Source organism: Rhizobium mesoamericanum STM3625, from assembly GCF_000312665.1.
GTDB lineage: Bacteria > Pseudomonadota > Alphaproteobacteria > Rhizobiales > Rhizobiaceae > Rhizobium > Rhizobium mesoamericanum.
This window is the reverse complement of sequence record NZ_HF536772.1, coordinates 1,889,975-1,946,617: the sequence shown is the minus strand read 5'-3', so window position 1 is coordinate 1,946,617 and position 56,643 is coordinate 1,889,975. Positions and strand designations below refer to the sequence as shown.

General features: G+C 60.1%; 52 protein-coding genes and 2 pseudogenes (1 of these 54 running past the window's edge). 29 read left to right on the top strand and 25 right to left on the bottom strand.

Features of this window, described 5'->3' with window-relative positions:
* Positions 1-691, top strand: partial view of an NAD(P)/FAD-dependent oxidoreductase gene (locus tag BN77_RS09430; RefSeq protein WP_007530964.1) — the 3' portion only. 602 nt of this gene lie to the left of the window's left edge; only the last 691 of its 1,293 coding nucleotides appear in the window; the start codon falls outside the window, past its left edge; the stop codon is at positions 689-691.
* 241 nt (positions 692-932) lie between these two features.
* Here BN77_RS09430 and BN77_RS09425 read toward each other — a convergent pair whose 3' ends face one another.
* Together BN77_RS09425 and BN77_RS09420 are read right to left on the bottom strand one after the other, a co-directional pair.
* Entirely contained in the window at positions 933-1,718 is a 786-nt protein-coding gene (locus tag BN77_RS09425; protein WP_007530962.1) for a polysaccharide deacetylase family protein, read from the bottom strand.
* 168 nt (positions 1,719-1,886) lie between these two features.
* Positions 1,887-2,276 carry a DUF930 domain-containing protein gene (locus tag BN77_RS09420; RefSeq protein WP_007530960.1) on the bottom strand — a complete coding sequence of 130 codons (390 nt, stop codon included), beginning with the start codon at positions 2,274-2,276 and terminating at the stop codon, positions 1,887-1,889.
* Between the two features lie 236 nt (positions 2,277-2,512).
* Between BN77_RS09420 and BN77_RS09415 the strand changes: the two genes are divergently transcribed.
* Positions 2,513-4,621, top strand: a complete 2,109-nt coding sequence (locus BN77_RS09415) for a S9 family peptidase (protein ID WP_007530957.1) — start codon at positions 2,513-2,515, stop codon at positions 4,619-4,621.
* Between the two features lie 16 nt (positions 4,622-4,637).
* Positions 4,638-5,159: a DUF1697 domain-containing protein gene (locus tag BN77_RS09410; protein WP_007530954.1), complete on the top strand. Its 522-nt coding sequence runs from the start codon at positions 4,638-4,640 to the stop codon at positions 5,157-5,159.
* 13 nt (positions 5,160-5,172) lie between these two features.
* On the opposite strand, the gene BN77_RS09405 is transcribed toward BN77_RS09410, so the two are convergent.
* The gene (locus BN77_RS09405) at positions 5,173-6,624 is read right to left on the bottom strand and encodes a DHA2 family efflux MFS transporter permease subunit (protein WP_007530951.1); all 1,452 of its coding nucleotides are present in this window, start codon (positions 6,622-6,624) and stop codon (positions 5,173-5,175) included.
* A gap of 276 nt (positions 6,625-6,900) precedes the next feature.
* Here BN77_RS09405 and BN77_RS09400 point away from each other — a divergent pair, with 276 nt between their 5' ends.
* A complete protein-coding gene (locus tag BN77_RS09400) occupies positions 6,901-8,409 on the top strand; it encodes a protein adenylyltransferase SelO (RefSeq protein WP_040677667.1) in 1,509 nt (502 codons plus the stop codon).
* Positions 8,410-8,535: 126 nt separating this feature from the next.
* A complete protein-coding gene (locus tag BN77_RS09395; RefSeq protein WP_007530943.1) occupies positions 8,536-10,875 on the top strand; it encodes a glucose/quinate/shikimate family membrane-bound PQQ-dependent dehydrogenase in 2,340 nt (779 codons plus the stop codon).
* Positions 10,876-11,483: 608 nt separating this feature from the next.
* On the opposite strand, the gene bla is transcribed toward BN77_RS09395, so the two are convergent.
* The 3 genes from bla to dmeR form a co-directional block, all read right to left on the bottom strand.
* Positions 11,484-12,374, bottom strand: coding sequence for a class A beta-lactamase (gene bla, locus BN77_RS09385; protein ID WP_007530941.1), 891 nt, complete (start codon positions 12,372-12,374; stop codon positions 11,484-11,486).
* Positions 12,375-12,440: 66 nt separating this feature from the next.
* The gene (dmeF, locus tag BN77_RS09380) at positions 12,441-13,433 is read right to left on the bottom strand and encodes a CDF family Co(II)/Ni(II) efflux transporter DmeF (RefSeq protein WP_007530940.1); all 993 of its coding nucleotides are present in this window, start codon (positions 13,431-13,433) and stop codon (positions 12,441-12,443) included.
* A gap of 24 nt (positions 13,434-13,457) precedes the next feature.
* Positions 13,458-13,730 carry a Ni(II)/Co(II)-sensing transcriptional repressor DmeR gene (gene dmeR, locus BN77_RS09375; protein ID WP_007530939.1) on the bottom strand — a complete coding sequence of 91 codons (273 nt, stop codon included), beginning with the start codon at positions 13,728-13,730 and terminating at the stop codon, positions 13,458-13,460.
* A gap of 315 nt (positions 13,731-14,045) precedes the next feature.
* On the opposite strand from dmeR, the gene BN77_RS09370 reads away from it, so the two are divergent.
* Together BN77_RS09370 and BN77_RS09365 are read left to right on the top strand one after the other, a co-directional pair.
* A complete protein-coding gene (locus tag BN77_RS09370) occupies positions 14,046-14,540 on the top strand; it encodes a GNAT family N-acetyltransferase (protein WP_007530938.1) in 495 nt (164 codons plus the stop codon).
* 42 nt (positions 14,541-14,582) lie between these two features.
* A complete protein-coding gene (locus tag BN77_RS09365; protein WP_007530937.1) occupies positions 14,583-15,161 on the top strand; it encodes a type 1 glutamine amidotransferase family protein in 579 nt (192 codons plus the stop codon).
* A gap of 200 nt (positions 15,162-15,361) precedes the next feature.
* Here BN77_RS09365 and BN77_RS09360 read toward each other — a convergent pair whose 3' ends face one another.
* The 3 genes from BN77_RS09360 to BN77_RS09350 form a co-directional block, all read right to left on the bottom strand.
* Positions 15,362-16,279, bottom strand: a complete 918-nt coding sequence (locus BN77_RS09360) for a c-type cytochrome (RefSeq protein ID WP_007530936.1) — start codon at positions 16,277-16,279, stop codon at positions 15,362-15,364.
* A gap of 97 nt (positions 16,280-16,376) precedes the next feature.
* Complete coding sequence (locus BN77_RS09355; RefSeq protein WP_007530935.1) at positions 16,377-16,826, bottom strand: c-type cytochrome; 450 nt, start codon at positions 16,824-16,826, stop codon at positions 16,377-16,379.
* 137 nt (positions 16,827-16,963) lie between these two features.
* The gene (locus BN77_RS09350) at positions 16,964-17,602 is read right to left on the bottom strand and encodes a LysE family translocator (RefSeq protein ID WP_007530934.1); all 639 of its coding nucleotides are present in this window, start codon (positions 17,600-17,602) and stop codon (positions 16,964-16,966) included.
* Positions 17,603-17,731: 129 nt separating this feature from the next.
* Between BN77_RS09350 and BN77_RS09345 the strand changes: the two genes are divergently transcribed.
* On the top strand, positions 17,732-18,433 hold the full coding sequence (locus BN77_RS09345) for a helix-turn-helix transcriptional regulator (RefSeq protein ID WP_007530933.1): 702 nt from the start codon (positions 17,732-17,734) through the stop codon (positions 18,431-18,433).
* 116 nt (positions 18,434-18,549) lie between these two features.
* Positions 18,550-18,819, top strand: coding sequence for a hypothetical protein (locus BN77_RS09340; RefSeq protein ID WP_007530932.1), 270 nt, complete (start codon positions 18,550-18,552; stop codon positions 18,817-18,819).
* Positions 18,820-18,920: 101 nt separating this feature from the next.
* On the opposite strand, the gene BN77_RS09335 is transcribed toward BN77_RS09340, so the two are convergent.
* From BN77_RS09335 to BN77_RS09325, 3 genes are all read right to left on the bottom strand, one after another.
* Positions 18,921-19,070, bottom strand: a complete 150-nt coding sequence (locus BN77_RS09335) for a hypothetical protein (protein ID WP_007530931.1) — start codon at positions 19,068-19,070, stop codon at positions 18,921-18,923.
* 87 nt (positions 19,071-19,157) lie between these two features.
* The gene (locus BN77_RS09330; protein WP_007530930.1) at positions 19,158-20,012 is read right to left on the bottom strand and encodes a metallophosphoesterase; all 855 of its coding nucleotides are present in this window, start codon (positions 20,010-20,012) and stop codon (positions 19,158-19,160) included.
* A 104-nt stretch (positions 20,013-20,116) separates the two neighbouring features.
* Positions 20,117-20,719, bottom strand: coding sequence for a superoxide dismutase (locus BN77_RS09325; RefSeq protein WP_007530929.1), 603 nt, complete (start codon positions 20,717-20,719; stop codon positions 20,117-20,119).
* 201 nt (positions 20,720-20,920) lie between these two features.
* On the opposite strand from BN77_RS09325, the gene BN77_RS09320 reads away from it, so the two are divergent.
* The 6 genes from BN77_RS09320 to BN77_RS09295 all read left to right on the top strand — a co-directional run bounded on the left by BN77_RS09320 (position 20,921) and on the right by BN77_RS09295 (position 26,736).
* On the top strand, positions 20,921-21,250 hold the full coding sequence (locus tag BN77_RS09320) for a hypothetical protein (protein ID WP_040676984.1): 330 nt from the start codon (positions 20,921-20,923) through the stop codon (positions 21,248-21,250).
* 218 nt (positions 21,251-21,468) lie between these two features.
* Complete coding sequence (locus tag BN77_RS34725; RefSeq protein WP_244426170.1) at positions 21,469-22,320, top strand: hypothetical protein; 852 nt, start codon at positions 21,469-21,471, stop codon at positions 22,318-22,320.
* Positions 22,321-22,389: 69 nt separating this feature from the next.
* Positions 22,390-22,953: a hypothetical protein gene (locus BN77_RS34720; RefSeq protein WP_007530923.1), complete on the top strand. Its 564-nt coding sequence runs from the start codon at positions 22,390-22,392 to the stop codon at positions 22,951-22,953.
* A 282-nt stretch (positions 22,954-23,235) separates the two neighbouring features.
* Positions 23,236-23,502 (top strand): DUF2277 domain-containing protein, encoded by a 267-nt coding sequence (locus BN77_RS09310; protein ID WP_040676982.1) that lies wholly within the window; start codon positions 23,236-23,238, stop codon positions 23,500-23,502.
* 726 nt (positions 23,503-24,228) lie between these two features.
* A complete protein-coding gene (locus tag BN77_RS09300) occupies positions 24,229-24,672 on the top strand; it encodes an SRPBCC family protein (RefSeq protein ID WP_007530917.1) in 444 nt (147 codons plus the stop codon).
* A 276-nt stretch (positions 24,673-24,948) separates the two neighbouring features.
* A complete protein-coding gene (locus BN77_RS09295; RefSeq protein ID WP_040677665.1) occupies positions 24,949-26,736 on the top strand; it encodes a membrane protein in 1,788 nt (595 codons plus the stop codon).
* A 282-nt stretch (positions 26,737-27,018) separates the two neighbouring features.
* Here the strand turns inward: BN77_RS09295 and BN77_RS09290 are convergent, their stop codons facing one another.
* The 3 genes and pseudogenes from BN77_RS09290 to BN77_RS09280 form a co-directional block, all read right to left on the bottom strand.
* A complete protein-coding gene (locus tag BN77_RS09290; protein ID WP_007530910.1) occupies positions 27,019-27,591 on the bottom strand; it encodes an OmpA family protein in 573 nt (190 codons plus the stop codon).
* A gap of 13 nt (positions 27,592-27,604) precedes the next feature.
* On the bottom strand, positions 27,605-28,027 hold the full coding sequence (locus BN77_RS09285; RefSeq protein ID WP_007530907.1) for a hypothetical protein: 423 nt from the start codon (positions 28,025-28,027) through the stop codon (positions 27,605-27,607).
* 187 nt (positions 28,028-28,214) lie between these two features.
* Positions 28,215-28,558, bottom strand: a pseudogene (locus BN77_RS09280) (nuclear transport factor 2 family protein).
* A 137-nt stretch (positions 28,559-28,695) separates the two neighbouring features.
* Here BN77_RS09280 and BN77_RS09275 point away from each other — a divergent pair.
* The 3 genes from BN77_RS09275 to BN77_RS09265 all read left to right on the top strand — a co-directional run bounded on the left by BN77_RS09275 (position 28,696) and on the right by BN77_RS09265 (position 31,543).
* Complete coding sequence (locus BN77_RS09275) at positions 28,696-29,535, top strand: helix-turn-helix domain-containing protein (protein ID WP_007530901.1); 840 nt, start codon at positions 28,696-28,698, stop codon at positions 29,533-29,535.
* A gap of 89 nt (positions 29,536-29,624) precedes the next feature.
* Positions 29,625-30,305: a YbhB/YbcL family Raf kinase inhibitor-like protein gene (locus BN77_RS09270; RefSeq protein ID WP_007530899.1), complete on the top strand. Its 681-nt coding sequence runs from the start codon at positions 29,625-29,627 to the stop codon at positions 30,303-30,305.
* Positions 30,302-31,543 carry a multidrug efflux MFS transporter gene (locus BN77_RS09265; RefSeq protein ID WP_007530896.1) on the top strand — a complete coding sequence of 414 codons (1,242 nt, stop codon included), beginning with the start codon at positions 30,302-30,304 and terminating at the stop codon, positions 31,541-31,543. Before BN77_RS09270 ends, BN77_RS09265 begins: the two co-directional genes overlap by 4 nt.
* A gap of 214 nt (positions 31,544-31,757) precedes the next feature.
* Here BN77_RS09265 and BN77_RS09260 read toward each other — a convergent pair whose 3' ends face one another.
* Positions 31,758-32,645 carry a branched-chain amino acid aminotransferase gene (locus tag BN77_RS09260; RefSeq protein WP_007530894.1) on the bottom strand — a complete coding sequence of 296 codons (888 nt, stop codon included), beginning with the start codon at positions 32,643-32,645 and terminating at the stop codon, positions 31,758-31,760.
* A 249-nt stretch (positions 32,646-32,894) separates the two neighbouring features.
* Here BN77_RS09260 and BN77_RS09255 point away from each other — a divergent pair, with 249 nt between their 5' ends.
* Positions 32,895-33,935, top strand: coding sequence for a zinc-dependent alcohol dehydrogenase family protein (locus tag BN77_RS09255; RefSeq protein WP_007530892.1), 1,041 nt, complete (start codon positions 32,895-32,897; stop codon positions 33,933-33,935).
* A 180-nt stretch (positions 33,936-34,115) separates the two neighbouring features.
* Here the strand turns inward: BN77_RS09255 and BN77_RS31990 are convergent.
* Positions 34,116-34,599 (bottom strand): annotated as a pseudogene (locus BN77_RS31990) (cupin domain-containing protein).
* Positions 34,600-34,841: 242 nt separating this feature from the next.
* Here BN77_RS31990 and BN77_RS09245 point away from each other — a divergent pair.
* The 5 genes from BN77_RS09245 to BN77_RS09225 all read left to right on the top strand — a co-directional run bounded on the left by BN77_RS09245 (position 34,842) and on the right by BN77_RS09225 (position 39,138).
* Positions 34,842-35,309, top strand: a complete 468-nt coding sequence (locus BN77_RS09245) for a cupin domain-containing protein (protein WP_040676971.1) — start codon at positions 34,842-34,844, stop codon at positions 35,307-35,309.
* Between the two features lie 292 nt (positions 35,310-35,601).
* Complete coding sequence (tam, locus tag BN77_RS09240; RefSeq protein WP_007530885.1) at positions 35,602-36,372, top strand: trans-aconitate 2-methyltransferase; 771 nt, start codon at positions 35,602-35,604, stop codon at positions 36,370-36,372.
* Between the two features lie 134 nt (positions 36,373-36,506).
* On the top strand, positions 36,507-38,015 hold the full coding sequence (gene zwf / locus BN77_RS09235; protein ID WP_007530883.1) for a glucose-6-phosphate dehydrogenase: 1,509 nt from the start codon (positions 36,507-36,509) through the stop codon (positions 38,013-38,015).
* Between the two features lie 373 nt (positions 38,016-38,388).
* The gene (locus tag BN77_RS33450; RefSeq protein WP_040676968.1) at positions 38,389-38,595 is read left to right on the top strand and encodes a hypothetical protein; all 207 of its coding nucleotides are present in this window, start codon (positions 38,389-38,391) and stop codon (positions 38,593-38,595) included.
* A gap of 114 nt (positions 38,596-38,709) precedes the next feature.
* On the top strand, positions 38,710-39,138 hold the full coding sequence (locus tag BN77_RS09225) for a hypothetical protein (protein ID WP_007530875.1): 429 nt from the start codon (positions 38,710-38,712) through the stop codon (positions 39,136-39,138).
* Positions 39,139-39,194: 56 nt separating this feature from the next.
* On the opposite strand, the gene BN77_RS09220 is transcribed toward BN77_RS09225, so the two are convergent.
* Complete coding sequence (locus tag BN77_RS09220; protein WP_007530872.1) at positions 39,195-39,590, bottom strand: hypothetical protein; 396 nt, start codon at positions 39,588-39,590, stop codon at positions 39,195-39,197.
* 230 nt (positions 39,591-39,820) lie between these two features.
* Here BN77_RS09220 and BN77_RS09215 point away from each other — a divergent pair, with 230 nt between their 5' ends.
* The gene (locus tag BN77_RS09215; RefSeq protein WP_007530870.1) at positions 39,821-41,380 is read left to right on the top strand and encodes a helicase HerA-like C-terminal domain-containing protein; all 1,560 of its coding nucleotides are present in this window, start codon (positions 39,821-39,823) and stop codon (positions 41,378-41,380) included.
* A gap of 53 nt (positions 41,381-41,433) precedes the next feature.
* On the opposite strand, the gene BN77_RS09210 is transcribed toward BN77_RS09215, so the two are convergent.
* A complete protein-coding gene (locus tag BN77_RS09210) occupies positions 41,434-41,736 on the bottom strand; it encodes an alkylphosphonate utilization protein (RefSeq protein WP_007530868.1) in 303 nt (100 codons plus the stop codon).
* 209 nt (positions 41,737-41,945) lie between these two features.
* On the opposite strand from BN77_RS09210, the gene BN77_RS34380 reads away from it, so the two are divergent.
* Positions 41,946-42,368 carry a hypothetical protein gene (locus tag BN77_RS34380; RefSeq protein WP_040676965.1) on the top strand — a complete coding sequence of 141 codons (423 nt, stop codon included), beginning with the start codon at positions 41,946-41,948 and terminating at the stop codon, positions 42,366-42,368.
* 165 nt (positions 42,369-42,533) lie between these two features.
* The gene (locus tag BN77_RS09200; protein WP_007530866.1) at positions 42,534-44,054 is read left to right on the top strand and encodes an ABC-F family ATP-binding cassette domain-containing protein; all 1,521 of its coding nucleotides are present in this window, start codon (positions 42,534-42,536) and stop codon (positions 44,052-44,054) included.
* Positions 44,055-44,264: 210 nt separating this feature from the next.
* Here BN77_RS09200 and BN77_RS09195 read toward each other — a convergent pair whose 3' ends face one another.
* Entirely contained in the window at positions 44,265-45,512 is a 1,248-nt protein-coding gene (locus BN77_RS09195; RefSeq protein WP_040676962.1) for an ABC transporter substrate-binding protein, read from the bottom strand.
* Between the two features lie 231 nt (positions 45,513-45,743).
* On the opposite strand from BN77_RS09195, the gene BN77_RS09190 reads away from it, so the two are divergent.
* Positions 45,744-46,697, top strand: a complete 954-nt coding sequence (locus BN77_RS09190; protein ID WP_040676958.1) for a transglutaminase-like cysteine peptidase — start codon at positions 45,744-45,746, stop codon at positions 46,695-46,697.
* Between the two features lie 68 nt (positions 46,698-46,765).
* Here BN77_RS09190 and BN77_RS09185 read toward each other — a convergent pair whose 3' ends face one another.
* Genes BN77_RS09185 through BN77_RS09170 form a run of 4 tightly spaced genes read right to left on the bottom strand, consistent with a single transcriptional unit; the run spans position 46,766 to position 52,265 of the window.
* A complete protein-coding gene (locus BN77_RS09185; RefSeq protein ID WP_007530857.1) occupies positions 46,766-47,425 on the bottom strand; it encodes a ribbon-helix-helix domain-containing protein in 660 nt (219 codons plus the stop codon).
* A gap of 1 nt (position 47,426) precedes the next feature.
* Complete coding sequence (locus BN77_RS09180; RefSeq protein WP_007530855.1) at positions 47,427-48,725, bottom strand: HlyD family type I secretion periplasmic adaptor subunit; 1,299 nt, start codon at positions 48,723-48,725, stop codon at positions 47,427-47,429.
* Positions 48,722-50,884, bottom strand: coding sequence for a type I secretion system permease/ATPase (locus BN77_RS09175; protein WP_007530854.1), 2,163 nt, complete (start codon positions 50,882-50,884; stop codon positions 48,722-48,724). Before BN77_RS09175 ends, BN77_RS09180 begins: the two co-directional genes overlap by 4 nt.
* Before the next feature lie 19 nt (positions 50,885-50,903).
* Positions 50,904-52,265, bottom strand: a complete 1,362-nt coding sequence (locus tag BN77_RS09170) for a TolC family outer membrane protein (RefSeq protein WP_007530852.1) — start codon at positions 52,263-52,265, stop codon at positions 50,904-50,906.
* Positions 52,266-52,582: 317 nt separating this feature from the next.
* On the opposite strand from BN77_RS09170, the gene BN77_RS09165 reads away from it, so the two are divergent.
* The gene (locus BN77_RS09165) at positions 52,583-53,344 is read left to right on the top strand and encodes a GGDEF domain-containing protein (protein WP_007530849.1); all 762 of its coding nucleotides are present in this window, start codon (positions 52,583-52,585) and stop codon (positions 53,342-53,344) included.
* Between the two features lie 296 nt (positions 53,345-53,640).
* Here BN77_RS09165 and BN77_RS31370 read toward each other — a convergent pair whose 3' ends face one another.
* Positions 53,641-56,379, bottom strand: coding sequence for a calcium-binding protein (locus BN77_RS31370; protein WP_007530847.1), 2,739 nt, complete (start codon positions 56,377-56,379; stop codon positions 53,641-53,643).
* Between the last annotated feature and the right edge of the window lie 264 nt (positions 56,380-56,643).

Sequence of the window (56,643 nt, the reverse complement as noted above, 5' to 3'; positions counted from 1 at the left end):
GGACATTGCGGTGAAGCACGGTGCACGTCTTATCGGCGCTTCCGTCACCAGGCTCCATAGCGAAGGCGGATCTGTATCGGCGGAGACCGATGGATCGTTCGTAATCGATGCGAAAACGGCGGTGCTGGCCACCGGCTATGTGATGCCAGGGATCGAGATGCCGAAACTGCATCGAACAACATCGAGTTGGGCACTGGCAACAGTCCCGCAGGATCCGGCCGCGCTCTGGCGCGATCAGGTGCTGATCTGGGAAGACAGCCACCCCTACCTCTATATGCGCACAACGACGGACGGACGGATCATCGCCGGCGGTGAGGATGACGACACCATCGATCCTGCCGCCCGCGACGCAAAGCTTGCCGAGAAGGTCATGGCAATCCGGGAGAAGATGAAGCGGCTCTGGTCACGGGCCGACACACGTGTCGCGACGGCGTGGTGCGGCACCTTCGGCGAAACGTCGGACGGGCTGCCGCTAATCGGTCCGGTTCCCTCGATGCCACAGGTCTATGCCGCTTGCGGCTACGGCGGCAACGGTATCACCTTCTCTTATCTCGCTGCGCAGGTTATCGGCGCAATGATTGGCGGAGGATACCGGGACTGGTTCGATGATTTCGCTCTCGATCGCGACGCAGCCGGGGTGACGCGACGTTCGAGGGTGAGCGGCGAACCCCGGCAGACCGCCCTGAACTAGGTCGCTCAATCCGACGATTTGGCCACGACCGATGCTCTGGTGGTTGCTGCATCAACGAGCTTACCGTCCGGCATGGCTTCGGCCCATGGCGAAGGCGTCGCCCAGCTATGGCGACTGTCCGTGAAATCCGGGATTCCTGTGATCAATTAGCTACCGGTGGCGGCCCGAGGCAGCGATCTCGCACTCCGGTCTTCTGGACAGCGCCTCTGATAGGCTTGCCACACCGCCACTCGATCCTAACTCACTGCGTCGTCTGGTCGTCGCCCATGTCCTCGACATCTTGTAGGCGGACGAATTCGACGCCCTTGGCCTTCAGGTCGATGATCGCTTTGGCAACGCCCTCTCCAGCGGCATGCGTCGGCTGATTGATGTGGGAGATCACCACGTCGCCGTCCTTGGCTGACGCAATCCGTTTTTCCGTGACACTGGCGCCGAGGAGCGAGCCGCCGTCGCCGTTCACGGAGTAACCGGCGATGCGGTATCCCATTTCACGGATCTGCACGATCGAGGAGCGGTTGTACTTGGCCGTCGAGCCGCGGAACCAGTGCGGCGGGGCAATACCGGCCGCAACCATTGCATCGGCGCCGCCCTGGACTTCCTGGCGCACCGCTTCCGGCGACCCGGCGGCGGCAATACCGTAAATCGACACCGGTTTGTCAACGGCTGGGACATGGTTCTGGCCGTGGTTCTCGAGCTCGAAGAGATCGGGATTCTGAAGGAACACCTGGAGCGCCTGTGGATTGTGCTTTAGCCAGCGCGCGGTGACGAAGATCGTCGCGGGGATCCGCTCGCGGATCAGAACCGTGAGGATGCGGTCGTCGGCTTGACCCATGCAGGCGTCGAACGTCAGCGCCACGCGCGCGTGACCATCGATGCCAGACGCGCCAATACGCAGTCGCGGCTCGACCAACTTCGGCTCGACGGCCTTGGACGCTTGCGCGGCTTTGGCCGGTGCAGGAAGAGCGGCCGCAGAAGCCGCCGAAACGGAGGCGATCACCAGAGCCGAAGCAAGAAAAAGACGATTCATACCAAAGAGAAGCCGTTCATGGTTCAAGCATTGCATAACGCACGCCGCGCGCCGGCGCCACGTGGTTTGGCGCCGCTCGTGATTTGCGCGAGCATCATCGAAGGAGCAGATGCCAGAGGACTAAGGCTTCACAAAGGCAAAGCTGGGAAAGGCCCCTCCACCAGGCGTTCAATCATAGAGATAGTAGTTTTCCCACTTCTCGCGCGGGACCTTGTCGCCAATCGTGTATTGCAGATCGCGGACGTTCATGTGCTGCGGACCGGTGATGCAGGTATAGGATAGATGATACCAATCGCCCTTGCTGCGGAATACCGCGCCGGGCGCCTCCAGCTTGTCGTCGCTGGGGACCGGATCCTTGAACGTATAGGCAATCACCTTATCGGGTTTGTAACCAGTATCGTCTTTGTTGATTCGGCTCATGGCCTCCGTGTCGCAGCTCTGCTCGAGACGGGTCGCGGGATCGAGCCTTTCGAGTTGCTTCTTGATTGCGGGATCGACTGCGAAGGCTGGAAAAGCAAGGCTAAATGCGGACAGAAGCAACACGAGACTTTTTGGCATTACGGTGGGATTCCTTTGCATTCTCATTCCGGACTCGCCTGTGGAGAACCGAGGTTTCCGCAGTCGTACAAGGGGCAATTTCCGGGCGACGTAGCGGACTTTCTTAAACAATGTGGTGACATCAAGGCAACATGAGCGTTCCTTCGGTTTTGCCACAGAGCTGTCTTCGGCGCTTGATCCAAGACATCCGCGTCTCTATGTCTTGCCCACCTGACATCACGTATCCGGAGCCTTCCTTGACCGTCTTCACGAACCTGCCGAACCCGCCCGTCGCCGCCAAGAAGCCGCTCTCCGATACGCGCCACGGCATCACGCGGACCGACGACTACGCGTGGCTGCGCGCCGACAACTGGCAGGCGATGTTCAAGGATCCGTCGACCCTCGATCCCGCGATCCGTCAGCACCTGGAAGCCGAAAATGTCTACATGAACGCGGCGATGGAAGACACCAAGGCGCTGCAGAAAACGCTGTTTGCCGAAATGCGCGGCCGCATCAAGGAGGACGACAGCTCAGTACCGATGAAGGACGGCGACTTTGCCTACGGCACCTTCTTCGTCACCGGCGGCGAACAGCCGCGCTACTTCCGCATTCCGCGCAACGGCGACGTCAAGGACGAGGCGATCCGCAGCGTTCTGCTCGACGGCGACAAGGAGGCCGCCGGCAAGGCATATTTCAGGCTCGCCGGCCTCGACCACTCGACCGACCACAGCCGTGGCATCTGGGGCTATGATGACAAGGGCTCGGAGTTCTATACGCTGAGAGTGCGCGATCTTACGACCGGCCAGGACATGGCCGACGTGATCGAAAACACCGGCGGGGGCGGCGTCTGGGCGCCCGACGGCAAGAGCTTCTTCTACTCGGCGCTCGACGAGAACCACCGCCCCTCGAAGGTGTTCCACCACATTCTCGGCACGCCTCAATCCGAAGACCGGCTGGTCTACGAGGAGAAGGATGCGGGCTTCTTCATGGGCGTCGGCGGTTCGCTGCTCGACGACTTTATCTACATCGACATCCATGATCACGAGACGTCGGAATACCGACTGCTCTCCACCAAGGACCTGACGGCGGAGCCGAAGTTGGTGGCGGAGCGCGAGGAAGGCATCGAATATTCGATGACGGAGGGCGGTAACGTCTTCTACATCCTGACGAACGATGGCGACGCCAAGGATTTCAAGATCATGGAGGCGCCGGTTGAAAACCCAGGCAAGGCGAACTGGCGCGAGGTCGTACCGCACAAGCCGGGCACCCTGATCATCAGCCACATGGCCTATGCGCGCCATCTGCTCTGGCTGGAGCGTAAGGACGGCCTGCCGCAGATCATCATCCGAGACCGTCGCACCGGCGAGGAACACGCCATCACCTTTGCCGAAGAGGCCTATTCGCTCGGCCTACAGGGGGCGGCGGAGTACGATACCGACGTCATCCGCTTTTCCTATTCGTCGATGACGACGCCGTCGCAGCTCTACGACTACAATATGGTGACGCGCGAGCGCACGCTCCTGAAGACCCAGGAGGTGCCCTCCGGCCACAATCCGGATGATTACGTCACCCGCCGCGTCTTCGCCCCGGCCTGGGACGGCGAACAAGTCCCTGTCACCCTTCTCTATCGAAAGGATACGCCCCTCGACGGCTCCGCGCCCTGCCTGCTCTATGGCTATGGCGCCTACGGCATCACCATTCCGGCCGGATTCAACACCAACTGCCTGTCGCTCGCCGATCGTGGTTTCGTCTATGCAATCGCCCATATCCGCGGCGGCAAGGACAAGGGCTTTGCCTGGTACGAAGACGGCAAGATGGAGAAGAAGACCAACACCTTCAAGGACTTCATTGCCGCCGCTGACTATTTGAATCAGGAGAAATTCACCTCCTACGCCAGGATCATTGCCGAGGGGGGCTCGGCCGGCGGCATGCTGATGGGCGCCGTTGCCAACATGGCTCCAGAGAAATTCGCCGGCCTGATTGCCGCCGTTCCCTTCGTCGATGTGCTGAACACCATGCTCGACGACACGCTGCCGCTGACGCCGCCCGAATGGCCGGAATGGGGCAACCCGATTGAGAGCAAGGAAGACTACGAGCAGATCGCCGCCTATTCGCCTTACGACAATGTCAGCGCCAAAGCCTATCCGCCGATCCTGGCGCTCGGCGGCCTCACCGATCCGCGCGTTACCTATTGGGAGCCGGCAAAGTGGGTGGCGCGGCTGCGAGAAAAGACGACCGGCTCGGCGCCGATCCTGTTGAAGACCAACATGGATGCCGGCCATGGCGGAGCATCCGGGCGCTTCCAGCGCCTCGAGGAGATCGCCTTCGAATACGCCTTCGCCATCAAGGTCGCGGGCAAGATGTAAACGGCTGGAGGAACCCTTGACGGTCTATGTGGCGCTCCTGAGAGCGATCAATGTCGGCGGCACGGCCAAGCTGCCCATGGCTGATCTGAAGGCCGTCTGCGAAGAGCTCGGCTTTAGCGATGTGAAGACCTACATCCAGAGCGGCAACGTCCTGTTTCGCGCAAACGAGGCGCAGGCGCAGGTCGAGCAGAAGCTCGACGACGCGCTTGGAATGCTGCTCGGCAAGAAGCCCGGCGTGCTGCTGCGCAGCCGCAAGGAACTGGAAGCGATCGTCGCCAACGCGCCCTTCCCTGACGCCAAGCCCAACTATCTGCTTGTGAGCTTCCTGCCGCAACCAGCGCCGGACGATGCGCTCGACAAGATGGTCGCGCCGGATGGCGAGGAGGCTGTTTTGGCAGGACGTGAAATCTATGTCCATTTCCCTGTTGGTTCCGGCAAGTCGAAGCTGAAGCTACCAGCCCTGAAACCCGGAACGACGCGTAATCTCAATACGGTGCGCAAACTCGCCGAGATGGCGGCTCAGATGGAGGACGGATAGTCTCCGTCCTGGCTCAGTGCTCGACGGCGTGTGCCGCCTTGCCAACCTGGTGACCGCTGATATCGGCGCCAGCGCTTCGCGAAAAACGCAAGTTCCAGAACGTCGCCGTGACCGAGATAGCGGTGACGACAAGGAAGGCTGTGGAGAAATCGCGAAGCTGCGGCGTCTCGCTGCTGTTGACCATCATCGATGTGTGCAGTGCCAGCGCGCCGACGCAGATGCCGAGTGACAGCATCAACTGCTGGAACGTCGTGTAGAAGCTGGTTGCCGAGCTCATCCGATCGCGGTCGATCTCATCGTAAGCCACGGTATTGTAGGCCGTGAACTGGAATGACATGAAGAAGCCGCACATGACGAGGATCGCGAAGATCAGCGCCAGCGGCCAATCCGGACGGAAGGCGGCGCAGAGCGCGTAGCCGAAGGTGGCGATCACGCCGTTCGCAACAAGGCTGTTGCGAAAACCAAAACGGCGCAGCACGCGGGGCGCGACCGCCTTCATCGCCATGGAGCCGAGGGCGGCAGCAGTGACCAACTGGCCGGCCTTGGCGGCCGACAAGCCGAAGCCGAGCTGGAAATAGAGCGGCAACAGGAACGGCTGCGCGCCCTGCGTGATGCGGGTCAGCGATCCCGCGATGACCGAGGTACCGAAGCTCGGCACCTTCATCAGCGAGAAATCCATGATTGGCGACGGATGACGCCGGGCGTGCTTGAGGTAGGCGATGCCGAAAAGCATTCCGACGGCGATCAGGAACACCGAGAAAGCGCCCTCGCCCGGACGGCTCGAGCTTTCGAAACCAAACAGTAGGGAGCCGAGCCCGATACCTGAGAGGATGAAACCAACCATATCGAATGGGCGCTTCGCCTCACCCTTGAAATCCTCGATGAAGATCGAGACCAAAGTGAAGCCGAGGATGCCGATCGGCACGTTGATATAGAAGATCCAGCGCCAGTCGAGATAGGTGACGATCAGACCGCCGACCGGTGGACCAAGGATCGGGCCGACCAGGGCCGGCACGAGCAGCCATGACATGGCGTTGACCATGTCTTTGCGGCTGACGCTACGCAAGAGGACGAGTCGACCGACCGGCAGCATCATCGCGCCGCCAAGCCCCTGCAGAAGCCGCGCCAGGACGAGGCAGAGGAGATTGGGCGAAAGCGCGCAGAAGATGGAGCCTGCCACGAAGACAGCGATCGCCGAGCGGAAGACGGTGCGCGAGCCGAAGCGATCGGCAATCAAACCGCTGGCCGGAATGAAGATTGCGAGACTGAGAAGATAGGAGGTCAGCGCAATACTCATCGACGGAGCGCTGACGCCGAAGTCGCGCGCCATGGTCGGTAGCGCCGTTGCCAGAACGGTAGCGTCGAGCTGCTCCATAAACATGGCGCTTGCCACGATCATCGCTATCACGCGGAAATTCGCCTTGGCGCGCGCGATAGTCGCTGCCTGGTAGATCTGATCCGACATCGTCAGGGATCACTCGAAATGACGTGGCCACGCGGAAGCGATAGCCGCGGTATGGTATGGCGTGATGCCAAAGGGAGATTTGAGATCTTTGTATACGCCCGCAAATGTGGCGCCGTTATGCTCATATGGAAAGGCAGCCGTGCCGTCCGGGAATGGCTGAGATCGTGCCTGATCAGGTGTCGCACAGCAACGTTTCATAATCCTGTCTGCCGGAAAGGATTTTGACCAAACCGCTTCTTGCTTGCGACAATCGGTGCCGAACCCTACCTATGGGGCATGACCCAAGCTCTGCAAGAATCCACGCGCCCCGCCGCCCCCTTCGCCTTCGACAACAGCTACGCGCGGTTGCCGCAGCAGTTCTTTACGCGCCAGGCTCCCTCGCAGGCTGCCGAGCCGTGGCTGATCAAGCTGAACGAACCGCTTGCCGAAGAACTCGGCCTAGATATCGAGGCGCTCAAGAGAGACGGCGCTGCGATCTTTTCGGGCAACCTCGTGCCCGAAGGCGCGGATCCGCTGGCTATGGCCTATGCCGGGCATCAGTTTGGATCCTTCGTCCCGCTGCTCGGCGACGGACGGGCGATCCTGCTTGGCGAGGTCATCGACCGCAACGGTCAGCGGCGCGATATCCAGCTGAAGGGGGCAGGCCAGACGGCCTATTCCCGCCGCGGCGATGGACGTGCCGCGCTCGGCCCGGTGCTTCGGGAGTATATCGTCAGCGAGGCGATGTATGCTCTCGGCCTGCCGGCAACCCGAGCGCTCGCCGCGGTTTCGACAGGCCAGCCCGTCTATCGCGAAAACATCCTGCCGGGTGCGGTCTTCACCCGTGTTGCCGCGAGCCACATCCGCGTCGGCACGTTCCAGTTCTTTGCCGCGCGCGGTGATACGGACGGCGTGCGGGCGTTGGCAGACTACGTGATCGACCGGCACTACCCGCACCTCAAGGACACGGACAATCCCTACCTTGCACTCTATGAGGCCGTTTGCGAACGGCAGGCGGCATTGATCGCCAAGTGGCTGCACATCGGCTTCATCCACGGTGTCATGAACACCGACAACATGACCATTTCGGGCGAGACGATCGATTTCGGCCCCTGCGCCTTCATGGACGCCTATGATCCGCGCACCGTCTTTTCCTCGATCGACCAGGGCGGGCGCTATTCCTATGCCAACCAACCGGGCATCGGCCAATGGAATTTAGCACGACTCGGGGAAACCCTGCTGCCGCTTTTTAATGCGGATGCGGAGAAGGCCGTCGAACTCGCCAACGCCGTGATCCAGCAATACGGCGAGCGCTTCCAGATCCACTGGCTGCGCGGCATGCGCGAGAAGATTGGTTTGGCGACCGTCGAAGACAGCGATCTGGACCTCATTCAGTCGCTGCTTGCAGCGATGCAGGCGAGCCAAGCCGACTTTACCCTCGCGTTGCGCCGCCTTTGCGACTGCGCCGCCCCTGGAGATGGCGAGGCACTCTTCCTTTCGACTTTTCGCGAGCCGGAAGGCGCGCGCGAATGGCTTGCCCGCTGGTGCGATCGTCTGACCCGTGACAGTGGTCGGACCGCAGCCGACCGAAGGGCGGCGATGCGCGCTGTCAATCCCGCTTTCATTCCGCGCAACCATCGTATCGAGCAGGCGATCAACGCCGCCGTCGAGGATGCGGACTTCTCGCTCTTCGAGGCACTTCTTGCGGTCCTCTCCAAGCCCTATGACGATCAACCTGACTTTCTGGCATACATGGAGCCGCCGAAGCCGGAAGAACGCGTGCTGCAGACCTTCTGCGGAACGTGATCGGACGAAAGCACTCTCCTACCTAAGGTCGCAGTTGACGCTCATTGCGACCGCTCTATCTCGCTGATTTGCGAATTTTTTCGCGCTCTGATCGCACCCGTTTAACATCAGCGGGAGTCTTCCCAGATGGCAATCGTCGTTACATCAGTGCTTTTCATGCTTTTCGGCCTTGCCCTGGTCGGTGGTGGGCTCTGGCTCATCATACTCGGCGGCAGCTTCTTTTATCTCTTTGCCGGCGCCATGTTCTTGGTGACTGCTGTCCTGCTTCTGTTGCGAAGATCAGCCGCGTTGTGGGCCTATGCAGCGCTGATCGCGGTCGCCTTGGTCTGGGCGGTCTGGGAAGTCGGATTCGACTGGTGGCAGCTTGGGCCGCGCGGCGGACTGATCATTCTTCTCGGTTTGTGGCTGTTGACGCCTTGGATCCGCCGGCCGCTCGGCTTTGTCAGCCCGACCGGTATTTCCTATGGGGCCAACCCCTGGCCGCTTGCCATCGCGGTTCTAGTCGCGATCGCCGTCGCAGGCTATTCCATGACGACCGATCCGCACCGGATCATGGGCAATCTGCCGACTGAGGCCGTTACCAGCCCCGCTGAATTCGGCGGTGATGTTCCCGACGGAGAGTGGCATCAATACGGCCGCACATCATTCGGCCAACGCTTTTCTCCGCTTGATCAGATTAATGTCAGCAACGTCAGGGATCTCAGGGAAGTCTGGCGCTATCAGACTGGCGACGTGAAGCGGCCGGAGGATGTCGGCGAAACCACCTATCAGGTCACACCGCTGAAAGTCGGCGACACGCTGTATCTCTGCACGCCTCACAATTGGGCAATCGCCCTCGACGCCAAGACAGGCAAGGAGAAATGGAAGTACGATTCCAACTCCGGCATGAACCCGAACCGCCAACACCAGACTTGCCGCGGCGTCACTTACTATCGCGACACGGCCGCAGCCCCCGGCTCCGCCTGCGCCGAGCGTATATTTCTTCCAACGTCCGACGCGCGCCTGATCGCGCTCGACGCGGCGAATGGCCAGATCTGCCCAAGCTTTGCCGAAAATGGCGTGCTGCATCTCGAAAAGGGCATGCAGTACAATCCGGCCGGCTACTACTATTCGACGTCGCCGCCGGTCGCTGTCGCCGGCAAGCTGATCGTCGGCGGCGCCGTCAACGACAACTATTCGACCAAGGAGCAGTCCGGCGTCATCCGCGCATACGATATCAATACCGGCGCGCTCATCTGGAACTGGGATTCGGGCAATCCCGACGTCACCACGCCGTTGGCCGAAGGGCAGACGTACACCACGAACTCTCCGAACAGCTGGTCTGTCTTCAGTGTCGATGACGGCCTCGGCATGGTCTATATCCCGCTCGGCAATCAGGTACCCGACCAGCTCGGCATGAACCGCAGCGCCCATGTCGAGAAATACTCCTCCTCGATCGTCGCGCTCGACATCGCCACCGGACAGGTGAAATGGGTACAGCAATTCGTCCATCACGACTTGTGGGACATGGACGTTCCCGCCCAGCCTGTGCTGTTCGACATGACGAGATCGGACGGAACGTCCGTGCCGGCGCTTGTCGCCCCGACCAAGCAGGGCGACATCTACGTGCTCGATCGGCGCACCGGGGAGGCGATCATCCCGTTCAAGGAGATACCGGCTCCAGGCGGCGCCATCCCTGAAGACCATACGTCGCCAACCCAGCCGATCTCCGACCTCACCTTCTCGCCGCCGCCGCTGCAGGAGAAGGACATGTGGGGTGTGACGTTGCTCGACCAGCTCGCCTGCCGCATCCAGTTCCATCGCTACAAATACGAAGGTCGCTATACGCCGCCGTCGCTGGTGGGTTCGATCATCTATCCCGGCAATTTCGGCACTTTCAACTGGGGCAGCGTTGCTGTGGACCCGGAGCGGCAGATCATGTTCGCCATGCCGACCTATCTCGCCTTTACCTCACGGCTGGTTCCCGCTGCTGATATTCCGCCGAAGGGGCAGGATGAAAAGGGCAGCGAACAGGGGCTCAACCGCAATGACGGCGCCCCCTACGGCGTGTTCATGGGACCTTTCCTCGGACCGCTGAAGATTCCCTGCCAGGCGCCACCATGGGGCTATGTCACAGGTGCGGATCTGCGTACCGGAAAGATTGCCTACAAGCGCAAGAACGGAACCGTCTACGATATGTCGGCATTGCCATTGCCCTTCAAGGTAGGCGTACCGGGCATTGGCGGTCCGATCCTGACAAGGGGTGGCGTTGCCTTCCTCGGGGCGGCCGTCGATAACTTTTTACGCGCCTATGACGTCGCCAATGGCGACCAACTCTGGCAAGCCCGTCTGCCGGCCGGCGGCCAGGCGACACCTATGACCTATACAACGAGTGACAACAAGCAGTTCGTCGTCATGGTCGCCGGCGGCCATGGCTCGATCGGAACCAAGCCCGGCGATTATGTGATAGGCTACGCCCTTCCCTGAAGTGTGCCAAACCTGCCGAATGGCCGCCGCTGAAGAGGCTCTGCGTGCCCCAACCACAAGCTCCGGGCAGATCTGCTGCACCATTCTCCGCTCACTGTTTCAGGAGATTTTTTAGATCGGCAGCAGCATTCCCAAGAGCTATGGACCAAGTAGCCTCTTTAGCCAGTCCAGCCAGCGCAACATGCAACAATCCAGCGATACCGAGGTCAGTGTTCGCCACGGCACGGTGGCGCTGCAACCAATCAGCACGCCAGTGTCGATCTCCAGCACACTATAGGCGCTTCAGAAAAGCGGCACGGTGACCATGAACGGCACAGTAGATCTCGCGCGTCATGACGCCGTCGTCTGAGTTCACCGATCTTGCCGCCCAGGAGCGGATTTGCAGCCAGATACTCGAGCGACTCGGGCTGACAGAGGACAATGTGATGGCGATGCCGCCGGAGTAGCGCGAGGCTATCGAAAAGCAGATCGCGGACGAACTGAAGCGACAGCTGACCGGCGAGGACGGCAAGGGCAAGCCGAGCGCCGATACGAGACTTCTATAAACTGGAATTGGATCGATGCGACGGAGATTCACGTTTCCGTCGCATCCCTTTGACGGGAAAGTCCTATCCGACCATATCGGCCACGATCTTGCCGACCTCGGCAAAGACGGGGTTGATTTCCGACACCGGCGCTTTGGCCTGTGTTACGTACGCAGCGACCAAGATCGCGCCGTGACCAGGTGGCCAGACGACAGCAATATCGGCAGCGCTCCCATTGTTGGCGGTGCCCGTCTTATCGCCGATCTTCCAGGTATCCGGCAGGCCTGCCCGAAGGCGCGCACCGCCCGTCGTGTTCGCCACCATCCATTCTATCAGCTTGTCGCGCGACGGTTCGGACAGGGCCGAACCTAGCGTCAAGTTGCCGAGCGTATCGACCATCGCATCGGGGGTGGTCGTATCCTGCGGGTCGCCGTCCTTGACTTCATTGAGCGCCGTCTCCCAGCGGTCCAGCCGCGTCGAACGATCGCCAAGCGTGCGCAACCATTTGGTCAGCTCAGCCGGTCCTCCGAAGCTTTCCAGCAACAAGTTCCCGGCCGTATTGTCGCTAAGCGTGATCGCCGCCTGGCAAAGTTCACTGAGGCTCATGCCCTCGCCGCCGACGTGCTTTTCCGTTTCCGGCGAGTAGGTGACGAGCTTGTCCTTCTCGTAGACGACGCGCCGCTCGAGGGTCTCCTGCCCCTTGTCGACACGCGCCAGAACCAACCCGGCGGCTAGGACCTTAAATGTGCTGCAGATGGGAAAGCGCTCGGTCTCGCGATAGCCGAAAGAAATGTTGGTGTCAGTGTCGATGGCGGACACACCGATGTGACCGCCGATCGCCTTTTCGAGCGCATCCATGCGCCGATTGATGTCATCATCGCTGTTCTCCGACCACGCAATGCGCGGCAGAAGCAGGGCGGGGGAAAGCATCGCCGAACCGAGAAGGGTTCGGCGACGGATCGAAAAGCTACGCATGAAAATTCCTCTGCCCGAATCAATGGACACAGGGCTACAGCCTGATTGTGGCCCGCATGCGTCGCGTCAAGCGGCTGCCGACTGCGTCACCTCTACGGTGACGTGCGAGAGACTGGTAACCGGTGCTAGCTTCGCCTTGTAGAAGGCCGGGCTTTCCGGTTGCGGGGTCACGAGCGCGACGATCGCGGCGTGATGGCCGGGTCCGACCTGCCAGACGTGAAGGTCTGTGATCCGCTCGCCGCCCGTTTCCAGCGCCGAACGAATCTCGTCCTGCAGATCCGCTTCCTGCGGCACGACATCGAGCAGCACGCGGCCGGACGACTTCATGAGGCCCCAGGACCATTGCGCAATGATCAGGCCACCGACAATACCCATTAGCGGATCGAGCCACAGCCAGCCATAGATGCTGCCAAAGAGCAGTGCCGCGATGGCGAGCACCGATGTTAGCGCGTCCGCGATGACATGGATATAGGCGGCGCGCATGTTGTTGTCGGAGGCATGTGTCGAATGAGCGTGATCGCCATGATGGACATGACCGCCTTGGTCGTGGTGATGATGGTGCTCGTGATGATGGTAATGGCCCTGGCTGTGGCCATGATGGGCATTGTCATCTTTCAACATCCAAGCGCTCGCCAAGTTGACCAGCAGACCGACGACGGCAACGCCTATCGCCTGCGCAAAGCTGATCGGCACGGGGTGGGTGATGCGCAGGAAACTCTCCCAGGCCATCAGCAAGGCGATCAGCATCAGGATGATGGCGCTGGCAAAACCTGCGAGATCGCCGAGCTTGCCGGTGCCGAAGGTGAAGCGGGGATTGTGCGCCTGCCGACGCGCATAAAGGTAGGCAACCGCAGAGATCAGCAGCGCGCTTGCATGGGTCGACATGTGCCAACCATCGGCAACCAGCGCCATGGAGCCGTAGTATGTTCCGGCGCCGATCTCGATCACCATCATGACCGCGGTCAATGCAATAACGAACCAGACACGGCGGGCGTTGCGGTCGTGATCGGCACCCAGGAAAATGTGGCTGTGCTCAAATGTTTCGGCCTGTGCGCTCATCGCACGCTCCTCATGTCGGTTGTCTTAGCGAATATAGGTTCGCAGAACTTCGGATATCTCTTCGACGGCTTCCGCCCGGGCCTTCTCATCGGCGGCATGCAGGACATGCTCGTGCAGATGATCGTCCAGCACCTCGCCGGTCAGGCCGTTCAGCGCGCCACGGATCGAGGCAAGCAGCTGCAAGATCTCTCCACAGGGTCGCTCTATCTCCAGAGCGCGCTCGACGGCCTCCAACTGGCCTTTCAGACGGCTCACGCGGGCGATCAGCTTCTTCTTCTGGTGTGTGGTGTGGGACATGACGCATCCATTTAGTATAGGGGGGTACCCTATACCAGTGACTTGATGATGAAAAGTCCCCTCGATGGACAACGGCTCATGTCCACAGACGCCCACGCGCCTCCGGGTGCCCACGCGTAAACCCCATTGACAAACGACGCATTCTGAATGATCTATCGACGCATGATCAAGAACGCGCACATCACCAGCTCGTATTTTTGGCTGTACCTGTAAAGGGCGGCCGGACAGATCATATTGTCAACAAGCCGCCGTCAGGCGGCTTTGTTGTATCGGCAGCGTCCTGACGGCAGAACACCACACAAGGACGCGAAGACCATGGTTGAAATCGACGACAGCGAAATCTCATTGATCCGCCCACCGGTGATCAATATCCGCGCGGCCAAGCCGCGCGACCTCCCGGAACTCAGCGAAATGATCACCCTGCTCGCAAAGCATCACGGCGACGCCGCGGCGTCGACCCCGGAACAGCTTGAGCGTGATCTGTTCGGCCCGGTGCCATGGATCAGCGCCCTGGTTGCCGAGAGCGACGAAGGCCTGATCGGCTACGCCATTCTCGTGCCGCTCTACAGAGCGCAGGACGGTGCGCGTGGCATGGATCTGCATCATCTCTTCGTGCGGGACGGCCATCGCGGCCACGGCGTCGGCCAGCATCTCGTCAACCGAGCACGCGATATGGCCCGCGGCGCCGGCTGCGGCTACCTCTCGGTCAGCGCAGCCACCGGCAACGTGCAGGCCCATCGGTTCTACGAGAATCTGGATTTCGTGCCTCGCCCGGTCACCGGCATGCGCTATATGCAAGCTTTGGCATAAGCGGCATCGCCCGCCCCCCGGACAGCCTGCAAGGAGAAACGGATGACCCGACTTGCAATCGTCCTCACGGATGGATTCGCTGACTGGGAGGTCGCCCAACTGACGGCCTCCGCGCGCTCCTATTTCGGCTTCGACGTGGTGATCGCAACGCCCGAGGGAGAGGAAGTTCGCTCGATGGGCGGCATGCGGGTTGCAGCCGACGCGGTTGCGGAAAATCTGCATGCCAGCGCTTTCGACGGCCTTGTGCTTTGCGGCGGGACGATCTGGGAAACCGAAAAGGCGCCCGATCTGAAACCTGTCATCGGCGACTTCACGACCCACGGCAAACTCGTCGCCGGAATCTGCGGCGCGACACTGGCGCTTGCGCGTGCGGGGGTGCTTGATGCCACCGACCACACCAGCAATGCCGCCGACTTCATTGCCAGCGCGCCGGGCTACGCCGGCCACGCGCTTTACAAGGATAGCCCGCAAGCCGTGCGCGCCGGAAAACTGGTGACGGCGCCGGGATCGGCACCGATGACCTTTGCCGCTGAAATCTACCGAGCGCTCGGACATGGCGGCGACGAACTCGACCAGTATGTGCTGATGTTTGGCGCCGAGCATCAGCCGAAGGCAGCTTAGTGGCGCCCCATACGGCCGCGCCAATTGCAGCCCGATCGGAGGCCCGAAATTTTCCCAGCCAAAATTGCCCAAGCGTGGAGTCGCGCTTACAAAGCCCGCGATTTCACTCGTGATCGCCGCGGGTGGCGTCAGATTGGCAATCTATTCCATGCGTCGTTCAGGCGCGCGACAAAGTGCAATGTGGCGTTCTTGCGATAGCGCTAGCGCTTCGGAATCGCCTTTAGGTAGGCCGCGATTGCCTCGAGGTCCGATTTCGGCAAGTGAGCAAGGTTGCGCTGGACCTCGGCCATCGAGCCGCCAGCCGAATCAAAGTCGGGAGTAAAGCCGGTTTCGAGATAGTTGGCGATATCCCCCTCGCTCCACGAGCCGACGGTTTTCGCCCCCGGCGTGATGTCGGGTATCCTGCCCTTGCCTTCCGGATTTGGCGCGCCCGCCAGCCACCTGCCTGCCTCGAAGCCTCCAAGCTGGTCGCGCGGGGTGTGGCATTCGCCGCAGTGGCCGGCGCCTTCGACGAGATACATCCCGCGCTTGATCCTGTTATCGACATTGGCCGTGAGTGCAACACGCGGTTCATTGTTGAAATAGAGGAACTTCCAGACGCCGAGCGCCAGCCGGATGTTAAAAGGGAACGGTAGCTCATGCGGCGGGGAGACATTGCTGCTTTTCGGCAGCGTCTTCAGAAAGCCAAAGAGGTCGTTGATATCCCTGTCGCTCATCCGGGCATACGAGTTAAAGGGAAACGATGGATAGAGGTGCTGTCCGTTTGGCGCGACGCCGCGTTTCATTGCGTTGCCGAACTGCGCCAGCGTCCATGCCCCGATGCCTGCCTTTTCGTCAGGCGAGATATTGGGAACGTGGAAGGTCCCGAAAGGGCTCTTCAGCGCCAGGCCGCCTGAAAGAGTGAGCTTGGCATCCCCCTCCGACCCAGGCATCGCGTGACAGCTCACGCAGCCACCCGTCCAGAAGACCATCTCACCGTTCTTCAGATCGGGTTCGCCAAGATTGGCCCAGTGACTTTCGGGAAGCGCGTTCGGCGCGGTGATGAAATAGAAGGCGGCTCCGCCGATAACAACCACGCCGACGAGACAGAGCAAAAACCGGACGAACCTGCGAATCATCTGCCGCTCCCGCTGCCGATAACGTTATTGAAAACATAAAACAATCCGCACCAGCGGCAAGGCTGGCGCGGATCGTTGGACTGAAATGCCGGGATCGCTATTCCGTCTTTATGCGATATTTCTCATGACAGCCGCCGCAGTTACCGCCCAGCGTCTTCAGTGCGCCGCCAACACCGGCCGCATCAGCGGGAAGTTGAGCGAGAACCTTCTCAGCGTCGGCGGAAAGCTTCTCGGCACGTGCCTTGAAGTCCGCGTGGTCTTCCCAGATCTTCGGACTTGCTGCCTTATCGCCCGTTTCGGTGCCAGGCTTGAACTGATCCGGGAAAACCTTTGCGGTTTCCGAAATCGTCGTCAGCGCAACCTTCACCGCTTCTGCATCATAGGGCTTCTCGCCCTTGGCGATCGCTGTCATCGCCCCTGCTGCGCCACCGACCTTCTTCATCAGCGCAGAACGCGCTTCGTGCGTACCCTCCTCCGCTGCGATGGCAACACCTACCGCCCCCAAACCAGCGATGAGCACTGCCGCGGTTATAGCTCTCACTCTCATGTCTGCACTCCAATTGATTCTAAGGCCCTTTAAGCCCGGCTTCGGACGGGCGGCATCATTGCAAATTTTTCCTGCTCTAAAAGTAACAAGTGGGTGAGATTTCAGGAAAGACAGACCGTTACACCTCGTCACGCGACTCACGCCGGCGCGCGCCAGCCATGCCAGGCGGTGAGGATCGACACGGCGATGAGGAGCGCTCCTGCAATTCGGCCAACGAGGATTGTCGCCGTGGGATTGGACACCAGCATCGTGCGGCTTCGCGCCGCTGTCAGCGCCAAAGTTCCATAGACGGCGGCCTGCGTCGCCATGGTCATGACGCCCATGACGAGGCCCTGCGCCCAGATCGGCCCATAGATCGGCTTCACGAACTGCGGATAAACGGCGATCATGAAAAGATAGGCCTTGGGGTTCATCAGGCAGGTAGCCGCGCCCTGTCGAAACGCCCTCCAACCTGAACGCAAGCCGCCAGCTCCGACACTATCGAGGGTAATCGAACTGCGCATCAGCGTGCTGCCGATAAAGGCCATGTAAGCCGCGCCGGCAAAGAGCAGAGGGTTGAAAAGGGTCGGCACAAGAACGGCGAGCACACCGATGCCGATTGCCCCATAGAGCGAATGCACAGCCCCGCCTGCGATGATGCCGGCGGTCGCGGCGATGCCCGTGCGCCTGCCGCCGGCCAGGGAGCTGGCCAGCACGAACAGCATATCCATGCCGGGAACGATGATGATGCCGAAGAGAAGGGTGAAGTAGAGCCAGAGATTTTCGCTGTAAGTCATGTCAGTTGCCCGCTGTCCAATTCAAGGTCGATATCCAAGATCCTGTTGATTTTCAATCCGATAGGGAGAGCTATACGACTGCCCAACTGACAGTGTATTGTCAGGAGCCTGGACCAAGGGAGGCAAAAAATGCGCAAGGCGTCACGGCTTTTCGAGATCATCCAGATCCTGCGACTGGCGACCAGGCCGATGACGGCGGCGGCCATGGCGGAGACGCTCGAGGTGACGGTGCGCTCGATCTATCGCGATATCGCCGCCTTGCAGGCGATGCGCGTCCCGATCGAGGGTGGCCGGGGCATCGGCTACATCATGCGGCCGGGATTCGATCTGCCGCCCCTGATGTTCTCAGTCGAGGAAATGGAGGCAATCGTCCTGTCGCTGGCGTTGCTCGATCGGACCGGCGATGAGGAATTGAAGCGGGCGGCCAAGGGCGTCAATAAGAAGATTGCCGGCGCAGTGCCGGCGCCGCTACGTCAGGCTATGGAGCGAAAGGGCCTCTATGCCTGGGGATCGGTTGCCCAACCCCCTGTCGGGCTTGATCTTGGTCTTGTTCGTCGCGCCATTCGCGGCGAACAGAAGCTGCAGCTTAACTACCGTGACGAGCTAGGCCGCGCGACGGAGCGCAGGATCCAGCCGATCGCCCTCATCTATTATTCGCAGACTGCAAATATTGTCGCTTGGTGCGAGTTGCGCCAGGCGATCCGCAATTTCCGCAGCGATCGTGTGGAACATTGCGAAGCAGCCGACGCCTATTTTCGAGGCGAAGGCGACCGGTTGCGGCAACTCTGGACGAGTGGATGGACGAACCCGCCGGTGGTCGCAACCGCCTGACGGCCGACCGAAACCGGCCATTGCGCTGTGACGGATATTTCTCACGCGCAAAAACCCGTTCGGTGATACCGTGGCGGACCGAACTGGGTGGCAACGGAAAAAGCGGGAGAAGGCAGATGCCGACAATGTTCGTAAGGCATGAAGTTTCGGACTACGCTGCCTGGCGCAAGGCCTATGATGCGTTTGCGCCGGTGCAGAAGGCAAATGGGGTTACCGCCGAGGCGGTCTATCAAGCCATCGACAATCCGAACGACGTGACCGTCACCCATGAGTTTGCCACGGTCGAGGCAGCTCATGCCTTCGGCAAGCTGGAAGAGCTAAGGGCAGCGATGCGCACGGGAGGCGTGCTGGGCGCGCCCACGGTTTGGCTCACCAACAAGGCCTGAAACGCCACCAAACACCGATCGCCAGCAGCCTTCGCGTCCCCGCGAGCATCCGCGGCATCGTCGGTCGCCTGGCGGCAGCCCAAAGGCTTCAAACCCAGCACCTACTGGCGTTTGAAGTACTGTATCTCGCGCTCATGTTTCTCGGCAGCTTCGCGTGATTTGAATGTGCCAAGATTCCTGCGCTTTTGGGTCTTAGGGTCGACCTTTCGCGAGTAGAGCCGATATTCGCCGGATTTTAGCTTTCGTATCATGGTAGCCTCCAATGAGTTGATAATCCTCATAGGACCATGGCGGTTCCACTTTACGTGACGGCGAGCGAAGCTGCGAGAGGACATGTTCTAGCGACGGAGGCTGAGCGTCCGGCTGTCCTCGCGTCCGAAGCCGCGGACCTGCATGCGGTCGTTCCAGATCTCGACAATGGCGAAGGCGTTCTCCGTCTCGGTATCGACCATGCCCTGGAAATTGAGGAAATGGCATCCTCGGATCGTGCCGAAATTGCCCGCGTGGTTGTGGCCGCTGAAATAGGCCGCCACGTGGCGGTGCGCTGTGAGTAGCGTGATCATGCGCTCGCGGTCCCAGCTGTCATGCTCGTTCGGCGGATAGACCGGGTAATGGTTCATGACGATGATGCGCTCGCCGGCCGCGTCGGCATCCGCGAGCTGGTTGGAAAGCCATGCGAATTGTTCCTCGCTCGGCATGGCGTTCCAATCTTGCGCGTTGATTGCACCCGCAGCCCTGAGTTCATCGAGCCGGCGAGCGGCGGTGTCGCGACGGGGATGGCCAGGTGCCGGCGCGAAGGTACTGACCTCGTTGCCATCGAGAATAATGAAGCGCCAGTCCTGCCTGACGAAGCTGTAGTAAGGCGAGACCAGGCCGACGCGGCTGGCGACATCGGCCAAGCGGTCGTCTGCAACGGAAAAATCGTGATTGCCGAGCAGGAAGAAGTTCTCGTGCTTCAGGCTGTCGTAGATCGGCAGGATATCGTCGAAGCTCTCGAAGTCCCGATCGATGATGTCGCCGAGCGTGATGACGAAGCTCAGATCCTCGCCATTAAAAACGTCGATTGCCTCGGAGAGCTTTGCGAGGCTGCCGGCGTAGTGGCGGTCCATGCCGACATGCGGCTCCCTCGCCGCATATTGCGGATCTGCGACGACACCGAAGCGGAGAATGGGAAGATCGGAAGAAGATGTCATGGCAGCGCATTAGGCGCGCCGGATGACAAGCTTGTGACGGTCATCGAACGAAAGCACCCGGCGTTTGGAGCGCCGGGTGCTGACATCTTGTTTTTGCGAGCTGATTACTTGGCAGCGGCTTCGTAGCGCTCCAGGACGTAGTCCCAGTTGATAAGGCTATCAACGAAGGCTTCGAGGTACTTGGGACGAGCGTTGCGGTAATCGATGTAGTAGGAATGTTCCCATACGTCGACGCCGAGGATCGGAGTTGCGCCGTGCACAAGCGGGTTTTCGCCGTTCGGGGTCTTGGAGATTTCAAGCTTGCCGTTCTTGACGGAAACCCATGCCCAGCCGGAGCCGAACTGGGTCGTGCCGGCAGCGACGAAATCCGCCTTGAACTTGTCGTAGCCGCCGAGGTCGGAATTGATGGCAGCTTCGAGCTTGCTCGGCAGCTTGTTGCCGCCGCCGCCCTTCTTCATCCACTTCCAGAAGTGGACGTGGTTATAGTGCTGGGCCGCATTGTTGAAGAGGCCAGCATTAGTGCCGAACGACTTCTTCACGACGTCTTCGAGCGAAAGATCGGAAAGGCCTGCCTCGGCCGCGAGCTTGTTACCGTTGTCGACGTAAGCCTTGTGGTGCTTGTCGTGATGAAACTCCAGGGTTTCCTTCGACATGAAGGGCTGAAGCGCTTCGTAGTCATAAGGAAGTTCGGGCAATTCGAAAGCCATTGTGGGTCTCCTCTTGGCAATAGTTTGCGTAATCGGCAGGTGAGGCGGAACATAGGAGCGCAAGCAGGGAGAGGCAACCTGCGAAATATCAAAAAAGAGGGACTGAGAGGAAAAATTGCCTTCGCCAAGCACTTGGCTTTGCAGCCCTAAATCGCTGATCATGGGGGCGTTTTACAACATTATGAAGACGGGGCTTTTCACATGCAGAGGAATAAAGTCCGCTTTTGCACCTTTGCCATCGCAATGGCTGCGGCTGGAACCGCCCGCACCTCTTCTGGCGATGCCTGGCAGGAGTTTGCGACCGAGGTCGACAGCAAGTGCAAACAGGCGGCGGGTGCCTCGATTGAGTCTCCACACGCCGTCGTCGATCCATTCGGCAGTGAGCACTTCGGCATCGCCCTCGTGACCGGCAAGCCGAAGGGCGTGAACGGCTTCGTCAGTTACTTCTGCGTCTATGACAAGCAGACGAAAGAGGTCGAGCTGGGCAGCGAAATGAAGACCGAGGAGATGCGAATTCTGCCCGACGAATGAGGTCGTGATCCTTCTGTTGCCCAAACGTCACAGGTGCGCCCGTCAAACCTGTTGATTGTCACGTTGCGTATTTTGACACCGAACACATAGCCGTTTCTAGATACCAGCGCAGCATGCGTTTACGGACTCAGGGCAATTTTCGATCTGTCGCTTAATTAGCTGAAATCCATATTTCGCCGGCGTTTTTGGCAAGTACTTTTGGGGCACAAGTCATGGTCATGAACTTTTTTCGTCGCGCAGAAGACGGCGGCAAGTCGCTGTCGACAACAGGATACAGACCCGCATCGATAACCGATGAGCGCCCAGCCGGCGATGAGCCACTGCGCTACGCCATTCCTGATGTCAACGACTTTGCAGCCTTTGGCTCCGCGCTCGAGGAAAACCAGCGGACGTCGGAAGACCTGCTGTCGAGCATCGCATCGCTGCAGGAGCGCGTTTCCTCGCTGCTCGGCACACACAGCCAGTCGCTGAACGAGACCGGCGCGTTGCGCGCCGAATGCGCGCGCATCAGCTCGCTTCTCGATTACGAAAGCAACGCGCGCCAGAAAGCCGATCAGGACAATCTTCGCCTGATCGCCGAAAACAAGGATTTTCGCGCCGACAACACTCAGCTTCGCTCTGAGATCGAGGCCTTCCGCGGCGAGCTGACGAAACTCCAGGGCGTGCATCAGGTCACCCGCGAAGAGTTCACGATCATCGAGAACCGCCTTCTCGACGCCGAGCGTGAGCTGACGGATCGCGCCATACAGTTTGACGAAGCCTCGACGCTGTTGAAGCGCGCCCAGACGGAGCTCGACCAGCGCAGCCGCGAACTCTCGGTCACCCGCGAGAAGCTCGACAATGAGACGACGGCGCATCAGCTGCTGATGGAAACTTCGCGCCGCGAGAACGGCATCCAGACGCGCGAGATGGCCCGCCTCAACGAGGAACGCGCCCATTTGAAGTCCAGCCTCATCGAGCAGGAGGCGCAGGTGCGCAACCTGCAGATGGCCGTTGCCAACCTGAAGCAGGATCTCTCGCTTTTCGAGGAACGCCACAAGAGGCTCGAGGTCGAGCATGAGACCCTGTAGGCGTCCTCGGCGCTCGAAATCGCTCACCTGACGACGAAGCATGAGGCGATCGGCTCCAAGGCCGAACTCGTGGAGAAGCTGCTCGTCACCGCGAATGGTCGTAACAAGATGACGGACGAGGAGCTGCAGGCGGCACGCGCCGATCTCAAGCGTGTCAAATCGGAGCTCGTCACATCCCTCTCCCGCTGCGAACGGCTTGCCGAGGAACTGCAGCGCGCCCGCACGACAGGCGCCGAGAGCGAGTCAGCGCGCCGCGAACTCGCGACACAGGCCAACGAGCTGACGCTGAAGCTGCGCGAAGCTGAAAGCCTGCGCGTGCGCCGCGACCGGGATGCCGATGCGCTGCGTCGCGACATCGATACGCGCATGGATTCCGATCGCTATGAGATCGGCCAATTGCGCACCAGCCTGGAGATCGCGAAGTCGGAGATCCGGCAGCTGCGTGCCGAGCGCGCCATTCTGACCGGCCAGCTCGAGGTCGCTCGCAGCGAACGGGCCGGCGGAGCGGTTGCCTCCTCCCCTCTCGATGAACGCGACGAGGTCCGCATGCCGGCAGCAAGCTTCACACCGATGATCGACATCTCGGAAAAGTCGCTGCGCGCGCCGTCTGTCGACAGCACGCCAGCCGAATGAGGCTGGATGGCGCCAGGCGACCTCCTGGTGCCAAACCTTGCCTTGCCTTGCCTGCCGCATTGGAGCGGTAGCGCCTGTCCCAACATACCAAGGCCGCGATCTTGCTTCTAGGCCATCGCCAAAATCGAGATCGCCTACCGAGTGAGACGCTGCTCCTGCCTTGCGGTGGCATTGCCTTTCGCGATGGCGATCTAACCGTTTGCCATTAACGCCCGCCCGATTACTTCTTATACTATGTCACCATCCTCTCAGTGGCAGAGAGAAGACGACCGGGAGCTAGTCATGTGCCGAAATATCAAACCCCTGTTCAATTTCGATCCGCCAGCGACGGATGAGGAGATCCATGATGCTGCGCTTCAGTTCGTACGCAAGTTGAGCGGAACCACCCGGCCATCGAAGCGCAATGAGGCCGCGTTCGAGCGTGCGGTCAATTCGATCGCGAGATGCGCCCACGAGCTGCTCACGTCGCTGGAAGCTTCCCAACCTCCTCGCGATCGTGAGGAAGTAGCAGCAAAGGCCCGCGCGAAAACGGCTCTCCGGTTCGCATAAGACCCTGTCCCGCCGGTTTCAGTTTGTGGCCTGAAACGGGTAGGCAACCACCTTGCCGCCAGAAGGGCTCGGTTGCGTTATCCAGGAACTCCCCCAAAAGCCTGCAAATATCCTGGCGATGGATCCTCCCTCAATCGTCACCTCGCGGCGAGGTGACAAGCAGGGTCCAATCTCACCGCGCCGCATAGTCATCAGCCATAGCGACACCACCCGCGTTACGGGCACGTGCTAGGTGGACGCTGTCCGAATTATACCGACGTGAAACACGCCTTCAGCCAAGGCAATCCGGGCCTCAGCCTACGCGTGATCCATCATATGTTCGTCATTTACTTCGATGGCGCTGATCTCCTCTCCAAGTTTCAGGCTGAAGGCTGGAGAAGGCGGCGACTTGCAATGGACCTCTCATGGCGAAGACGTCGCCCCACGATCGTTTTTTGAGAGCATTCCAAGACTTGAAGCGTCCTCGAAGCGAGGAGGTTTCTTTGACAGAATTTGCTCCGACGCGTCGATTTTGCAGGACACTTTTGGGGACGCATGGTGGCCGCCCCAACTCTCCGGCTGCGATCTTGGTCCGGTTGCATGCATGGAGAACGCATTGCCCGGTTCAGATGGAAACGGCAGAATGACCGACATGGCTGAACCGGATATTTCGATCTCGTTGTCGGATTGACAAAGGCTGGTTCGTCCTAGGGGCACTCAGAGTGTTCTATCCAAAGGAGGATCATCATGCCGAACACGATACGTCTTCACCGCGTTCTCGCTGCCAGTCCCGAGAAAGTTTATCGCGCATTCCTGGAGGCGGATGCACTGGCTAAATGGCTTCCCCCAAATGGGTTCGTCTGCACGGTACATCATTTGGAGCCAACGGTCGGCGGAACACACAAGATGTCCTTCCGGAATTTTACGACCGGCGGAAGCCATTCCTTTGGGGGCAGCTACCTCGAACTGGTGCCAGGCGAGAAGCTTCGTTACACGGACAAATTCGACGCCCCTAATTTGCCTGGTGAAATGGAGGTCACCGTGACATTGAAAAAAGTCTCGGTCGGAACCGAACTCGATGTCGTCCAAGCAGGTGTCCCGGACGAGATACCCCCAGAGGCCTGCTATCTCGGTTGGCAGGAATCGCTCCGCAATCTGGCCAGGCTCGTCGAGCCGCAAATCAATGATTAAGCCTCGGAGCGTGCGCCGGTTGCCGCTTGATTGCCGATGAGAGAAAAGGGCGGACTTCAGTCTGGCGAGGTGGTATCCGCGCCGCGGGTGGCCCCGCAGATCTGACCACCTCGTCGCCATTCCACGATCCCGAGAGACCCGATCCACTCAACGCGAAATGGCGACGCCAGTCCATTTCGGGGTGTATTGAGAAATATTGTTGCCGCTATGTTTGGGAGCCTCTATCGTCTGAATATCCCGTTGTTAGCTATACTTAATCAGGATCGTGGGGTTCCGATGAGCAGTGCAGGGATGGACAAGATCGATCTGGCCGAACCGGCCCCGGATGACGTTCGGGTACAACTTAAACTTATTCTGCAGAGCGACGAGTTCCGGTTGCCCGCGCGGGCACGCCAGTTTCTGCAGTTCGTCGTCGAGGAGACGCTAGACGGGCGGCATGATTATCTGAAGGCATTCACCATCGCCCAAACGGTATTCGGACGAGATGCCAACTTCGACGCACAGAATGATCCATGCGTCAGGATCGAAGCTGGGCGGTTGCGAAGAGAGCTTGAGCGGTATTATCTGGTGGCCGGCGCTGATGACCCGGTCATTATCACGATCCCCAAGGGCGGTTATGTGCCGGTATTCCGGCTGAATGCGGAAGCCCAATCCAGTTCCGCGAACGATGCGGGACGTGTATCGAGCGTTTCAGAACATACTAATCTGGTCCCAGAGCGGATTGATGCTCCCTCGAAACCAGCGAAGCTGCACTTGATGAAGCGATGGCCTTGGCTTGCTTTGGCAGGCGCCGTGATTGCCTCCTTCACGATGCTGGCAGGAATGTTTCAAGGAATGCGGTCGCCTGAACCGAAACGGACGTTGGCGAGTGCGGAGAAGCGGCTCACGGTTGTCGTGGAAAGCTTCGATACGGTTTCGGGTGGGACGCTTGCATCGAGTGTCTCCCAGGGCATCACCGACGAAATTATCGACAAGCTCGTCCCCTTCAAGGACATTGTCGTCCTCAGCGATGATCAAGCGCGTCGAGCCGGCGACCGTCAAGACCCGCCGTTGTATTCGCTCCAGGGTAGCGTCCGGCTGGAAGGCGACAAGCTTCGATCGTCCGCGCGCCTGATCCGGCTGGCGGATGGTGCGGTGATTTGGGCGAATAACTATGACGCTGATTTGCGCACGCAGGGCATCCTTCAAACCGAAACAGCGTTTGCCGATGACATCGCGACTGCGGTCGCCCGCCCTTTCAGTGTCATTTTCCAGACGGACGTCGCCAACAGAGCCGGAAGCTCGGATGCATACTCCTGCACACTGTCTTACTACAGCTACCGAAGCGAGATGACCCGGCGGGCGCACGATATCGCGAAGACCTGCCTGCAGCAGGCAATCGAGAAGAAAGAGACCGATTCCTCCCTTGCGGCCCTTCTTTCGCTCACCCTTCTCGACGAGTTCCGGTTTCCATTCCAACTGGGTACCAAGCCGACGCCCGCAACCCTCAAGACGGCAAAGGACCTAGCCGAACGAGCGGTGCAACTCGACCCGCAGAACGCTCGAGCCCTTCAGGCGTTGATGCTCGCCAACTTTTTTGGCAGTGATATCCCCGGAGCGTTGAGGGCCGGTGAGGCTGCTTACGCCATCAACCCCAACGACACGGAGGTTGCTGGCGAATACGGCCTGCGTCTCTCGATGTCGGGAAAGTGGGACACAGGATGCGAGTTGATATCGGCGGCGGTTAGAAAAAATGCTGGGCCAGACGGCTACTACGAGGTCGGGATGGCGCTGTGCGCGTTTATGAGAGGCGATGCACAGGCCGCCGAACTCTGGTCTCGTATGTCGGACCTCAACTACAATCCGATGCACAGGCTCGTATTGATGTCGATTCTCGGAGCACTGGGGAAGTACGAGCAAGCCAGGGAACAACTTGATTGGCTGAATACCAATAGCCCGGCCTTGATCCCGAATGTCAGGCAAGAGGTCGTCAAGCGTTTGGCGAGCCCCAAAGACCAGGAGCGGTTCTTCGCGGGATTGCGCGCTGGCGGCCTGGTCGTCGAGGACGAACAGGCCGCTAACTGACCCAGGAGAAAAAAAGGCCGCAGTTGGACTGCGGCCAAGGCACTGCCACCAATCAGGGCGAGTGTAGGTTAGGGTTAAAAGCCGGCCCGGCCTATCACGACTTTGGGCGCAACTGCCCGACCCACAATCATCAGTATGGCCTCATCCTCAATCTATCGATAGGAACAGAACGCACTGCGCGAAAGCTATTCCGGCCAATGCAACAAGCCAAGCCACAGGAGTGTCCGCCGCCTAACGCATCGCGAAACCGTCTCTTGGGTTGTCGCGCCGCCCAAACCTTTATCAGGGTTTCTTCGTGAACACCCCGAGGTTTACCAGCTGGACGCGTCGGTTGTTGGAGGCGTTGGCATCGGTTCCCTCGATCGGCAGATGTTCGCCGACGCCGACCGCGTATAGACGCTGCGGATCGACGGCGAATGTCGTCGAGAGCGCCTCCTTGATCGCGGCCGCACGTTGCTCACTCAGTTCCAGATTATGCTTTTCGTCGCCCGTTGCGCTGGCATGCCCGATGACGAGGAACTTGTAGTCCCACAAGTTTGGATGATGGAGGGCCTCGGCGAGCAGCCCGAGTGTCCGATAGGACTTCGGCTGGATGGCGACGGAGTCGTTTTCGAAGTTGATCTCCAATACCATTTGCGGAAGCTTTGCGATGCGCTTCCAGTTTGGCAGCTCCGACATCGGTTTGTTTCCGCCGCCGATTGCCTCCTGCCGCAGGATTTCCACGTCGATTGCGGGGGCGGCCGCGGTCAGCTTTCCCAATCCCTTAACGATCCGTTCTTGCGATACTTCCTGTGCCAACGCCAAGCCAGGAAGGAGAAGACCGGCAGCCAGCGCAACGACGGTTTTCGAAAGCATTCTTGTCATCGGTTTACCTCCATCCCGCGTCGGTGATCACCTGATTGCATTCCTTGCTAACCCGCTTCTCCTTCTTGACCAGACAGGCGAGAACGTAGCCGTCGCCCTTAATGCCCGAGCAGCTCTTAGACATGTCTCTTTGGCAAACCTGCTCGTAGGATGCTTGCGCGTGCTCGCGCTGCCCGATTGACTGGAAGACGGTGGACAACGAACTCTTGCAGGTGGGCGATACCTTGGCGGCGTTCTGCTGCAGGCAGTCGGCAATACGTCCGCCGCCGAGGTTTAGACCTTTGCAGAGCTTTTGGATATCGGCCCCGCAGTCATCGGCGAGTTTCGTCACCGCGTCTGCGTAGCTTAAGGTCTGGGCACTAACCGCGTCGATATGAACAAGGGAGGCGACCAGAACAGCCGCCACCAATAAATTGCGCTTCAGCATATCGCCCTCTTTTCAGTATCAGGGTGAGATCGAACAAGTGAAGTTTGCATGAAGCGTTGCGCTTGGGCACGTATATTACGGTAAAACACACCTGCGATAGGGGACGCTCTTAGCGGGCCCCTCCTCTATGCAGACTGTCGGTCATCGCAGAGTGGCGAACGCGGATAACGCGTTAAGGCGAGACGCTTTAAACGTTCCGACCGAAATAGACGTCCACCGAGGCGATCCGCTCGTCCCTAAACCGCAGGACCTCCATATTGCGAAAGGCTCCACCGTCACGTTTCTCGGCCCTATAGCGGACGACAGCCTCGTCCTCCGCGATCTTGAGATACTCTATCTCCATGGCGCGAAATGGCGGCAGTTCGGGCCAGCACCGATCGAATACGCGGTGCGATCGATATGATCGTCACGCGGGCTGGAGAACGTGAAGTCCTCGGTCAAGATCGCGCACGCGTCATCCTTGCGCCCCCGGACATAGGCTTCGTAGAGGCTGCGAACGATCTGTTCGCGTCGTGAGTCGCTATGTGCCATTGCACCGGTCCTTCTGGTACATTCCGATTGCAATTTGCAATCAGTTTATAGCAGGTGGCGCTGTTTTGAGCAACCGCGGCTTGGAAATCCGTCGGCCATGGTCCAAGATCGCGTTATCGCAATCTCAGGCCATCCCCATGCTGGAAGCACAAATCATCTTGCAGCGGCTGCGCAAGCTTGCCGCAAAGGACAATCGGCCGTCGGCGCTGTCGGCCGCAAGCGCACGCGCGTCGGCTCTTTTTACGTTCGTCACCCGCGAGCGCGAACGGATTGCCGGCTGTGCCTTCCCGCGCACCTCGATGGTGGTGATCGTAGAAGGCTCCAAGGAACTGGTCACCCCCGGGCGACAGATGCGGTATGCCGCGGGCACGGTGCTGGTGCTGCCAAAAGGTTGGCGTGGCGACGTCGTCAACGATCCCGACCCAAAGAGTGGGGTCTATCGCGCCATCTTCATCGATTTCCAAGACGAACTGGTCAACCGCGCAAGGCGCTCGCTTCCGCCGCAGCCCAACAGCGCGCGGTTCGATGCCGCCCTCGACCCGGTGCTGGCGACCACGATCCACCATGCGGGCGAAGGCATTGTGGCGGGCACACTGCCGGCAGTGCTGGTCGAGCACCGTTTGATGGAAGTGCTGATGGTTCTCGGCCTGCGCGGCGCGCTGCCCGAAGACACGGCAACGCTCAGCGATGCAGTGCGCGCCTTGATCCGCTGGCAGCCAAACAAATCGTGGACCGCCGATCAGATTGCCGCTGAGCTCGGAACCAGCAATGCAACGTTACGACGGCGTCTCGCTTCCGAATCCACGTCACTGCGGGCAATATCGGCCGAGGTGCGTGTCGAGCTCGCCTCCGCTTTGCTGTCTCAGGACGGCCTTTCCCTCCGCGACGCAGCGCTAGCGGCAGGCTATCGATCACCACGACGCTTCGCAGAACGGAGGCGCGCAGAACTGAAGGGCAGACAACTCGCCGACGTTTGAGCGTTTCCGGTTCATCTTTGAGCGTTTCAGTGCACCGGACAGCATGAGACAATTGCTAGTGCTCCTATATCGTAACAAGGAGACTTCATATGCGCATGTCCGCCATTGCCCACGCTGCCATCGCTCTTGCTTTCACCGCTTCGCCGCTTCTGGCAGCGGATATCAAGGTCGTCTTTGAGAACACCGGACAGGGCGACACCTTGCCGGAGCGGAACGCCTCATGTGTCGCCTCGCACGGCAAGGCGGCAGCCGGAAGCAATAAGAGCCCGGAAATTTCCTGGTCGAAGGGTCCGGCGGGTACGCGATCCTATGCGCTCGCGATGACTGATCCCGATGTGCCGCGCGACCTCTCGCTTTTGAACAAGGACGGTACGATGATCGCGCGTGATCTGCCCCGTATGGAATTCACGCATTGGATCCTTGCAAACATCCCGGCCACCATCACGCGGCTCGCCGAAGGAGCCGACGGCGATGGCTTGCCGCAGGGCGGATTTCCGCTAGAGACAACCGAGCATGGACGCCGCGGGCAGAACGGCTTCGCGGCCTTCTTGAAGGACGGCCCATACGGGGGGTATATGGGCGCTTGCCCACCCTGGAACGATCTGCGCATTCACCGCTATCGGGTTACGGTCTATGCGCTCGATACCGAACGCCTATCGCTTCCCGACGCCTTCACCCGCACCGATTTTCTTACTGCTGCCAAGCGACATGTGCTTGCCTCCGGCGCAGCTGAACTGACCTATACGATCAATGCAAGGGCCACGAAATGACCGATACCAAATGGGACGCAGCCGTCATCGATAGCGGCTCGATCTACTGGAAGCGCAATCTGGTCATTTCCCTGCTCGGCTCCTTTACAACGATCGTCGCGATGACGCTGCTGCTGCCCTTCCTGCCGCTCTATGTCGAGGAGCTAGGCGTCAGCGACCGCGCGGCGATCGTGCAATGGTCGGGCATCGCCTATGGCGCGACTTTCCTGGCTGCGGCCTTTGTGGCGCCGCTCTGGGGCCGGCTTGGCGATATCTATGGACGCAAGCTGATGCTCGTGCGCGCCAGCGTCGGGATGACGGTTGCGATCTCGCTGATGGGAATGGCAGAGAATGTCTGGCAGCTGGTGGCGCTACGGCTGTTCGTCGGGATTGCGGGCGGTTATTCGTCCGGCTCGATGGTACTGGTCGCGACCCAGACGCCGAAGGATCGCTCCGCCTGGGCGCTCGGTGTGCTCGCCTCGGGCATCATGGCGGGTAACCTCGTCGGGCCGCTGATTGGTGGCGCGCTGCCGCCGCTGATCGGCATTCGCGGTACATTTTTGGCCGCCGGGGGGACGATCTTTCTGGCGTTCCTCGCAACCACCTTCCTGATCAAGGAAGAGAGGTCTCCTGCCCGCAAGCAGGCGGCGAAGGCAAGCGGCGGCTGGGCCTCGATCCCTGACAAGGCGCCCGTCGTCGCGATGCTGGCAACCGGCTTGCTGCTGATGCTCGCCAACATGTCGATCGAGCCGATCATCACGGTCTATGTCGCTCAGATTATGGAAGATCAGAGCAGGGTAACGATGATCGCGGGTATCGTCATGTCTGCGGCGGCGCTCGGCAGCATCCTGTCGGCCTCGCGTCTCGGCAAGCTTGCCGACCGCCTCGGCCATTGGCCAGTTGTTGCGGGTGCTCTTGCGGTCGCGGGGCTGCTGTTGATCCCGCAGGCATTCGTGACGAGTGCCTGGCAGCTGATCATCCTGCGCTTCCTCATGGGAATCGCGCTCGGCGGCCTGCTGCCTTGCATCTCGGCGGTCATCCGGCATAGCGTGCCGGACAGCGCCGCCGGCAGCATTCTAGGCCTGTCGGTCTCGTCGCAATATGTCGGCCAGGTCGCCGGCCCTGTGCTCGGCGGCTTCATCGGCGGCCATATCGGCATGCGGGCCGTCTTTCTCGGGACTTGCGTCTTGCTGATTGGCGGCGCCGCCTATTCCTGGGTGGCGCGACCGCGAGACGCCACTGCACCCGGCCACAAATAAGCTCGACGCAGCTTTCGAAAGAGGACGGCGTCTTTTTCGCCCACAGGCGTACCTTGCCGCAGCCAACTGGTCCGGCACGCCTGTTCGCCTCTGCCCTGGCTGGTGTCGGTGCCGTTTTTGCCCGAAACCCCACATCAGCAGGTAATTCGGACTGATAGCGGCAGCAGTTCTGCCGCTATCAGTGCATCGAACGAAGAATGTGGAAAGAGCGGACTTAGCTGTCGCTTTCGCTGCGCCCGAACGCCCAGTTCATGTAGAGCTCGAGCGCCTTGCGGGTGACAGGTCCTTCCTGGAAGTCGCGACCATCGAGGCGATTGACACCGACGACCTTGGAATAGTTGCCCGTCGTGAAGATTTCGTCGGCGTTCATGAAATCCTCGACCGAGAGCGTCACTTCACGCACGTCAAAACCTGCCTTGCGCAGGAGGCCGATGACGCGGGCTCGGGTGATACCGGCAAGGAAAGTTCGGTTCGCGATCGGTGTCGAGACAATGCCGTCCTTGACCATGAACACGTTGGAGGACGCCGTCTCGGCCACGTTGCCGTTCATGTCGCGCATGAGCGCGTTGTCGAAGCCCCGACTTTTGGCTTCGGCGATGGCGCGGCCGCTATTCGGATAGAGCGAACCGGCCTTTGCGTCCGTCATTGCCGTTTCCGGCGAGGGCCGGCGGTAGGGCGAAACGGTCAGCGAATTTGGCGCATTGTTGCCGAGCGGGGCTTCGAATAGGCAAAGCGCGAAGCGGGTGGATTCGCCATCGACCGTGACGACGCTGCCGGCCGACCCATGCTCGCCCCAATACAGAGGCTTGATGTAGATCGGCGTTTTGCCGTCGAATTTCTTGATCCCTTCCAAAGCCAGCGCCTCGATCTCCTCGGCGGTCTTCACAGGCTTTAGGCCCATGTTGATCGCCGAGCGGTTGACGCGCTGACAATGCAGATCGAGGTCCGGAGCGATGCCGTCGAACCAACGTGCGCCGTCGAAGACGGTCGAGGCCAACCACATGGCGTGCGAAGTCGGCCCGATCAGTGGCGGATTGCCGGAAAGCCACTCTCCCTCGACGTAGGTCCAAGTGGTTGAACGGGGCGATGTATCGACGGCCATGGGCATTCTCCTTGAAAAGTTCGAAGAGCAAAATCCCCGCACGCAGGCCCGGTCAAGCGGAAATCCACACCCCTCAACCCTACGCAAGAAAATGGCGGATGCCCCCGCCAGGGAGTAATATTCGTTCGTGCGACCTTGAATGCTGGCGATCGGTGTATCACGGAAAATCATGGATGGCGCGATTGGATGCGACATCGGCGCCGTGGCATCATGCACCGGAATCGCTGCGACCGACGGGGAGTAAAATCGATGAAAGCCATGTTCTACGACGCCTTCGAGAAGGCTCCCGAGATCCGCAGCCTGCCCGATCCGACACCAAACGAGGATGGCGTGGTCATTGCCGTTGGTGCCACCGGGCTCTGCCGCAGCGACTGGCACGGCTGGATGGGCCACGATCCGGATATCAAGCTGCCGCATGTGCCCGGCCATGAACTGGCCGGCAAGGTGATTGCCACGGGAAAGGGCGTCATGCGGTTCAAGATCGGTGATAGGGTGACCGTGCCCTTCGTTTCCGGGTGCGGCCGCTGCAGCGAATGCCATTCCGGCAACCAGCAGGTCTGCCCAAACCAGTTCCAGCCGGGCTTTACGCATTGGGGCTCGTTTGCCGAATACGTGGCGATCGACTATGCCGACACCAACCTCGTACATTTGCCTGACAGCATCGACGACGCGACAGCCGCAAGCCTTGGCTGCCGCTTTGCGACTTCATTTCGCGCGGTGGTGGACCATGCGCGGACCGGCCCGGGCGAATGGATCGCCGTGCATGGCTGTGGCGGTGTCGGCCTTTCGGCAATCATGATCGCAACCTCACTTGGAGCAAACGCGATCGGCATCGATCTCTCCGACGAGAAGCTTGCCTTCGCACGCGAATGCGGCGCGGTGGCAACGATCAATGCCACAAGCGTTGACGACGTGCCGGAGGCCGTGCGCGAAATCACCAAGGGTGGCGCGCATGTCTCGATTGACGCACTCGGCCACCCCATCACCTGCTTCAACTCGATCAAGAATCTGCGCCGGCGTGGACGACATGTACAGGTCGGCCTCATGCTCGAGGACTATGCGACGCCGCAAATTCCGATGGCGCAAGTGATCGGTCACGAACTGGAGATCTACGGCAGCCATGGCATGCAGGCCTGGCGCTACGATGCGATGCTTTCAATGCTGACATCAGGCAAGATCGCGCCGCAGAAGCTGATCGGCCGGCGGATAACGCTTGAGGAGGCGATCCCCGGGCTGATGACACTGGATCGAGCGGAGGGGATTGGGATCAGCGTCATCACGCGTTTCTGACGCGGATTACGCATGTGGCATCGCGAGGACGTCCAGAAGGAGGATGAACGCTTCGTGTCGCTGATCGATGGCGGCGTCTTGCCAAGATCCGATCTCTTGCCGACTGCGTCGAGGCTCGCAAGAAACCGTGGAGAGTGCCGCGCCCTGAAGCGACAGACGCCCACGCCATTTGCCCGCGACCTATCCTCGATTCCGCGCCGCCCGATCGAGCGCCAGCGTCGCATCGTTGATGATCCCGAGGCGCGCCTCGATAACCGCGATTTTCTCGGGCGTATCGGCATTCAGCGCCTCGATGTCGATAAAGAGCTGCCCGCAGCCTCCTGGCGCGACCGTCCCGAACATCTGGCCCGGCTCCTCGCTGATGTTTCTCCAGCTGTGCTGGACATGCGGCGGCAGAACGACCACCGTTCCCGGAGGGGCATCGAACTCGTCGTCCCCGCATCGAACGCGGCAGAGCCCGCGGATGACCCGGAAAAACCTCCATTTCCCGCCTGTGCGTGCGGGGTGCCGGGCCTTGCCCGGGCGGCGTGAAGGTTTCCCACAATCCGAATGCGCCGCCGGTCTCGGCGGCCGTCGCGGGGATCACGATCCTGGCGCCAAAGGGCGTCCGAGCGACACGTTCGAGACCCGGCAAAGAGACAACTGCATTTCGGAAATCCGACATGGTCACCATCTCCCATTGATTGCATTTATGATAGCAGACCGCCCAAGCCGTGTGAACCGCGGTTAGCGGATGGCCGCTCCTGGCCAAAGCCGAGCGGCGATACGACGCGCCATCTTGATACCGAGAGAATCGTTGCCCATATGGCAGCCCGGCGCTGCAAGTGCCAACCGCGACGACTTGAACGGGTTGCCAAGGGCTTCGGAAAGATCTAACGGCCTCGCCGCCAAGAAAAAAAGCGAGACATGATGTCCAACTCATTTGTGAAAGCGCCGGCCCAGGCCAGCGCGAAGGTGTTCTTCGTGATGGGCGATCGGATCGAGCGACGGGCTCGTCTGCAGGGAGCCTGGCTCAACATCTATGATATTACCGTGCCGGCAGGCAGTCGAACGCCGCTGCACCGCCACGCAAGCCCCGAGGTCTTCCGGATCATCGAGGGCACGCTGACCATTCGCCGCGCGACGGAGAACGGCGTCGAGGAGTTCGAAGCCACGGTCGGCGACATCATCCGTGTCGAGGCAAACCAGGCACACGCCTACTCCAACCCCGGCCAAGAAAGGGCCGTCTTCTCGGCGATCGTCGATAGCGGCATGGCGGAATTTCTGGAGGCCGTCGGCTCGCATGAGGCGCCGAGAACCGCACCCTCCGCTGAAACCATGGAACGCATGAAAGCGGCGGCCAATGCTCACGGCATAACCATCTTGGCAGCTTGATCTTTTTTCCGAAGGCCCGGGCATACCGTTTATGCGGCCACACCTCCCTTCAAGATGTCATGTAACCGCGACATGAGCGATTTCGCAGACGGTCTCTTGAGGCGGTCTCTTGCGCTGGTTGTCTTTCCTCGACTGTATTAGTGCGGCGCTTGCCGTCCCCTCTCACCTCGATCTCGGCCATCTATTCAAAAGGCGTCAGGGGAGCACGTTCAGGGTGTCGGACTAGGTGCGCGCACATAGACAGCGTGAGCGTTCGGCGCACCGAGAAACCTGCATAGCTAAGGAGAGGTCAATGGCATGGTCTGCCAGCCAGTATGTCAAATTCGAGGATGAGCGCACGCGTCCGGCGCGTGATCTGTTGGCGCGGGTACCGCTGGAGCGCGTTCGCCATGCGGTGGATCTCGGTTGCGGGCCCGGCAATTCGACTGAACTCATCGTCGAGCGTTTCGGCGCTGCGGGCGTATCCGGTCTGGACAGTGACCTGAATATGCTGGAAGCGGCCCGAAAGCGCCTGCCCGGCACGCCCTTTGTCGAGGCCGATCTTGCCACCTGGCACCCGAGCGCATCGGCAGACCTCCTCTTCGCAAACGCCGTCTTCCAATGGCTGCCAAACCATCTCAGTATCTTCGATCGCCTGATGGACGGGCTGGCCCCCGGTGGTGTGCTCGCTGTGCAGATGCCTGACAATCTGACCGAGCCAAGCCATCTGCTGATGGAAGAGACGGCTCATGCTGGCCCCTGGAGAGCGGCCTTCGAATCGGGGAGCGTTCGCCGCAAGCCACTGCCGCCGCCTTCCACCTACTACACCCGGCTCATTGCTAAGGCGGCGCGGGTCGACATCTGGCAAACCGCCTATAATCATCCAATGGCGGATGCCGCTGCGATTGTCGAATGGGTCAAGGGAACCGGCCTCAGGCCTTATCTCGATCACGCTGGCGAAGAGCATCGTGACGCATTTCTGGCAGACTATCTCGGCCGCGTCGCAAAAGCCTACCCGACGATGTCGGATGGGTGCGTCCTGCTGCGCTTTCCGCGGATTTTCATGGTAGCCGTTAAAGGCTGACAAAGGCGAGGCCGCGTTTCGGCATTGGAACGGCCTGATCCCTCTGACATGGCTCTGCAATGGTCGGTCAGCATCATGCTTGCCGCCGCAGTCGTGGGTACTATAGTCGTGATAAACAGCAAGGAGAGTGCTTTATGGTAGCCCCCCCCATTCCGCCAGCCACCCTTGTCATCTTTGGCGCCACCGGCGACCTGACGCGGCGCCTGCTGATACCGGCAATCATCAATCTGACGCGAAGCGGGCTCGTCGGCGACGACCTGAAGATCCTCGGCGTCGGCATCGAGCCGGGCGACGACGCTTCCCTGGTGGCACGGCTGGACAGCTTCCTTGCAACGTTGAGCGATCCGATCCTGCCGGAGACGGACGAGGCGTGGCGTCGGCTGCGCCAACGCGTCTCCTACCTTTCAGGCGATTTCACGCAAGACCCAATATTCCTCGAGATCAAGAAGCACCTGACGAGTTGCAACGCCGCATTCTATTTCGCCGTGCCGCCGCAGTTTTTCGGACCACTCGTCGAAAAACTCGCCGCGCATGGGCTAACCAGCGAGGCCGAGGGATGCTTCCGCCGCATTGCAATCGAAAAGCCTTTCGGCACCGACCTCGCCTCCGCCCGCGCGTTGAACGCACGTATCCTCAGCAATGTCACGGAAAGCCAAGTCTATCGCCTTGATCACTTCCTGGGAAAGGAAACGGTACAGAACATTCTGACCGCCCGCTTCGCCAACATGATGATCGAATCCCTCTGGAACAACAATTACATCGACCACGTGCAGATTTCCGCTGCGGAGATTGTCGACGTCGGCACCCGCGGCAAATTCTACGATAAGACCGGCGCGCTGCGCGACATGATTCCCAATCATCTGTTTCAATTGCTGGCTATGATCGCAATGGAAGCCCCGAATGGCTTCGGCGCGGAAGCAATCCGTACGGAGAAAAGCAAGGCACTAAGCGCCCTGCGCATCTATACACCTGAGGAGGCTGCCTCCCATGCCGTGCGCGGCGCCTATACGGCGGGCACGCTCAACGGACATGAGATCGCGGGGTTCAGGGAGACCAAGGATGTCTCGTCCGACAGCAAAACCGAAACCTTCGTTGCGCTGAAACTTTATGTCGATTCTTGGCGCTGGGCCGGCGTGCCCTTCTATCTCCGTACTGGCAAGGCGTTGAAGGCGCGTGATACGGAAGTCGTTATCACCTTCCAGCAGGTGCCGTTTGCGCAATTTCGGAAAACGGACGTCAACCGCCAGCTGCCGCCGAACAAGTTGGTCATCCAAGTGCAGCCGGATGAGGGGCTGAGCATCGAGGTATCCATCAAGTCGCCCGGCCTTTCCGTCGACACCGTCCCGGTCTCGCTCGACTTCCGCTATGCTGACAAGTTCGACATCAGCAAGATGACCGGATACGAGTCGCTTCTTTACGACCTCTTCATCGGCGACCAGACGCTATTCCAGCGCGCCGACGGCATCGAAGCCGGGTGGGCAGCGGTGCAGCCCTTCCTAGACATATGGGCAAAGAGCAGCGAAACGCCCGAGTCATATGCGCCGGGAAGCAGCGGCCCATCTTGCGCCGACGAACTCATCCGGCGCGACGGCCGCGAATGGCACGAACTGGGCGAATCCAGACACAACCATGATGGAAGATAAGGCAGAAAATACACGTTAACGTAAAGTAAGGGTGTATTAGTATTTTTTAGCAACTCGCGTATAGGTCGAGGAAATATTGTACCATAGCAGCTCTCTTCAAATCTAGCCCCGCACATTTACGGTGCGCTGTACAAATTATGGATGAGTTGACCATTTCTCCTTGTACAGTGAAGCTTTTCCTGCTGACCGCGTTGCTTTTTCGTGCGACAAAGGAGGCGGGGCTCGTCCAACCCCGACGGGCCCTCTCGGCATTTTTCTATCATGTCGCGAATAAAACCGAATTTAGTCGAAATTATTAAAGCGCGACTAATATATTTACTTGCGCTCTTCCGCCGCCTTGCTAAATCTATCCTGAGGGATTTGGGGTATTGACATGGCAGATACTCATTTGTCTAAGAATCGTTCAATTTCCGATCAACGTATGGAAACCTGCCGTTCCGAGTTCGAGCCAATCCTCTTTGAGCTCATCCGCAATGGTGAGAAGCGGGGATGGAAGGCAGCCGAAATCGCGATGGCTCTGGCCGACGCCGCCGATGACGTGATCCTGAAGCTGGCAAGAGAAACGAAGAGCAAGCATTGACCCGCTTGCATTTCGGATCTTGATCTAATGACGCACTCGGAAGTGCTTCCCTAGCCGGTGCAAGAAGCTGTAGCTTGCCTACAGTGATTCTCTTGCCGGTTACGGAGGCCGATATTGCAGTTGATCGCCGCAGCTCTTCTTGCCTGTGGGTGCGTCAGCCTCTCCGAGGTGGCCGACTGGCCGCCTGCGGACAGCTATGTAGCGAAGATTAGTTGCCTTCAAAGCGACGCTGCAGAGCGCTGCGAACAGATCCGTGCCGACTGGACGGGCCTCTATGCCGATGCGATTGCGGGCCGCATCGAAAGTCAGCGGACAATTTCTTTCTGCCTGAGTACAGGCTGCGACAGGGCAATCGCGGTCTTGCCCGTTCTCGGCTGCGCCTGGCGTCAGGTTATCGCGGGGTCGCATAATCCCAAAGTCAATGATGCCGATCGGGCGAATGTGGAACGTTATTGCGGCCGTCATGCGCTTGACGAGGCCGGGCGCAAGAACGCCAGCGACCAGTCGCAACGCTGGCTGACTTTGCTCGGTGTAACGCCGTAGCCGCAAATGCAAACGGGCGGGACCAGGCCCGCCCGCTGAAAACCTTGCGCTGGCGCTTAGACGAACTGGCTGAGACCCGGAACTGATCCGACAACCTCGTCAACGACTTCCTTGCCGGCGTGCTGCTCGGCAATCGCGATAGTTTCCTTGGCAAGTGTCGTGATCTCACCCATACCGAGGCCTTCCGACATCAGCTGCTGACCCAGCGCCATGATGCCGCCGCCGCCGAGCGCGCCCATGATGCTGCCGAGGATGCCGCCGCCGCCGCCCGCGCCTTCGCCATTATACTTGGCAACAAGGTCCGAAGCGCCCGGAATGGCTTCAATCATCTTGGCGACCGGGCCATCTGCCGCTTCGCGCTGCAAGAAGCCGAGCATCATGCCGAGCGCCTTTTCAGCGACCTCTGAGGGGATACCTACGCGCGCCGCGATCTGGTCGATGATTTCATTCATTGTCAGCCTCCTGCTTTTGACGTTAACGTCAACGTTAATCGAACTTGCGCGGCAACTCAAGCGGCTCACCGCGGAACCAGGTTTTATCCCACTTTTCCTTTTAATGCAGACAGTTGTCCGCACCAGGCTCCCTGCTTATAACAGGCAAACGATATTATAATGACCGTGCGGAAAACGTTGCTCCGCATTTTGACGCAATCGGGGCCAAAGGCCGCAGGGAGAATTTCGAAATGCTCGAGGATGGCAAGATTTTCGTTGGCGTCAGCCGCAATCCTGATGACAGCATCAACAAGCCGGAATATCTCGACCTGAAATTCGGAAACCGCCACGGCCTGGTGACTGGCGCAACAGGTACCGGCAAGACGGTGACGCTGCAGGTACTTGCCGAGGGCTTTTCGAAAGCCGGCGTCCCCGTCTTCTGTGCCGACATCAAGGGCGATCTCTCAGGCATCGCCGCCAAGGGCGAACCAAAGGACTTTCTCACAAAGCGAGCCGAACAGATCGGTTTCGACGATTATGAATTCGACCAGTTCCCGGTCATATTCTGGGACCTCTTCGGTGAGAAGGGCCACCGTGTTCGCACCACCATCGCCGAAATGGGTCCGCTGTTGCTCGCGCGGCTGATGGATGCTTCAGAACCGCAAGAAGGCGTCATCAACATCGCCTTCAAGATTGCCGACCAGGGCGGCCTGCCGCTGCTCGACCTCAAGGACTTTTCCTCGCTGCTAAACTACATGGCGGAAAACGCCACCGAGCTTTCCAGCCAGTTCGGCTTGATCTCGAAGGCCTCTGTCGCCTCCATCCAGCGCGCCCTGCTCGTGCTGGAACAGCAAGGTGCTGAACATTTCTTCGGCGAGCCTGCGCTCAAGATCAGCGATATCATGCGGACCAACAATCGAGGCTATGGCCAGATCTCGGTTCTCGCCGCCGACAAGCTGATGATGAACCCGCGGCTCTACGCAACCTTCTTGCTGTGGCTGCTCTCCGAGCTCTTCGAGGAGCTGCCGGAAGTTGGCGATCCAGAGAAGCCGAACCTCGTCTTCTTCTTCGATGAAGCGCATCTTCTCTTCAACGACGCGCCGAAGGTGCTGATCGAGCGCGTTGAGCAGGTCGTTCGCCTCATTCGCTCGAAGGGCGTCGGTGTCTATTTGGTGACGCAGAATCCGCTGGATGTGCCGGAAACGGTGCTGGCGCAGCTTGGCAACCGGGTGCAGCATGCCTTGCGCGCCTATTCCCCACGCGAGCAGAAGGCGGTGAAGACCGCCGCCGACACCTTCCGCCCGAACCCCGCCTTCGACTGCGCCACCGTCATCACCATGCTCGGCACCGGAGAGGCGCTGGTGTCGACGCTGGAGGCGAAGGGCTCGCCCTCGATCGTTGAGCGTACGCTGGTGCGCCCGCCGTCAGGACGCGTTGGTCCACTGACGGATGCGGAACGCCAACAGGTCATGGACAAGAGCCCCGTGCTCGGCGTTTACGACGAAGATCTTGATCGTGAATCCGCCTTCGAGATTCTGGCGGCGCGCGCCAAGAAGGCATCGGACTCTGACGCAGCCAAGCGGATGCAGCCGACCCAACCGACCGAGGGCAGTGCCTCGGGCCGCTGGACGCTCCCAGGCTTCGGCAATGACGACAACGAACCACAGGACAGGAGCCAGGGCCGCGCCCGCTCCTCCGGCTACCAGCGTGAAACGGTTGTGGAAGCTGCGATGAAGAGCGTGGCTCGCACGGTAGCGACGCAGGTTGGCAGAGCGCTGGTGCGCGGCATTCTCGGCAGTTTGAAACGCTAAGCGGAAAGGGCGTATCGCCCTTCCGCCCTCGGATGGTCTTCCCGCCGCGTCGCTCAGCGCTTGCGGACGAATTCGGTGCGCAGGACGAGGCCCTTGATGGCGTCGTGGCGGCAGTCAATCTCTTCCGGGTTGTCCGTCAGCCGGATCGACCTTATCACCGTGCCCTGCTTCAGGGTCTGATTGGCGCCCTTGACCTTCAGATCCTTGATAAGTGTGACGGAATCGCCGTTCTTGAGGACGTTTCCGGCAGCATCCCGAACCTCAGCGGCCAGCGCGGCGGCCGCAGCCAGCTCCGAAGCCGGACGCCATTCGCCGGTCGCCTCGTCATAAACGTAATCGTCGTCACCATCTGCCATGGTCTTCTCTCCTGAACACAAGAATTTGTTGATTGGGGCGCTTATAACAGCCAAGCCGCCCTGCGCAAGTTAGGCCATGCTAACAAATGGTCGCTCGATTGATTGGCACTTCGGCGCTGCCACGCGACATCCTCTTTTCATCGGCTCGCTCAAGGGCAGCCCTGCCATACCTGATGGAACATGGTGAGGAACTCCGGAGCCAATAGAATGTGCATCCGATCGCCGCAAACGCCTATGGGCTCATCAGGCAATTCCCGGCTGAGCATTTCCCAAAAGATGAGTACGCTTTCTACGATACCAAAGATATGGTCTTCGCCATCATTGTAGAAGGCGCTAACGAATGGGCGAAGCTGACATGGTGGTCTGAACAGCCAGGCCCATTAGACCATGATCGTAAAGTGTGGATGCCTACCAGATTTTGGCAGCGGCCTGATCGCAGCGAAGCAATCCTTCCGCCGCACAGATCGTTTCTAAGTGGCCTGACGCAATCCGTTTGGTTGCATTTTTTCCGGCCTACGGCTATTTCTGTTGTGCACTCAAAGAGAAGGGAGGGTCGCGTGCAGAATTTCTATTTCCGGTTCAACCGGCAACGTGGCCCCGGCAACGCCCTGCAAATGCGTTTGCAGGGCTGACCAGAGACCGTTTCTCATAACACTCTTCCTGGTCTGCCCCTCGTGGCAGCAGTTCGGGCATTCGCCTCGTCTGCAACTATTCATCCATCGAGCTTGAGCACACGCACGCGATGAAGGCCGCATGCCCTCGCCCGTGTGATCGTTCGGCAAGACCAGAGCAAGATCATGACCCTTATCAATATCCGCAATCTCGGCGTCACCCTGAGCGCACCCCTTTTTGCGAAACTCGATCTCGTCATCAACGCCGGCGACCGCCTCGGGCTTGTTGCCGCCAATGGCCGCGGCAAATCCACCCTGCTGCGCTGCATTTCAGGGGCGCTGGAGTCAACCCATGGCGACATTATGCGCTCGCGCGGGCTGATGATCGGGCATGTCGAACAGGACGCGCCAACCAGGCTGCTTGACGTTCCGTTCCACGATGCCGTTCTGCAGGCGCTGCCCTCCGACCAGCAGGCGAACGAAAGCTGGCGCGTGGACATGGTGCTTGATTCGCTCGACGTTCCCGAAGCCCTGCGCGCCCGCCCGATCGGGCAGCTCAGCGGCGGCTGGCAGCGGCTGGCGATACTGGCGCGCACCTGGGTGACGGAGCCGGACGCGCTGCTGCTCGACGAGCCGACCAACCACCTCGATCTCGGCAAGATAGCCGCGCTCGAGAACTGGCTGAGCGCCCTGCCGCGTGACGTGCTCGTTATCATCTCCAGCCATGACCGTGCCTTCCTCGATGCCGTCACCAACCGCACGCTGTTCCTGCGGCCAGAGCAATCGCAAGTCTTTTCTCTACCCTATACCCGGGCGCGGGCAGCACTGGACGAGACGGACGCGGCCGACAAGCGGCGCTACGAACGCGATATGAAGACGGCCGAGCAACTGCGCAAGCAGGCGGCGAAGCTCAACAATATCGGCGTCAACTCCGGCAGCGACCTGCTGGTGGTCAAGACCAAGCAGTTGAAGCAACGCGCCGAGAAGCTGGAGGATGCTGCCAAGCCCGCGCATGTCGAGCGCTCGGCCGGGGCGATCAGGCTCGCAAACCGCGGCACCCATGCCAAGGTGCTTGTAACGCTCGACGACGGTGAGGTTCGCACGCCGGACGGTACGCCGCTCTTCCGGACCGGCAAGCAGTTCATCTGCCAGGGAGACCGGATCGTGCTGCTCGGGGAGAATGGCGCGGGCAAATCACGGCTGATTGCCATGCTGCGGACGGCAATCAACAACGCGGAGACGGCGCAGGACGGCATCAAGGCTACCCCGTCGCTGGTGCTCGGCTATAGCGACCAGGCGCTTGCCGACATGAGGGATAGCGATACGCCGCTGGAGACGATCATCCGGCGCTTCGACGTCGGCGACCAGCGGGCGCGGGCCTTGCTCGCGGGCGCCGGCATGACCATCGACATGCAGTCGCGCCCCGTCGGGAGACTATCCGGCGGCCAGAAGGCGCGGCTCGGCATGCTGGTCCTGCGGCTGGCGGAGCCGAACTTCTACCTGCTCGACGAGCAGACGAACCATCTCGACATCGACGGACAGGAAGCGCTGGAGGGCGAACTCATGGCCCATCAGGCGAGTTGCCTGCTCGTCTCCCACGATCGCAGCTTTGTCCGCGCAGTCGGCAACCGTTTCTGGCAGATAGAGCGCCGGCGGCTGGTCGAAGTCAAAAGCCCAGAGCCTTTCTTTGCCGCGGCTCGGCCTTAGGACAATTGGCCCGCCTCTCTGAACTGACCCCGAAGTTGTTGTCGAGCTTTATGGGGTCAGTTCAATCGCTCCGGTGGGTTTTAACTCTCGGAAAAAGCGTGCCATTTGTCGGGACAAGGACCGCATCTGCCTCAACGCCCACAATGCTTTATAAGGCGCGGGGGGAGATGGCGGATGCTTCGTCGGGCCAACGTTCAAGATGGCGAACTATCAGAATGAGGCCGGCGTGGCGCCGAGCAGGCTGAGCTTGCCGCCGCTGAGAGAATAGAGGCTCATCTTGCGCTCCACCGTACCACCGGGTGTCAGTCTGAAGAGGCCGGTGACGCCACGGAAGCCGACCTTGCTGGTCAGGTTCTGCGCGTTCATTCCCTCCGGCCCCTTTGTCCGGACAATGCCAGAGGCGACGGCAACGGCATCGTAGCCGTAAGCCGCATCTGTGGACAGCGCACGCTTGTAGTGCCGCTGATAGCGTTCGGCGATCATCGTCGCGCCTTCAGGCTCGACCATGGCAATCACCGTGCCCGCCACCGAGGGATCCGTGTAGGTCTGCGGCGGCCAGGCGCTGGTGCCGACGAGGGTGACGTTCGTTTTGCCGCTAGCTTTTACAGCGCCGGCAATAGTCGTCGTGATTACCGATTTCCCGAGGACAAGCACGGTGTCGGCATTTTGCAGATTGGCGCTGGCTTTCTTGACTGCCTCCGATGCCGCAGCATCCGTCAGATCATAACGAGCAAGGCCAAGATAAGTACCGCCGGTGGCGCGGATTGCGCTTGCCAGTCGCTCCTCGCCCGCAGCCGGAAAATCGCTCTGTGCGAAGACCAGCACATTCTTATGGCCGCTGGCAGCGGCTGCCCGCGCGCCTTCGATGGCGCTGTCGATCTCGTCGGAAACGAAGTTGTAGACATTTCCCGATGTCGGCGGCACAGGCGCGCCGAGATTGAGGAGAGGTGGCCGCTGATCTGCTGGTATCGAGGCGATGACCGCCGTGACGACAGACGGTGCATAGCTGACGAGAAGAACGGAGCCGCGGGCCTTTGCCGCGCTGACTGCCGTCGCTGCAGCAGAAGCGCCCGAGGCCACGTCGACAACCCTCACGAAAACCTGATTTCCTCCAAGTTCGCCGACGCCAAGACCAGCGCCGTCGCGCACGTGACGCGCAGCGCCCTCATAGATCCCGGTTGCACCCTTGGGCAGCAGCAGCGTGATCTCCGCTCCGGTTTCTCCGAAGCTCTCCTCGACCTCGCTCGAGGGTGCCTTGATGTCGTTGGTCTTCACATTCTTGGCGACACCATCGACGTCGGATTGGCAGGCCGCGAGCGCACCGCAGGCTACGACGATCGACATCGCGAGAACGAACTTGATGCGTTTGAGGGGACGGATGCCTTCTGAACGCGACAGTTGCCGGGTCGCGCATAAACCATGCGAGCCTTGCACCGGCTCGATTGACTGCACTGTCACCTGCTCCCCCACACTCTCGTAATCGCAGGCCCCTTGAGGCCTTTTGGCAGAACTCCATATCTGCACAGGCAACACCGGAAAGCAAACCCTTCACCCAAACTTGGTTGATGGCCACACTAAACTTTTATGTTCTTTTGAACGGATATTTTATCCCGACCTTATCCACGCTTAAATACCTGATTTTTATAGATGTTTTGTACGTTTCTCACAACCAACGAGAGACGACGATCCATGAAGCGCAGTACAAGAATAAGCAAACTTGCTGCTTTTACTTTCTCCGCATTTACCGTTGCGTTCTCGCCGAACATCTCTGCGGCATCCACCCTTGCGTCTGCGCAGTTTTCCGGCGCGATGCACTCGGTCGACTTCGCTGCCGATACGGCACGCGTCCTGACGCTCGGTAGCGTTGCCGATCTCCTGAGCTTGGCAACGAACATCAGCAGCATCGAAGTTGCCGCGCTCACGCGCTCGCTGCAGCCCGAGCCTGCCGGCTGGGCGAAGGAAAGCACCGCACCAGCCCAGGCGGTCGCTGGTCCGGCGACTGCCGCGCCGACGGGCAGCGCCGCTTTCGGGACCGTCGCCATTCCTTTCAAACGGCTTGCCGCCCTGAAGAAGTTCGAACCGTCTTTGGCAGAAATGACGGATGGAACCGCCATCAACTGCAGCGCGGGCACATGCTCCGAGGCCGCAGCCACCATCAAGGTCGCCTTCACCAAGATCTCGCAGTCCTCGATCCGCGACAAGCTCAATGCGATCAACGTCACCGTTAATCATACGATCCGCTACAGCCGCGACATCGACACCTACAAGGTGGCTGATTACTGGGCGACGCCCGCCGAAACGCTCGCGCGCCAGCAGGGCGATTGCGAGGATTTCGCAATTCTGAAGATGGCTGCTCTGCACGCGGACGGCGTTGATCTCAAGGAGATGTCTATCGTCGTGCTTTTCGATCAGAAACGCCACTTCTATCACGCGGTTCTTTCCGTCGCGGTGAACGGCAACCGCTTCATCCTGGACAACATGCGTGACGAGGTTCTGCCCGATACGAAGCTGCCTGATTACGTGCCGCTCTACTCGATTGCGGATGGCAAGGGCTACCTGCACGGAACGCGCACCGGCGCCAAGCAGGTCGCCTCCGCCATGCCGTTGGAAAAGGTGGCCCCTGGCGAAGGCGTGGCGTTCTGACAATCAGAGGCAGGACAAGAAAAAGGTGGCTGAAATTCAGCCGCCTTTTTTCGTGACGGATTTGGCGATCAGTAGCGGGAGATATAGCCGATCAGCATTGGCTTCTCGTGGGTCGGCGCGAGAGCCAGATTGATCTGGCCCTTCATCGAGGCCTGGCCGGCGGCAATCGTGAAGCCCGTATTCAGCGTCTTACCCCTGTTGCGACAGAGCGTGGCGATAGCCTCGTCGATCTGCGTGTCAATCGAGAACCGCAAGGTCTTCGTCAACTGCGCCGCATCGCCCATCAGCAGGCGCTGGCGCAGCATGGACAGGAAGGGATCGTTGAAGAGCTGGATCTTCTTTTCCTGCGTCAGCAGGATCGTCGGTGACGGTGATGCCTGTATGATGGCATTGACGTTTGCCATTGACGTTGCGTCCTCGACGGTATCCAGCCGGCGCAGCGCCCACTTGAAGCTCAGCACACGCAGCAGCGATGCAAGATTGCCGGACTCAGGCATCTGCGAGGCTGTGTAGTGCACGAGGTCGGCGGTGCTCATCTTGCCAGCAGCCGACATGCGGCCGAGACCATCCCAGTAGATCCGCTCGAGGCGGATGCCGCGACGCTCGCCGCCTCGCCCGACGACTGCCCGGAAGCGGGGCTCGATCTCTTCGGCGCCGATGGCCGGCAAAGGCTCCTCTACCTGCTCGAGCTCGGAAAGTGCGTTGCTGCCTGGCTTGACGATCAGCATCCTATCGCTCCGTCAGCGCTTCGCTGCGCGCCTTGTTGATCGGCTTCATGAGATAGCTCAGTACCGTCTTGTTGCCGGTCATGATCTCAACCGAGGCAACCATGCCGGGAATGATCGGATAGGACTTGCCGTCGCGCTCCAGCGCGGACTTGTCCGTCTTGACCTGCACAAGATAGTACGTCTCGCCCTTTTCCTTCTCCACGAGGCTGTCGGCCGAAATGTTCTCGACGACGCCTTCGAGGCCGCCAAAGATCGAGAAATCATAAGCCGTGATCTTGACGACGGCCGGCTGGCCACGGCGCACGAAGGCGACATCGCGCGGCGAAATCTTGGCTTCGACCAGAAGCGTGTCGGCGGTCGGCACGATGCCGGCAATGACCCGGCCCGGATCGACATAGGCGCCGATAGTGTTGACCTCCAGAGTATTGACGATGCCATCGACGGGCGAACGGATATCGGTGCGCTTGACACGGTCGGACGCGCCGCGGATGGTCTCGTCGACGACCGAAAGCTCGGCCAGCGCCTGCGCCTTGTCGGTCAGCGCCTGCTGACGCAGTTCGAGGGCAAGATCGCCGAGCTGCAGCTTGGCTTCCTGCACGGCAGCCTGCAGGCGGTCGATGCTTTCCTGATAAACCTTGAGCTGGCCCTGCTGGTCGGTCAGATCGCGTTCGGTTTTGAGAACTTCGGTCTGGGCAACGAGCTTCTTCTGCGCCAGAGGGAAGATGAGATCATACTGTCGCTGTGCGCCTTCGATGTTCTGCTGCAGGCGATCGATGTTGGCATGGGCTTCGCTGAGCTCGTTCTCACGCTGGCGGACACGCTCCTGCAAGACGCCGCGTTTGTTCTGGTAGCTGGCACGATCAGCGGCGAACAGCTTCGCCTCGTTGCCGCAAACGTCCTTGGCAACCGACATGATCTCCTCGGGGCAGATGAACTCAGCGTCGTACTGGCCCGCCTCCTCGAGCTTCAGGCGCGCAACCTTGGCACCGAGCGCACGCGCTTTGGCAACGGATTCGCCAAGCGTCGAGGTCGTTGTCGTGTTGTCGAGCTGGACGAGCAGCTGGCCCTTGCGTACGACCTGACCGAGGACGACGGCGATCTGCTGGACGACGCCGGGCTCCGAAGACTGGATTATCTGCGTCTTCGACACCGGAATGACCTTGCCCTCGCCGCGGGCGATCTCGTTGATGTCGGCAATCGCCGCCCATGCAATGAAGCTCGCAATCACGAGGGCGACCAGAGCCAGGATGCCGCGGGCGAGAAGCGGAGGATTGTCGTGGCGATTGCTGGTAACGCTCATGGCTGCGCCCCCGCCGGCTTGCGTTGCATCGCTTCGATCACCGCATTCTTCGGACCGTCGGCAACGATCCGGCCCTTGTCGATGACGATCAGGCGTTCGACGAGCTCAAGCATGCTGTAGCGATGGGTGGCGATCAAAAGCGTAGTGTCGCGGCTGATGGCCTTCGACAAGCGCGCAATCAGGTTGCGCTCGGTGGCGAGATCCATGGCGCCCGATGGCTCGTCAAGAAATACGATCTTCGGCCTCGTGAGCAGCAGGCGTGCAATCGTCAGCGCCTGCTTCTGGCCGCTCGAAAGGTTCGTGCCGCGCTCGCCGACCGGCATGTCGAAGCCGCGAGGATGATTGCCGACGAACTCGTCGACCCCGGTCATGCGGGCGACCTCGAGCAGCTCTTCGTCGGTCGCATCGGCGCGCCCGATCAGCAGGTTTTCCTTGACCGTGCCGGAGAAGAGATCGGACGACTGGCCGGCTACGGCGACCGCCGAGCGAACCTCTGCCATGTGGTACTGGCGGATATCAACGCCATCGATCAGTACGCGTCCCCCCGAGGGACAGAAGAGCCCGTCAAGCAAGCGACCGAGCGTGGTCTTGCCGGAACCGATGCGGCCGATGATGCCGATGCGCTCGCCCGGCTGCACCGAGAAGGACAGCTTATTGATGACGGGATAGTCCGACCCCGGATACTGGAAGGATACATCCTGGAAACTGAAGGCGCCGCGGGTAATCTCCCGATTGACGAAACCGACGGTGGACGGACGATCGTCGGGCTGCTCCATGATCTTGTCGAGGATGCGAAGCGACATGGTTGCCTGGCGGAACCGTGCCAATGTCATGGCGATCTGGCCGAGCGGTGCGCCGGCGCGGCTTGCCAGCATGACGGTAGCGACGATCGCGCCCATGGCAATCCGGCCTTCGGCGAACTCGTAGGTGCCGGCAATAACGATCAGGACGCTCACCATCTGCTGGATGAACATCGTCATGTTGATGGCATTCGTCGAGATATGCTTGATGTCCTCGCTGGTGCGGCTCGAATACTTGGTCAGCTCCTGCCAACGGCGCAGCATCGTTGCTTCCGCCCGCAGGCTCTTCAGCGTTTCGATCGTCGAAATCGTTTCCACCAACAGGGACTGGCGACGCGACGCTTCGTTGGCGGCAGTCGCCATGCGCTTGCCGATGGCGGCTTGCGCCCACAAGCCGATCGCAACCGACAGCACGAAGGCGACCGCTGGGATGACCACAAGCCAGCCAGAGATCAGATAAATGACGCCGAGGAAGATGAAGACAAAAAGGCTATCGATCAGAACGCCGATAGTGTTTGAGGTGAAGAACTCGCGGACGAACTCATACTGCGTCACGCGGTTTGCGTATTCACCCGTCGACATCGGCCTCGAGGCAAGCGTCGAGTTCAGCACCTTGTCAAACAGCAATTGCGACAGCCGCAGATCCGCCTTGCGTCCGGCATAATCGATCAGCGACGAGCGCGCCGTCTTCAGCAGGAAGTCGAAGATGTAGGCAAGCGAGATACCCGCTGCCAAAACCCAGAGCGTCGGGATCGCCTTGTTCGGCAGTACCCGGTCATAGACGTTCATCGTGAAAAGCGGCGAGCCAAGCGCAATCAGATTGATAAACAGCGCCGCAACCATGACGCGGATATAGGTTCGCCAGTAAGGCGCCAGCGTCGTTGCCAGCCAATGCCGCTTTTCGATCTCCACGGCATTGCCAACCAGCGCCTCTTCCGAGGCGTTCTGGTAGTAAAGCGTAAACGCAAAGGCCAATTGCGGCTTCAGCGCCAGGAATTCTTCCCGCGTCAAATGGATCGCATTGCCGGCAATCGGAACGATATCCGTGACATAGGAGCCGTCTTCGGCCATTTCGAGCAGAGGCAGCACGCTGCCATCGGAAAACGCGACGATCGCCGGACAATCGAAATTGCCCTGGCGGCTTTCGCGTTCCTGGTGCTTGACCACCTGCAAGCCGATCCGTTCGGCCATGCGCTCGACGTCGTCCACCTCAAGCGACTCGGTCACCTCATCAGGTAGACCGGAGAAGAGGACCGTGTCTGAGCTTGGTCGGCCATAGAACGCAGCCACGGATTTGAATGCGGCTTTGAATGTCTGCAGCGGTGTGCTGCTGGAGGTCCCGAGCGCTACGTTCAGCATTGTTCCATGGCCATGTCGACTATTGCTGTCGAATTGGCGCTAGGAGGTCCAGGGGCATACCGGCTTTCTGATGAGAATCAAGTTCGGCATATCCGGGATTCGCGACGCCCGCGGGGACAACAAACTCTTCCCGCGCATAAGGTTTGGACTGCTCGACCGGCTTCAGCTTCATCGTCTGAAGCAGATTGCCCGAGGCCGCCAGGATCTTGTACTCGGCAAACTGCGACGCCACCCGCGCCGTGTCGGCAAGGACCTGCGTGTTGAACTTCGTGTTCTGCGCATCGAGCACGTCGAGCAGCGAACGCTGACCAACCTTGAACTGCTCGCGGTAAGAACCGACGAGCTGGTTGTTGATCGAGGCCTGCTTGTTCAAGATGCCGGACAGCTCACCTCGGCTGACGCGTTCGTTCCAAGCGGAACGGACCGACTCTTCGACCTCACGCTGAACCTGGGCGAGATTGTAGCGCTGCTCACCGGCGCGGCGGATCTGCTCCTGCTCGCGAGCCACATCGATGCCGCCGCGATAGAGGTTCCAGCGGGCGACGACGCGGACCTGATAGTCGTTGGTGTTGCCTTCGTCACCGTCGATGTCGTTGCCGACGCGGGCCGTGCCCTCGAGGTTGACCTTTGGCATGTAGTTGGCGCGCGCGCCGCGAACACCGGCATCGGCTGCATCGACGTCGGCGTTGGCCGAATAGATGCGCGGGCTGTTCTTGCCGGCAACAAATACGGCATCGTTCAGCGTCTTCGGAACAAACTTGGCGACTGACGGGGGCGTCTGCGCATTGGTAATCGGCTCGCCGACGACCTGAAGGAAGCGGATCTTCGTCTGCTCAAGCTCTTCGAGCGCTTCGCGCAGCCGCGCCTTGGCGGCCTCCAGCCGCTCCGCGCCCTGAAGGCGGTCGGCGTCGGTCAGGGCGCCACCCTTGATGCTCTCGTTGATATCGCCGACCATCTGCGTGTGGAAGGCGACGTTCTGCTTGGCAGCAGCAACGATCTGATTCTGGAGCATATATTCCAGATAATCCTGCGTCACTTCGAGAGCGAGCGACTCAGACCGTTCAAGCACCCGAAAGGAGGCACCATCGACGCGCGAGGCCTGCTGCTCGACCTGAGCGCGGCGGCTACCGCCATCGTAAAGTGTCTGCGTGATCGTAAGACCAACATCGCCCGGGGACAGATAGTCATGATCATCTCTGAGCGACCCGGAACTGGCATTTGACAACCGACGGCGCCCGATCCCGCTCTCCAGATCAATAGATGGCAAGTATAAACCACGCGCCTGGCGCAGTTCAAACTCGACAGCTTCACGATCCTTCGCAGCCTGCAAGATCTGCGGGTTAGTTTTCATCGTTTTTTCGATGGCCTGCTGCAGAGACATTGCATTGGCATCAGCATAAAACGTAAAATTGAAAGCAACCGTCGCAGACAATGCTGCAAAAATTCTTTTTGCTTTAAACAAGATCGATGCCCCTCAACATCAAAGATTCACTGGGTGCTCCCGTATACCAAAGTCTTTTCTTCGGCAAATAAGTAACACCAATCTTTCCACATTCCAATTGCCGCGCCGAGCATTCCTGCCAAGACAGTTAATCGCGGTGGATAACTGCCTAAAGCGAGACTTTTACAGGATTTTTTAACGGGGGCTTTGCCCGAACCTGTTTATCTGGCATGACTTTCAAACGGACAAGAACCCCGATGAATTTCAGCCAACGTTACTCTTCCGCCACAATCGTTTCAGCTCTTCGGATCGCCGCCCTCGGCGCTGTCTGCTTTGCGGCTGGATCCGTCGGCGTTTTACTTATCTTAAACCTTATCGTGCCGGATCGACCATTTTTGGTAGGATTTGCCGGCGCAGGCTTAATTTCCGTTTTTGTTGCATTTCCGCTGCTTCTGATCTTGCAGCTCAAAGTTGGCGAGCTCAAGAAATTACAAGAAACGGTTAACTATACTGCACGCCACGACTCTGTAACGAAGACACTGAACGGAACCGCCTTTGCAGCTGCCGTCGAGCACTACATCGACCGGCGCAAGCGAATCGCAACCGACGCCGGCGGCGTAATGATCGCCGTCGTCATCGACACGCTCGACGAGATCAGTCGGCGTTACGGCCCGCAATGGGCCGACACAGTCATGCAGTCGCTTGCGGCAATCATCCAGTCCTCGGTCAGAAAGGGCGATCTCGTAGCACGCCTGGCCACCAACGAGCTTGGCGTGTTCCTTCCCGGCGCGACTGTAGAGAATGCCCAGGATGTCGGCACCCGCATCCGTCGGCGCGTGGCCGAGGCCTCCTTCTCGGCGGAAGGCACGCCGATGACGATCGGCGTGCGCCTCGGCGGCGCCGTCTTCGAGGGACCGACTGACTTCAACCACATCCGCCAACTGGCCGACGAAATGGCAATGCAGCGCGGCGGCGAGAACGAAGACGCCATTCCGTTGTCGCGGCTCCCGGCCGCCTGATCCGACCGGTCCGCAACAACAAGAATAGGGCGTCGAAAGGCGCCCTTTTCCGTTGAAGCAAATTTGTCCTGCATACCCGCCAACCTCACGTCCATAAGAAAGAAGCAAGATGCCGGCGGCATGCAAACGGCAGGGAGATCCCGTGCATTTTCATGAGCCCAGCCGAGAAGCGCTCCGCAACCTGATAGGCGCAAAAGCTCGGGTAATTCGATATGCGTGACCACCGATCCTCCAATCTGATCACAGAACACAGAAAAGGCGCCAAACGGCGCCTTTTCCTCCTGATTTGCGCGAACTCAGCCGACGTGCGGTGCCGTCGTTGTGTCGTGCTTGTCGTCGAAGAGGATCTTGACCGCTTCCGTGGTGTTCTGGAGAACCGCCACATCGTGCCAGCCGCCATTGGCGTTAACGCTGACCACGGTATCCGCGCCGCTGACCGTCGTCTTGACGCTCGCGAGTGCCTCCGCCTCACTTGCCTGGTGGCCGAGCAGGCTGTCGAGGAGCTTCGACACATCGAGCGTGTCACCTTCGCTTGCCTTGAAGTCGGTGATGACGTCCGCGAGCTTGACGTCGTTCAGGGCATCCGCGTCGAGCACGAAGGTGTCAGCCCCTGCGCCGCCCGAGATCGTGAACATGCCGCCGCTGCCCGACAGGATGTCGTCACCGTCGCTGCCGATTAGCGAATAGGCATTACTGCTATTTTCGCTGCCACCGAGCGTCGTGTCGAAGGCAACCTCGACGAAGTGAGCGGTCGAGCCGTCCGTCAGAGTGTAATCGCCATCGGCGAGGATCGACTGACCATTGATCTCCGTGCTCGAGGCCGTTGCTTCGAGCGAGATACTGCTGATCGAATGATCCGCCAGGCTCGAAAGCTCGCCGCTGTCGGTGATGCCGTTATGGTTCAGGTCCTGCCAGACGGTGAGCTTTGAGAAGGCCTCGTCGGCCGCATCGATCTTGCCGTCATGGTTGCTGTCCAGCGCCGAAAGCGCCGCCAGACCATCGACATAGCTGCCACCAGCAAAGTGCGGCGAGAATATCTCGCTGCCGTTGTCGATCTTGCCGTTGCCGTCAACGTCGAACGCCAGGATGCCGTCGCTGCCTGTGGTCCAGGCGATCTGATCCTTGTGTCCGTCGGCATTGATGTCGAACTGGACGCCTTGATCGAGCGAGGTCAGCGCGACTCCATTGTGGTCGAGGTCGAGGACGATGGGGTCGATGTGGCTGTTGCCGATCAACGTCGCAAGGCTGGTCCCGCCGCTGATCAGGTTGACGTTCTGCAGATCGACCAGGATGTCCTTGCTCGCATCGGGGGTGTCCCCGACCTGTTCATAGATAAAGGTGTGGGCCGTACCGCCGATCGTCGCTGTGAAGGCGACGGTCGCTCCCGCGTTGCCCATATCGTTTTGGTGCAGATACTGCACCACCGCCGCGACCTGGCTCGCCGACGACAACGTCACCACATTGTTGGAGGCGTTTTCGAAAGTGATGATGCCGTTCGTGATGCTGTGCTTGCTGATCTGAGAGCTGCTTATTGTCAGCGACGAGTTCGTACCGTCGACCCAACCGCTAGTATTTCCGGCGGCAAATGGGGTACCAGCGAGGTTGAGGATATCAGCCGTCGTATCGAAGTCGGTGATGATGTCATTGCCAGATATAGTCCCGTTGTCTCCGTTGCCGCCGGTGGTGCCGAGCGACTCGCCACTGCCGATGACGAACGTATCCGCGCCACTGCCGCCGGTCAGCGTGTCAGCGTCCGCCCCGCCGGTCAGCATGTCGTTACCAATACCACCGTTGAGGATGTCATGGTCCTGCCGGCCGTACAGCATATCGTTGCCGCCGCTGCCGGTGAGCACATCCTCGCCGGACGTCCCGTAGATGGTATCGGCCAGAGTCGTGTTGCCGGTGACCGGGATGCCCGGATCGCCAGGATTATGGGTGAAGAAGTCGAACGTTACCGTTCGGGCCTGGAAGTTGCCGCCGTTATTGTCGGTGTAGACCAGCGTCCAGGTGTTCCCGGCTGTCGGGGGGTTGCCGATCAGGTAGCTCGCCAGGGTCGTGGAGGTGGCATTGCCGGCAGCGTCGAGCAGGTAGATGTGGTCGTAGTCGACCGCCGCCTTCATCAGCCCGCTTGCCGAGTCGTAGAACCAGCTCTGCTCAAACGTGCCGGCCGACCGGTCGTCCTCGACGACGGCGAAACGGTTCGCGCCGATGCGGATCTCCACCTGGACTTCTTGTTCGCGCGCCGACCCGGCCGAGCCGTCGCCAAAAGCCCCGGGGTTTTGTTCGTCAGCGGGGATGGGCGTGGCGAACGGGGACTTCTGGAAATCCGTATAGACCACGACCGTCGAACCATGCGGATCCGCAAGGATGCCGTTGACCGTTCCCTGCGACAGCGTCAGCGTCTGGGTCTGATCGTTGCCCGAGGTCAGCGGGCTGCCGCCACTGCCGATCTGCTGGACATCCGAAGGCAGGCTCGTCGGCGGGACTTCGTGAATCCCCACGTTCTGAGTGACATGCACGGTACCGTCATAGACGTCGAGCTTCAGCGTCAGGTTCTGCGCGTCCGTCTGGCTCGATGTCGGCCGATAGACCACACTGTCAAGCAGGTTGATGCCGTGGGCGAGATCATAGAGCGTAACCCCCGCCGTGAGGGCGACATAACCGCTGCCGCCGTTATAGAACACGCCCGTGGGAACTGTGCCGGACACCTTCACGACCAGGTTGTTGTGGTCGGAATCGGTCGGCGCCTCGATGTGCAGCGGATACCCGTTGGGATAGCTCGATGCACCTGACGTGTACTGAGCCGGATCGCTCGACAGCCAGTTTTCGGAGTCGACGACGGTTGGCGGGGTATTGACCGTGGTACTGGTCGAGCCGGTCGTGAGCAGGCTCTCATACTCGTTCTGCCCTGTGACTGAGGTGATCGAGTTGCTGATCGAGCCGGAATAGGTGTCCGCACTGAAATGCAGGTCGACCGTTACCGAGGTCTGGCCCTGCGGCAGTGTGATCGTGCCGCCGTGGGCAAGTGTGAACACGAGGCCCTCTGCGTCGAGCGGCGCGATGGGGCCCGTGGGACCGGACAGCGTGATTGTATATGATATCGTGAAAACGCCATCGCTGTAGGTAGCGTTCCCAGCGGTGAGCGTCGCGGTGACGGCGTCGATGGTGTCGGTGACCGTCGCGGTCGCCGGCGTCGTGTCGGGAACGAGGTTTTCGAAGCCGCCGCCCGAGGCGCTGGTGATCGTCGCCGTCTTCGAAGAGGCGTCGCTGTAAACGTCCTCGCCATTGCCGGCGGCAAT

What these genes read in the sequence shown, in the direction of transcription:
- BN77_RS09425 (WP_007530962.1), bottom strand. Translation starts at nt 1,718, where the DNA reads ATGAATCGTCTTTTTCTTGCTTCGGCTCTGGTGATCGCCTCCGTTTCG.
- BN77_RS09420 (WP_007530960.1), bottom strand. Translation starts at nt 2,276, where the DNA reads ATGCCAAAAAGTCTCGTGTTGCTTCTGTCCGCATTTAGCCTTGCTTTT.
- BN77_RS09405 (WP_007530951.1), bottom strand. Translation starts at nt 6,624, where the DNA reads ATGTCGGATCAGATCTACCAGGCAGCGACTATCGCGCGCGCCAAGGCG.
- BN77_RS09400 (WP_040677667.1), top strand. Translation starts at nt 6,901, where the DNA reads ATGACCCAAGCTCTGCAAGAATCCACGCGCCCCGCCGCCCCCTTCGCC.
- BN77_RS09395 (WP_007530943.1), top strand. Translation starts at nt 8,536, where the DNA reads ATGGCAATCGTCGTTACATCAGTGCTTTTCATGCTTTTCGGCCTTGCC.
- bla (WP_007530941.1), bottom strand. Translation starts at nt 12,374, where the DNA reads ATGCGTAGCTTTTCGATCCGTCGCCGAACCCTTCTCGGTTCGGCGATG.
- dmeF (WP_007530940.1), bottom strand. Translation starts at nt 13,433, where the DNA reads ATGAGCGCACAGGCCGAAACATTTGAGCACAGCCACATTTTCCTGGGT.
- dmeR (WP_007530939.1), bottom strand. Translation starts at nt 13,730, where the DNA reads ATGTCCCACACCACACACCAGAAGAAGAAGCTGATCGCCCGCGTGAGC.
- BN77_RS09370 (WP_007530938.1), top strand. Translation starts at nt 14,046, where the DNA reads ATGGTTGAAATCGACGACAGCGAAATCTCATTGATCCGCCCACCGGTG.
- BN77_RS09365 (WP_007530937.1), top strand. Translation starts at nt 14,583, where the DNA reads ATGACCCGACTTGCAATCGTCCTCACGGATGGATTCGCTGACTGGGAG.
- BN77_RS09360 (WP_007530936.1), bottom strand. Translation starts at nt 16,279, where the DNA reads ATGATTCGCAGGTTCGTCCGGTTTTTGCTCTGTCTCGTCGGCGTGGTT.
- BN77_RS09355 (WP_007530935.1), bottom strand. Translation starts at nt 16,826, where the DNA reads ATGAGAGTGAGAGCTATAACCGCGGCAGTGCTCATCGCTGGTTTGGGG.
- BN77_RS09350 (WP_007530934.1), bottom strand. Translation starts at nt 17,602, where the DNA reads ATGACTTACAGCGAAAATCTCTGGCTCTACTTCACCCTTCTCTTCGGC.
- BN77_RS09345 (WP_007530933.1), top strand. Translation starts at nt 17,732, where the DNA reads ATGCGCAAGGCGTCACGGCTTTTCGAGATCATCCAGATCCTGCGACTG.
- BN77_RS09340 (WP_007530932.1), top strand. Translation starts at nt 18,550, where the DNA reads ATGCCGACAATGTTCGTAAGGCATGAAGTTTCGGACTACGCTGCCTGG.
- BN77_RS09335 (WP_007530931.1), bottom strand. Translation starts at nt 19,070, where the DNA reads ATGATACGAAAGCTAAAATCCGGCGAATATCGGCTCTACTCGCGAAAG.
- BN77_RS09330 (WP_007530930.1), bottom strand. Translation starts at nt 20,012, where the DNA reads ATGACATCTTCTTCCGATCTTCCCATTCTCCGCTTCGGTGTCGTCGCA.
- BN77_RS09325 (WP_007530929.1), bottom strand. Translation starts at nt 20,719, where the DNA reads ATGGCTTTCGAATTGCCCGAACTTCCTTATGACTACGAAGCGCTTCAG.
- BN77_RS09320 (WP_040676984.1), top strand. Translation starts at nt 20,921, where the DNA reads ATGCAGAGGAATAAAGTCCGCTTTTGCACCTTTGCCATCGCAATGGCT.
- BN77_RS34725 (WP_244426170.1), top strand. Translation starts at nt 21,469, where the DNA reads ATGAACTTTTTTCGTCGCGCAGAAGACGGCGGCAAGTCGCTGTCGACA.
- BN77_RS09310 (WP_040676982.1), top strand. Translation starts at nt 23,236, where the DNA reads ATGTGCCGAAATATCAAACCCCTGTTCAATTTCGATCCGCCAGCGACG.
- BN77_RS09300 (WP_007530917.1), top strand. Translation starts at nt 24,229, where the DNA reads ATGCCGAACACGATACGTCTTCACCGCGTTCTCGCTGCCAGTCCCGAG.
- BN77_RS09295 (WP_040677665.1), top strand. Translation starts at nt 24,949, where the DNA reads ATGAGCAGTGCAGGGATGGACAAGATCGATCTGGCCGAACCGGCCCCG.
- BN77_RS09290 (WP_007530910.1), bottom strand. Translation starts at nt 27,591, where the DNA reads ATGCTTTCGAAAACCGTCGTTGCGCTGGCTGCCGGTCTTCTCCTTCCT.
- BN77_RS09285 (WP_007530907.1), bottom strand. Translation starts at nt 28,027, where the DNA reads ATGCTGAAGCGCAATTTATTGGTGGCGGCTGTTCTGGTCGCCTCCCTT.
- BN77_RS09275 (WP_007530901.1), top strand. Translation starts at nt 28,696, where the DNA reads ATGCTGGAAGCACAAATCATCTTGCAGCGGCTGCGCAAGCTTGCCGCA.
- BN77_RS09270 (WP_007530899.1), top strand. Translation starts at nt 29,625, where the DNA reads ATGCGCATGTCCGCCATTGCCCACGCTGCCATCGCTCTTGCTTTCACC.
- BN77_RS09265 (WP_007530896.1), top strand. Translation starts at nt 30,302, where the DNA reads ATGACCGATACCAAATGGGACGCAGCCGTCATCGATAGCGGCTCGATC.
- BN77_RS09260 (WP_007530894.1), bottom strand. Translation starts at nt 32,645, where the DNA reads ATGGCCGTCGATACATCGCCCCGTTCAACCACTTGGACCTACGTCGAG.
- BN77_RS09255 (WP_007530892.1), top strand. Translation starts at nt 32,895, where the DNA reads ATGAAAGCCATGTTCTACGACGCCTTCGAGAAGGCTCCCGAGATCCGC.
- BN77_RS09245 (WP_040676971.1), top strand. Translation starts at nt 34,842, where the DNA reads ATGATGTCCAACTCATTTGTGAAAGCGCCGGCCCAGGCCAGCGCGAAG.
- tam (WP_007530885.1), top strand. Translation starts at nt 35,602, where the DNA reads ATGGCATGGTCTGCCAGCCAGTATGTCAAATTCGAGGATGAGCGCACG.
- zwf (WP_007530883.1), top strand. Translation starts at nt 36,507, where the DNA reads ATGGTAGCCCCCCCCATTCCGCCAGCCACCCTTGTCATCTTTGGCGCC.
- BN77_RS33450 (WP_040676968.1), top strand. Translation starts at nt 38,389, where the DNA reads ATGGCAGATACTCATTTGTCTAAGAATCGTTCAATTTCCGATCAACGT.
- BN77_RS09220 (WP_007530872.1), bottom strand. Translation starts at nt 39,590, where the DNA reads ATGAATGAAATCATCGACCAGATCGCGGCGCGCGTAGGTATCCCCTCA.
- BN77_RS09215 (WP_007530870.1), top strand. Translation starts at nt 39,821, where the DNA reads ATGCTCGAGGATGGCAAGATTTTCGTTGGCGTCAGCCGCAATCCTGAT.
- BN77_RS09210 (WP_007530868.1), bottom strand. Translation starts at nt 41,736, where the DNA reads ATGGCAGATGGTGACGACGATTACGTTTATGACGAGGCGACCGGCGAA.
- BN77_RS09200 (WP_007530866.1), top strand. Translation starts at nt 42,534, where the DNA reads ATGACCCTTATCAATATCCGCAATCTCGGCGTCACCCTGAGCGCACCC.
- BN77_RS09190 (WP_040676958.1), top strand. Translation starts at nt 45,744, where the DNA reads ATGAAGCGCAGTACAAGAATAAGCAAACTTGCTGCTTTTACTTTCTCC.
- BN77_RS09185 (WP_007530857.1), bottom strand. Translation starts at nt 47,425, where the DNA reads ATGCTGATCGTCAAGCCAGGCAGCAACGCACTTTCCGAGCTCGAGCAG.
- BN77_RS09180 (WP_007530855.1), bottom strand. Translation starts at nt 48,725, where the DNA reads ATGAGCGTTACCAGCAATCGCCACGACAATCCTCCGCTTCTCGCCCGC.
- BN77_RS09175 (WP_007530854.1), bottom strand. Translation starts at nt 50,884, where the DNA reads ATGCTGAACGTAGCGCTCGGGACCTCCAGCAGCACACCGCTGCAGACA.
- BN77_RS09170 (WP_007530852.1), bottom strand. Translation starts at nt 52,265, where the DNA reads ATGTCTCTGCAGCAGGCCATCGAAAAAACGATGAAAACTAACCCGCAG.
- BN77_RS09165 (WP_007530849.1), top strand. Translation starts at nt 52,583, where the DNA reads ATGAATTTCAGCCAACGTTACTCTTCCGCCACAATCGTTTCAGCTCTT.